The sequence below is a fragment of the Nocardiopsis tropica genome, assembly GCF_042660575.1.
Lineage (GTDB): Bacteria > Actinomycetota > Actinomycetes > Streptosporangiales > Streptosporangiaceae > Nocardiopsis > Nocardiopsis tropica.
Genome location: NZ_JBHSUF010000008.1, coordinates 279392 through 330479, shown reverse-complemented (window position 1 = coordinate 330479; position 51088 = coordinate 279392). Strand labels below are relative to the sequence as shown.

General features: G+C 69.9%; 74 protein-coding genes and 1 pseudogene (2 of these 75 cut by a window edge). 30 read left to right on the top strand and 45 right to left on the bottom strand.

Annotated elements, in window-relative coordinates:
• On the bottom strand, window positions 1–323 hold the 5' portion of the coding sequence (locus ACFQBR_RS15805; RefSeq protein WP_344177034.1) for an ATP-binding protein. 94 nt of this gene lie to the left of the window's left edge; 323 of the gene's 417 nt are visible here — the first part of the coding sequence; it begins with the start codon at window positions 321–323; the stop codon falls past the left edge of the window.
• A 155-nt stretch (window positions 324–478) separates the two neighbouring features.
• Between ACFQBR_RS15805 and ACFQBR_RS15800 the strand changes: the two genes are divergently transcribed.
• The 9 genes from ACFQBR_RS15800 to ACFQBR_RS15760 all read left to right on the top strand — a co-directional run bounded on the left by ACFQBR_RS15800 (window position 479) and on the right by ACFQBR_RS15760 (window position 8066).
• A complete protein-coding gene (locus tag ACFQBR_RS15800) occupies window positions 479–787 on the top strand; it encodes a putative quinol monooxygenase (RefSeq protein ID WP_344177032.1) in 309 nt (102 codons plus the stop codon).
• Window positions 784–1992 (top strand): helix-turn-helix domain-containing protein, encoded by a 1209-nt coding sequence (locus tag ACFQBR_RS15795; protein ID WP_344177030.1) that lies wholly within the window; start codon window positions 784–786, stop codon window positions 1990–1992. The genes ACFQBR_RS15800 and ACFQBR_RS15795 overlap by 4 nt, the downstream gene beginning before the upstream one ends.
• A 141-nt stretch (window positions 1993–2133) precedes the next feature.
• The gene (locus ACFQBR_RS15790; RefSeq protein ID WP_344177028.1) at window positions 2134–2541 is read left to right on the top strand and encodes a plasmid replication, integration and excision activator; all 408 of its coding nucleotides are present in this window, start codon (window positions 2134–2136) and stop codon (window positions 2539–2541) included.
• 101 nt (window positions 2542–2642) lie between these two features.
• Complete coding sequence (locus ACFQBR_RS15785; RefSeq protein ID WP_304453106.1) at window positions 2643–2894, top strand: hypothetical protein; 252 nt, start codon at window positions 2643–2645, stop codon at window positions 2892–2894.
• On the top strand, window positions 2894–4306 hold the full coding sequence (locus tag ACFQBR_RS15780; protein ID WP_344177026.1) for an FtsK/SpoIIIE domain-containing protein: 1413 nt from the start codon (window positions 2894–2896) through the stop codon (window positions 4304–4306). Before ACFQBR_RS15785 ends, ACFQBR_RS15780 begins: the two co-directional genes overlap by 1 nt.
• Window positions 4306–5991, top strand: a complete 1686-nt coding sequence (locus ACFQBR_RS15775) for a replication initiator (RefSeq protein WP_344177024.1) — start codon at window positions 4306–4308, stop codon at window positions 5989–5991. Before ACFQBR_RS15780 ends, ACFQBR_RS15775 begins: the two co-directional genes overlap by 1 nt.
• 2 nt (window positions 5992–5993) lie before the next feature.
• Window positions 5994–6170, top strand: coding sequence for a helix-turn-helix domain-containing protein (locus ACFQBR_RS15770; RefSeq protein ID WP_083926642.1), 177 nt, complete (start codon window positions 5994–5996; stop codon window positions 6168–6170).
• On the top strand, window positions 6167–7414 hold the full coding sequence (locus tag ACFQBR_RS15765) for a tyrosine-type recombinase/integrase (protein ID WP_344177021.1): 1248 nt from the start codon (window positions 6167–6169) through the stop codon (window positions 7412–7414). Before ACFQBR_RS15770 ends, ACFQBR_RS15765 begins: the two co-directional genes overlap by 4 nt.
• A 307-nt stretch (window positions 7415–7721) precedes the next feature.
• Window positions 7722–8066 carry a hypothetical protein gene (locus ACFQBR_RS15760; protein ID WP_344177019.1) on the top strand — a complete coding sequence of 115 codons (345 nt, stop codon included), beginning with the start codon at window positions 7722–7724 and terminating at the stop codon, window positions 8064–8066.
• Window positions 8067–8084: 18 nt separating this feature from the next.
• Here the strand turns inward: ACFQBR_RS15760 and ACFQBR_RS15755 are convergent, their stop codons facing one another.
• The 4 genes from ACFQBR_RS15755 to ACFQBR_RS15740 form a co-directional block, all read right to left on the bottom strand.
• A complete protein-coding gene (locus ACFQBR_RS15755) occupies window positions 8085–8555 on the bottom strand; it encodes a TrmO family methyltransferase domain-containing protein (protein ID WP_344177017.1) in 471 nt (156 codons plus the stop codon).
• A gap of 38 nt (window positions 8556–8593) precedes the next feature.
• Window positions 8594–9952: a helix-turn-helix transcriptional regulator gene (locus ACFQBR_RS15750; protein WP_344177014.1), complete on the bottom strand. Its 1359-nt coding sequence runs from the start codon at window positions 9950–9952 to the stop codon at window positions 8594–8596.
• A gap of 287 nt (window positions 9953–10239) precedes the next feature.
• The gene (locus tag ACFQBR_RS15745) at window positions 10240–10440 is read right to left on the bottom strand and encodes a DUF397 domain-containing protein (protein WP_344177012.1); all 201 of its coding nucleotides are present in this window, start codon (window positions 10438–10440) and stop codon (window positions 10240–10242) included.
• 8 nt (window positions 10441–10448) lie between these two features.
• Window positions 10449–11321 (bottom strand): helix-turn-helix domain-containing protein, encoded by an 873-nt coding sequence (locus ACFQBR_RS15740; protein WP_344177010.1) that lies wholly within the window; start codon window positions 11319–11321, stop codon window positions 10449–10451.
• A gap of 165 nt (window positions 11322–11486) precedes the next feature.
• Between ACFQBR_RS15740 and ACFQBR_RS15735 the strand changes: the two genes are divergently transcribed.
• From ACFQBR_RS15735 to ACFQBR_RS15695, 9 genes and pseudogenes are all read left to right on the top strand, one after another.
• Complete coding sequence (locus ACFQBR_RS15735; RefSeq protein ID WP_344177008.1) at window positions 11487–11843, top strand: hypothetical protein; 357 nt, start codon at window positions 11487–11489, stop codon at window positions 11841–11843.
• On the top strand, window positions 11840–12100 hold the full coding sequence (locus tag ACFQBR_RS15730) for a hypothetical protein (RefSeq protein WP_344177006.1): 261 nt from the start codon (window positions 11840–11842) through the stop codon (window positions 12098–12100). The genes ACFQBR_RS15735 and ACFQBR_RS15730 overlap by 4 nt, the downstream gene beginning before the upstream one ends.
• 136 nt (window positions 12101–12236) lie before the next feature.
• Entirely contained in the window at window positions 12237–12482 is a 246-nt protein-coding gene (locus tag ACFQBR_RS15725) for a hypothetical protein (protein ID WP_344177004.1), read from the top strand.
• On the top strand, window positions 12479–12706 hold the full coding sequence (locus ACFQBR_RS15720; protein ID WP_344177002.1) for a hypothetical protein: 228 nt from the start codon (window positions 12479–12481) through the stop codon (window positions 12704–12706). The genes ACFQBR_RS15725 and ACFQBR_RS15720 overlap by 4 nt, the downstream gene beginning before the upstream one ends.
• 60 nt (window positions 12707–12766) lie before the next feature.
• On the top strand, window positions 12767–13345 hold the full coding sequence (locus ACFQBR_RS15715) for a helix-turn-helix domain-containing protein (protein WP_344176999.1): 579 nt from the start codon (window positions 12767–12769) through the stop codon (window positions 13343–13345).
• The gene (locus ACFQBR_RS15710; RefSeq protein WP_344176997.1) at window positions 13345–13650 is read left to right on the top strand and encodes a hypothetical protein; all 306 of its coding nucleotides are present in this window, start codon (window positions 13345–13347) and stop codon (window positions 13648–13650) included. Before ACFQBR_RS15715 ends, ACFQBR_RS15710 begins: the two co-directional genes overlap by 1 nt.
• A 120-nt stretch (window positions 13651–13770) precedes the next feature.
• Window positions 13771–13932: pseudogene (locus ACFQBR_RS15705) on the top strand (BldC family transcriptional regulator); the annotation flags it as partial.
• Window positions 13933–14066: 134 nt separating this feature from the next.
• Complete coding sequence (locus tag ACFQBR_RS15700) at window positions 14067–14414, top strand: hypothetical protein (RefSeq protein WP_344176995.1); 348 nt, start codon at window positions 14067–14069, stop codon at window positions 14412–14414.
• Window positions 14415–14449: 35 nt separating this feature from the next.
• Complete coding sequence (locus ACFQBR_RS15695; protein ID WP_344176993.1) at window positions 14450–14602, top strand: hypothetical protein; 153 nt, start codon at window positions 14450–14452, stop codon at window positions 14600–14602.
• Window positions 14603–14692: 90 nt separating this feature from the next.
• Here the strand turns inward: ACFQBR_RS15695 and ACFQBR_RS15690 are convergent, their stop codons facing one another.
• Together ACFQBR_RS15690 and ACFQBR_RS15685 are read right to left on the bottom strand one after the other, a co-directional pair.
• On the bottom strand, window positions 14693–15892 hold the full coding sequence (locus ACFQBR_RS15690; protein WP_344176991.1) for a peptidoglycan recognition protein family protein: 1200 nt from the start codon (window positions 15890–15892) through the stop codon (window positions 14693–14695).
• Window positions 15893–15895: 3 nt separating this feature from the next.
• Entirely contained in the window at window positions 15896–16231 is a 336-nt protein-coding gene (locus ACFQBR_RS15685) for a hypothetical protein (protein WP_344176989.1), read from the bottom strand.
• A gap of 136 nt (window positions 16232–16367) precedes the next feature.
• Between ACFQBR_RS15685 and ACFQBR_RS15680 the strand changes: the two genes are divergently transcribed.
• Complete coding sequence (locus ACFQBR_RS15680; RefSeq protein WP_344176987.1) at window positions 16368–16826, top strand: hypothetical protein; 459 nt, start codon at window positions 16368–16370, stop codon at window positions 16824–16826.
• A gap of 138 nt (window positions 16827–16964) precedes the next feature.
• Here ACFQBR_RS15680 and ACFQBR_RS15675 read toward each other — a convergent pair whose 3' ends face one another.
• The 16 genes from ACFQBR_RS15675 to gp17 all read right to left on the bottom strand — a co-directional run bounded on the left by ACFQBR_RS15675 (window position 16965) and on the right by gp17 (window position 29798).
• Window positions 16965–17288, bottom strand: coding sequence for a putative phage holin (locus ACFQBR_RS15675; protein WP_344176985.1), 324 nt, complete (start codon window positions 17286–17288; stop codon window positions 16965–16967).
• On the bottom strand, window positions 17281–17514 hold the full coding sequence (locus tag ACFQBR_RS15670; protein ID WP_344176983.1) for a DUF7620 family protein: 234 nt from the start codon (window positions 17512–17514) through the stop codon (window positions 17281–17283). The genes ACFQBR_RS15675 and ACFQBR_RS15670 overlap by 8 nt, the downstream gene beginning before the upstream one ends.
• The gene (locus ACFQBR_RS15665; RefSeq protein WP_344176981.1) at window positions 17511–17828 is read right to left on the bottom strand and encodes a hypothetical protein; all 318 of its coding nucleotides are present in this window, start codon (window positions 17826–17828) and stop codon (window positions 17511–17513) included. The genes ACFQBR_RS15670 and ACFQBR_RS15665 overlap by 4 nt, the downstream gene beginning before the upstream one ends.
• A gap of 3 nt (window positions 17829–17831) precedes the next feature.
• A complete protein-coding gene (locus ACFQBR_RS15660) occupies window positions 17832–19376 on the bottom strand; it encodes an SGNH/GDSL hydrolase family protein (RefSeq protein WP_344176979.1) in 1545 nt (514 codons plus the stop codon).
• A gap of 14 nt (window positions 19377–19390) precedes the next feature.
• Window positions 19391–20308 (bottom strand): hypothetical protein, encoded by a 918-nt coding sequence (locus ACFQBR_RS15655; protein WP_344176977.1) that lies wholly within the window; start codon window positions 20306–20308, stop codon window positions 19391–19393.
• 3 nt (window positions 20309–20311) lie between these two features.
• Window positions 20312–21472 carry a siphovirus ReqiPepy6 Gp37-like family protein gene (locus ACFQBR_RS15650; protein WP_344176974.1) on the bottom strand — a complete coding sequence of 387 codons (1161 nt, stop codon included), beginning with the start codon at window positions 21470–21472 and terminating at the stop codon, window positions 20312–20314.
• A gap of 4 nt (window positions 21473–21476) precedes the next feature.
• Window positions 21477–22706, bottom strand: coding sequence for a phage tail family protein (locus tag ACFQBR_RS15645; protein WP_344176971.1), 1230 nt, complete (start codon window positions 22704–22706; stop codon window positions 21477–21479).
• Between the two features lie 12 nt (window positions 22707–22718).
• Window positions 22719–26513: a phage tail tape measure protein gene (locus ACFQBR_RS15640; protein WP_344176969.1), complete on the bottom strand. Its 3795-nt coding sequence runs from the start codon at window positions 26511–26513 to the stop codon at window positions 22719–22721.
• A gap of 62 nt (window positions 26514–26575) precedes the next feature.
• Window positions 26576–26893, bottom strand: a complete 318-nt coding sequence (locus ACFQBR_RS15635; RefSeq protein ID WP_344176967.1) for a hypothetical protein — start codon at window positions 26891–26893, stop codon at window positions 26576–26578.
• 23 nt (window positions 26894–26916) lie between these two features.
• A complete protein-coding gene (locus ACFQBR_RS15630) occupies window positions 26917–27198 on the bottom strand; it encodes a hypothetical protein (RefSeq protein WP_344176965.1) in 282 nt (93 codons plus the stop codon).
• Between the two features lie 3 nt (window positions 27199–27201).
• The gene (locus ACFQBR_RS15625) at window positions 27202–27795 is read right to left on the bottom strand and encodes a hypothetical protein (RefSeq protein ID WP_344176963.1); all 594 of its coding nucleotides are present in this window, start codon (window positions 27793–27795) and stop codon (window positions 27202–27204) included.
• Window positions 27702–28058: a hypothetical protein gene (locus tag ACFQBR_RS15620; RefSeq protein WP_344176960.1), complete on the bottom strand. Its 357-nt coding sequence runs from the start codon at window positions 28056–28058 to the stop codon at window positions 27702–27704. The genes ACFQBR_RS15625 and ACFQBR_RS15620 overlap by 94 nt, the downstream gene beginning before the upstream one ends.
• A 15-nt stretch (window positions 28059–28073) precedes the next feature.
• The gene (locus tag ACFQBR_RS15615; RefSeq protein ID WP_344176957.1) at window positions 28074–28430 is read right to left on the bottom strand and encodes a hypothetical protein; all 357 of its coding nucleotides are present in this window, start codon (window positions 28428–28430) and stop codon (window positions 28074–28076) included.
• 80 nt (window positions 28431–28510) lie between these two features.
• Window positions 28511–28702: a hypothetical protein gene (locus ACFQBR_RS15610; protein WP_344176955.1), complete on the bottom strand. Its 192-nt coding sequence runs from the start codon at window positions 28700–28702 to the stop codon at window positions 28511–28513.
• 2 nt (window positions 28703–28704) lie between these two features.
• A complete protein-coding gene (locus ACFQBR_RS15605; protein WP_344176953.1) occupies window positions 28705–29352 on the bottom strand; it encodes a phage tail tube protein in 648 nt (215 codons plus the stop codon).
• Between the two features lie 68 nt (window positions 29353–29420).
• The gene (gene gp17, locus ACFQBR_RS15600; RefSeq protein ID WP_344176951.1) at window positions 29421–29798 is read right to left on the bottom strand and encodes a tail completion protein gp17; all 378 of its coding nucleotides are present in this window, start codon (window positions 29796–29798) and stop codon (window positions 29421–29423) included.
• 29 nt (window positions 29799–29827) lie between these two features.
• Here gp17 and ACFQBR_RS15595 point away from each other — a divergent pair, with 29 nt between their 5' ends.
• Entirely contained in the window at window positions 29828–30358 is a 531-nt protein-coding gene (locus ACFQBR_RS15595; RefSeq protein ID WP_344176949.1) for a hypothetical protein, read from the top strand.
• 48 nt (window positions 30359–30406) lie between these two features.
• Here ACFQBR_RS15595 and ACFQBR_RS15590 read toward each other — a convergent pair whose 3' ends face one another.
• The 11 genes from ACFQBR_RS15590 to ACFQBR_RS15540 form a co-directional block, all read right to left on the bottom strand.
• The gene (locus ACFQBR_RS15590) at window positions 30407–30730 is read right to left on the bottom strand and encodes a hypothetical protein (protein WP_344176947.1); all 324 of its coding nucleotides are present in this window, start codon (window positions 30728–30730) and stop codon (window positions 30407–30409) included.
• Window positions 30727–31290 carry a hypothetical protein gene (locus ACFQBR_RS15585; protein ID WP_344176945.1) on the bottom strand — a complete coding sequence of 188 codons (564 nt, stop codon included), beginning with the start codon at window positions 31288–31290 and terminating at the stop codon, window positions 30727–30729. Before ACFQBR_RS15585 ends, ACFQBR_RS15590 begins: the two co-directional genes overlap by 4 nt.
• Before the next feature lies 1 nt (window position 31291).
• Window positions 31292–31663 (bottom strand): hypothetical protein, encoded by a 372-nt coding sequence (locus ACFQBR_RS15580; RefSeq protein WP_344176943.1) that lies wholly within the window; start codon window positions 31661–31663, stop codon window positions 31292–31294.
• Between the two features lie 2 nt (window positions 31664–31665).
• Complete coding sequence (locus ACFQBR_RS15575) at window positions 31666–31971, bottom strand: hypothetical protein (protein ID WP_344176941.1); 306 nt, start codon at window positions 31969–31971, stop codon at window positions 31666–31668.
• A gap of 64 nt (window positions 31972–32035) precedes the next feature.
• Window positions 32036–33301 carry a phage major capsid protein gene (locus tag ACFQBR_RS15570; RefSeq protein WP_344176939.1) on the bottom strand — a complete coding sequence of 422 codons (1266 nt, stop codon included), beginning with the start codon at window positions 33299–33301 and terminating at the stop codon, window positions 32036–32038.
• 72 nt (window positions 33302–33373) lie between these two features.
• On the bottom strand, window positions 33374–34291 hold the full coding sequence (locus tag ACFQBR_RS15565) for an HK97 family phage prohead protease (protein ID WP_344176937.1): 918 nt from the start codon (window positions 34289–34291) through the stop codon (window positions 33374–33376).
• Between the two features lie 7 nt (window positions 34292–34298).
• Window positions 34299–34994: a hypothetical protein gene (locus ACFQBR_RS15560; RefSeq protein WP_344176934.1), complete on the bottom strand. Its 696-nt coding sequence runs from the start codon at window positions 34992–34994 to the stop codon at window positions 34299–34301.
• A gap of 5 nt (window positions 34995–34999) precedes the next feature.
• The gene (locus ACFQBR_RS15555) at window positions 35000–36385 is read right to left on the bottom strand and encodes a phage portal protein (RefSeq protein ID WP_344176932.1); all 1386 of its coding nucleotides are present in this window, start codon (window positions 36383–36385) and stop codon (window positions 35000–35002) included.
• A complete protein-coding gene (locus ACFQBR_RS15550) occupies window positions 36385–36762 on the bottom strand; it encodes a hypothetical protein (RefSeq protein ID WP_378553661.1) in 378 nt (125 codons plus the stop codon). Before ACFQBR_RS15550 ends, ACFQBR_RS15555 begins: the two co-directional genes overlap by 1 nt.
• 10 nt (window positions 36763–36772) lie before the next feature.
• A complete protein-coding gene (locus tag ACFQBR_RS15545) occupies window positions 36773–38569 on the bottom strand; it encodes a terminase large subunit (protein ID WP_344176927.1) in 1797 nt (598 codons plus the stop codon).
• Window positions 38538–38999: a phage terminase small subunit P27 family gene (locus tag ACFQBR_RS15540; RefSeq protein WP_344176924.1), complete on the bottom strand. Its 462-nt coding sequence runs from the start codon at window positions 38997–38999 to the stop codon at window positions 38538–38540. Before ACFQBR_RS15540 ends, ACFQBR_RS15545 begins: the two co-directional genes overlap by 32 nt.
• A gap of 126 nt (window positions 39000–39125) precedes the next feature.
• On the opposite strand from ACFQBR_RS15540, the gene ACFQBR_RS15535 reads away from it, so the two are divergent.
• The 9 genes from ACFQBR_RS15535 (at window position 39126) to ACFQBR_RS15495 (ending at window position 44044) form a co-directional block, all read left to right on the top strand.
• On the top strand, window positions 39126–39446 hold the full coding sequence (locus ACFQBR_RS15535; protein ID WP_344176921.1) for a hypothetical protein: 321 nt from the start codon (window positions 39126–39128) through the stop codon (window positions 39444–39446).
• A 127-nt stretch (window positions 39447–39573) separates the two neighbouring features.
• Window positions 39574–39789: a hypothetical protein gene (locus ACFQBR_RS15530; RefSeq protein ID WP_344176919.1), complete on the top strand. Its 216-nt coding sequence runs from the start codon at window positions 39574–39576 to the stop codon at window positions 39787–39789.
• Between the two features lie 82 nt (window positions 39790–39871).
• Complete coding sequence (locus ACFQBR_RS15525; RefSeq protein WP_344176917.1) at window positions 39872–40876, top strand: DUF932 domain-containing protein; 1005 nt, start codon at window positions 39872–39874, stop codon at window positions 40874–40876.
• Between the two features lie 139 nt (window positions 40877–41015).
• Window positions 41016–41213: a hypothetical protein gene (locus ACFQBR_RS15520; RefSeq protein WP_344176914.1), complete on the top strand. Its 198-nt coding sequence runs from the start codon at window positions 41016–41018 to the stop codon at window positions 41211–41213.
• Window positions 41210–42367, top strand: coding sequence for a DNA polymerase III subunit beta (locus ACFQBR_RS15515; RefSeq protein ID WP_344176912.1), 1158 nt, complete (start codon window positions 41210–41212; stop codon window positions 42365–42367). The genes ACFQBR_RS15520 and ACFQBR_RS15515 overlap by 4 nt, the downstream gene beginning before the upstream one ends.
• A 60-nt stretch (window positions 42368–42427) precedes the next feature.
• Complete coding sequence (locus tag ACFQBR_RS15510; RefSeq protein ID WP_344176910.1) at window positions 42428–42706, top strand: hypothetical protein; 279 nt, start codon at window positions 42428–42430, stop codon at window positions 42704–42706.
• A 95-nt stretch (window positions 42707–42801) separates the two neighbouring features.
• Window positions 42802–43101: a hypothetical protein gene (locus ACFQBR_RS15505; RefSeq protein ID WP_344176908.1), complete on the top strand. Its 300-nt coding sequence runs from the start codon at window positions 42802–42804 to the stop codon at window positions 43099–43101.
• The gene (locus ACFQBR_RS15500) at window positions 43098–43496 is read left to right on the top strand and encodes an ASCH domain-containing protein (RefSeq protein ID WP_344176906.1); all 399 of its coding nucleotides are present in this window, start codon (window positions 43098–43100) and stop codon (window positions 43494–43496) included. Before ACFQBR_RS15505 ends, ACFQBR_RS15500 begins: the two co-directional genes overlap by 4 nt.
• Entirely contained in the window at window positions 43493–44044 is a 552-nt protein-coding gene (locus ACFQBR_RS15495; protein ID WP_344176904.1) for a hypothetical protein, read from the top strand. Before ACFQBR_RS15500 ends, ACFQBR_RS15495 begins: the two co-directional genes overlap by 4 nt.
• Window positions 44045–44048: 4 nt before the next feature.
• On the opposite strand, the gene ACFQBR_RS15490 is transcribed toward ACFQBR_RS15495, so the two are convergent.
• A complete protein-coding gene (locus ACFQBR_RS15490; protein WP_344176901.1) occupies window positions 44049–44945 on the bottom strand; it encodes an NAD(P)-dependent oxidoreductase in 897 nt (298 codons plus the stop codon).
• A 109-nt stretch (window positions 44946–45054) separates the two neighbouring features.
• On the opposite strand from ACFQBR_RS15490, the gene ACFQBR_RS15485 reads away from it, so the two are divergent.
• The gene (locus ACFQBR_RS15485) at window positions 45055–45795 is read left to right on the top strand and encodes a DUF2786 domain-containing protein (protein ID WP_344176899.1); all 741 of its coding nucleotides are present in this window, start codon (window positions 45055–45057) and stop codon (window positions 45793–45795) included.
• 29 nt (window positions 45796–45824) lie between these two features.
• Here ACFQBR_RS15485 and ACFQBR_RS15480 read toward each other — a convergent pair whose 3' ends face one another.
• From ACFQBR_RS15480 to ACFQBR_RS15435, 10 genes are all read right to left on the bottom strand, one after another.
• Complete coding sequence (locus ACFQBR_RS15480) at window positions 45825–46247, bottom strand: hypothetical protein (RefSeq protein WP_344176897.1); 423 nt, start codon at window positions 46245–46247, stop codon at window positions 45825–45827.
• A gap of 107 nt (window positions 46248–46354) precedes the next feature.
• On the bottom strand, window positions 46355–47497 hold the full coding sequence (locus ACFQBR_RS15475; protein ID WP_344176894.1) for a GNAT family N-acetyltransferase: 1143 nt from the start codon (window positions 47495–47497) through the stop codon (window positions 46355–46357).
• 7 nt (window positions 47498–47504) lie between these two features.
• Window positions 47505–48071 (bottom strand): ParB/RepB/Spo0J family partition protein, encoded by a 567-nt coding sequence (locus ACFQBR_RS15470; RefSeq protein WP_344176892.1) that lies wholly within the window; start codon window positions 48069–48071, stop codon window positions 47505–47507.
• Window positions 48072–48220: 149 nt separating this feature from the next.
• The gene (locus ACFQBR_RS15465; protein ID WP_344176890.1) at window positions 48221–48589 is read right to left on the bottom strand and encodes a hypothetical protein; all 369 of its coding nucleotides are present in this window, start codon (window positions 48587–48589) and stop codon (window positions 48221–48223) included.
• A gap of 12 nt (window positions 48590–48601) precedes the next feature.
• Window positions 48602–49096: a WDGH domain-containing protein gene (locus ACFQBR_RS15460; protein WP_344176888.1), complete on the bottom strand. Its 495-nt coding sequence runs from the start codon at window positions 49094–49096 to the stop codon at window positions 48602–48604.
• Window positions 49097–49112: 16 nt separating this feature from the next.
• Window positions 49113–49439 (bottom strand): hypothetical protein, encoded by a 327-nt coding sequence (locus tag ACFQBR_RS15455; RefSeq protein ID WP_344176886.1) that lies wholly within the window; start codon window positions 49437–49439, stop codon window positions 49113–49115.
• Window positions 49440–49612: 173 nt separating this feature from the next.
• Window positions 49613–49822, bottom strand: a complete 210-nt coding sequence (locus ACFQBR_RS15450) for a hypothetical protein (RefSeq protein ID WP_344176884.1) — start codon at window positions 49820–49822, stop codon at window positions 49613–49615.
• A gap of 23 nt (window positions 49823–49845) precedes the next feature.
• A complete protein-coding gene (locus tag ACFQBR_RS15445) occupies window positions 49846–50664 on the bottom strand; it encodes a hypothetical protein (RefSeq protein ID WP_344176881.1) in 819 nt (272 codons plus the stop codon).
• Window positions 50661–50999: a PadR family transcriptional regulator gene (locus ACFQBR_RS15440; protein ID WP_344176879.1), complete on the bottom strand. Its 339-nt coding sequence runs from the start codon at window positions 50997–50999 to the stop codon at window positions 50661–50663. The genes ACFQBR_RS15445 and ACFQBR_RS15440 overlap by 4 nt, the downstream gene beginning before the upstream one ends.
• Window positions 51000–51045: 46 nt before the next feature.
• Window positions 51046–51088, bottom strand: the final stretch of a protein-coding gene (locus ACFQBR_RS15435) for a hypothetical protein (RefSeq protein ID WP_344176877.1). It continues 314 nt past the right edge of the window; the window shows 43 of its 357 coding nt (coding positions 315–357); the start codon falls outside the window, past its right edge; its stop codon occupies window positions 51046–51048.

Here is a 51088-nt window from a genome sequence, read left to right as displayed (position 1 = left end):
CCGTGTTCGGCGTCGGGTTCGGGTTGCGCCACATATGGGGCGTCGAAATACGAACCGCCGTCGTGGACAGTGACGCGCACACTGTGGCCGTGCTCGTGCTCGATGAGGACGCCGAACCCCGCCCCGGGGAGGTTGGACGGGGTGTGCTGGACGGCATTGGTCGCCAGCTCGCTCGTGAGTAGTACCGCGTCGTCCACGACCGGGCAGTCGCCCAGACGGTCGGCGACGAACGCGCGTACGGCGGCAACCTGGTCGGGACGACCGTAGAACCACCCGTGATGGATGGTCACGGTGTGCTGGGGCCTGTCTGCATGGAGGGACATGGGGTTTCACCTCGTGCTCTGAGCGCGGGGGCGGACACTGAGCTGCATGACTAGTACTATTAGTACGGCTACCGTACATTGAATGCGTGTGTAGCGCACTGGTTTGCGCGCACAATAAGTACGGGTCTTGTAGTCGAAGTGAGGGAGAGTGCCCCATGTTCGGACTGTCTGTGCGGTTCACGCTCAAGGACGAGGCTGCTGCCGACGGCTTCGACGCCCTGGTGGCGGAGACGCTCCCGCACATCCGCCAGAGCGAACCGGGGACGCTCGTGTACGCGGTCCACACGGTGGAGGGCAAGCCGCTGGAGCGGATCTTCTACGAGCTGTACGCCGACCGCGCCGCCTTCGAGGTGCACGAGGAACAGCCGCACGTGAAGCGGTTCCTGGATGCTCGCGGCGCGTTCCTGGCCTCGGTGGACGTGGACTTCCTCGACCTGATGGATGCCAAGGGTGTGCAGGAGTGAGCACCGACTACCAGAAGGCGCTGGGCCGCAAGGTGGCCAAGCACCGCAAACAGCGCGGCCTGTCCCAACGCGAGTTCGCCGGACTCGTCGGACGTTCCGAGACCTGGGTGTCCCAGGTCGAACGCGGGGTGCGCAAGGTCGACCGCATGGTGGTCCTCGAAAAGCTGGCCGAGGTCCTGGACATTCCCGTGTCCGAGCTGGCTGCCGAGGCTCCCATCGTCGCCGCCTCCAACGAGGAACCTCCGGGCAGTAGCCGCCTGCGGTTGATCCTGAGCGGGTCGCACGCCCTGGCCGCGCTGCTGCGCCGCAACCCCGCGACGGTCGACATGGACGACCTCCGCCGGCGGGTCGATCGTGCCTGGGAGCTGACGCACGCCAGCGCCTACATGGAGCTGACCGAGATCCTGGAATCGCTGATCCCCGACCTGGAGTCGGCCGCGCGTTCGGTCCCCAACGGCGAACGCCTGGAGCTGTTCCGGCTCCTCAACGCCGCCTACCGGGCCTGCTCGTCCACGCTGTCCCGCCTGGGCGAGTACGAAGCGGCCTGGATCGCCGCCGACCGCGCGATCACTGCGGCCGAGCGGGCGGAAGACCCGCTCCTCATGGCGGCTGGTGAGTTCCGCCTGTGCCTGACCTTCCAGGGTGCTCGCCACTACGACCAGGTGGAGGCCACCGCGCAGACCGCGTGTGAGGCGCTGGGCGGCCTGGTGGAGGAGGGCAACCCCGAAGCGATGTCCGTCTATGGCGCACTGACCCTGCAACGGGCGGTCGCCGCCGCACGCGGCAACAAGGCCACGATCGCCTATCGGCACGTGGCCGAGGCCAAGCGCATCGCGAACGCCATCGGCGGAGAGCGCAACGACTTCAACACTGAGTTCGGTCCGGCGAACGTGGGCCTGCACGAGGTGTCCGTGGCCGTGGACCTAGGCGACGCGGGCGTGGCCCTGCGGGCGGCTGACGAGGTGGACGTGTCCATCCTGTCCCCGGAGCGCCGGGGCCGGTTCCTCATCGACGTGGCACGCGCCCAGCTCCAACGCCGCAACGCCGACGCGGCCGTGGCCACGCTGGAGGAGGCCGAGCGGATCACGCCTGAACAGGTTCACTCGCACCCGATCGTGCGACAGGTCGTCGGTGACCTCCTGGCGATCCAGGACCCTGCCGGAACAGCGCTGACCGGCCTGGCTCGAAGGGTAGGCGCACTCTGAGTGCTAGCTAGTACTTCATGTACTAGACAAAACAAAAAGTGCGGATTAGTGTGTGGTAGGTCGCACGATCCTTCCTGCTGTGGAGGGGTGCGGCCGACCACACACTTTCGTTTGCGCCAACAGGCGTGGTGAGGAGTCCGCATGGCTATCCAGGGTGCGTTGCCGGTGTCCTTCGGCACGGTGTTCCCGCACGGTGCGTTCGCACTGGGCGTGGAGGCGATCACCGACTTCGAGACCAAGCGTCCGCAGATGGACAAGGAGACCGGTCTGCCGCTGTGGGCGGTGGACGTGATCGACGCCGACCCCGAGGCGCGGGGCAAGGCCAAGTCGGTGAAGGTCAAGGTCGCCGCCGAGGTCTGCCCGACCTTGCCCGACGAGGTTCCGGGGCTGCCGTTCCGGCCGATCGAGTTCGAGGCGATGGCGGTCATGCCCTACATCGACGACAACGGCCGCCGTCCCCGGGTGGCGTACTCGTTGCGGGCTCGTGGCGTGAAGGCTCCCGGTGGTGCTGCGGGCGGTCGTCGCGCCCCCGCCAAGGATGCGGCCTGAACGCCGCATGACATGAGACGGGGCGGCCTGGTGCTCCAACACCTAGCCGCCCCTACAACCCTCCCGGAAGCTTCCCAACTTTCAGAAGAGGTGTCCTCAGTATGTCCGAAAACCGACCCGACGTGTCCACGCTGACCGGCTCGCAGCTCGTCCGGGCCTTCCTCGCAGAGTTCGACAAGCCGCGCACGACCACGGCCGAGCGTGCGGCGTTCTTCGACTTCAAGGCGCGCGTGTTCGCCGCCATCGCCGAGCGGGACGACAACCCCGAAGCGGGCCGCGCCGCTTCTCGGGCCCGGGTGGCCCGTGACCGGCTCCTGGCAGAGATCGACACCGTGAACGGCGGTGAGGTGTGATGCTGCGTCAGCCCAAGGTGGGCGCTGCCCAGACCTCTCCGACGCTCCCCACTCCCGCCCAGGGGGTGCGGTTCACGACGCCGATCGTGGAAACCCCGGGCATCGTCGTGCTGGCCTCCTGGATCTGGCGGCTGACCCGGTTCCTGGTCGCGCTGCCGTTCCGGTTCCCCGTCCTCGTCGCCACCGTGACCGTGTCGTTCGCCGCGTGGTGGTGGCTGGGCTGGCCGGGTCTGGCCGGACTCTGGGCCACTGCCGCTGTAACCTCGCTGGTGTGGTGGCGCACCTGGCCCGACTCCTACCGGACCTGGGTCACCCTGCGCATGCTCGCCTGGTGGCGGCACGTGTTCGTCTACCGGCGGCACTGGCAACCCGTGCTGGTGATCTCCGGGCTGGCCGAGTCCTACCAGGAACGCCGCTACCTGCCTCGCATTCGTCGCGTCACCTGCGACACCTGGGCCGACCGCGTCCGGGTCTCCCTCGTCACGGGCACCGCTCCGGCCGACTTCGAACACCGGGTGACCGAACTGGCGCACGGGTTCGCCGCCCCCTCCTGCCGGGTGATCGCGAACGGACCCCGTGACATCACCTTGGAGTTCCCTCGGCGCGACACCCTGGCCGAACCCCTCGACGCTTTCCCGATGACCCACCACGTAGAACTCGACGCCCTTCCCGTGGGACGGCGTGAGGACGGCTCGCCCTGGTTGCTCAGGCTCCATGGCACGCACGTCCTGGTGGTCGGTGTGACCGGGGCCGGGAAGGGCTCGGTGATCTGGTCGGCGGTCCGGGCCATGCTCCCCACGTTGGCTGACGGGACGGCACAGGTGTGGGCGATCGACCCCAAGCGAATGGAACTCGCCTACGGACAGGACCTGTTCGCCCAGTACGCCGACGACGGAGAGTCCGCCGTCGTCCTGCTCGAACGGGCAGTGGCCGACATGCAGGAACGGGCACAGCGCTACGCGGGCAAGCAGCGCTCTCACGTGCCCACGACCGATGACCCGTTCATAGTCGTGCTCCTGGACGAGGTCGCGTTCCTGACCGCCTACCACCCTGACCGTGACGTGCGGCGACGCGCTGAGAACGCCATCGCCACTCTGACCTCGCAGGGACGTTCGGTCGGCTTCGCCGTCCTGGCCGCTCTCCAGGACCCCCGTAAGGAGGTCATGAACCTGCGCAACCTCTTCCCCGACAAGGTCGCCCTTCGGCTGGACGAGGCATCGCAGGTGGACATGGTCCTCGGTGAGGGTGCCCGGGAACGCGGCGCTGAGGCGCACCTGATCGACCCCACGCTTCCCGGTGTGGCCTACGTGCGGATGGAGGGCTCGCCGGCCCCGGTGCGAGTGCGGGCCTCTTACGTCTCCGATGACGACATCGCGGCCATGGTCGCTGACCACGGGGCAGAGGTGGTCTGATGCCTACCCCTACTGGGAAGAGCACTCGGGCTGAACGGCTGGCGCAACCTCTGGCCCGTGAGGTCGCCGAACAGGTCGCCGCCGATCACGGTGTGTGCATCCGGCCGGTGTCCCTCCGACGCACCGACATCACGACCGGTGCCACCGAGGTGATTGACGTCCCGTGCGGGTCCACGCTGGAATCCCGCTGTCCGGCTTGTGCAAAGCGGAAGAGGTCGCTGCGGCGGACGCAGTGCGAAGAGGGCTGGCACCTGGCCGAGGAACCCGTGGTGCAGCCGGATCCGCCCTCCGAGGAACAGCGCGGGTGGGTGGAACAGCGGGCCATGGTGACCGCCGAACGGAACCGGCTCGCCTCCACGGGTGCCGCGTCGGCTGAGGACCTGGCACGGCTGGACGCCGTGATCGCTGACCTGGACGAGGAGATCACCGCATCGGGGCTGCGGGGATCGGTGACCCGTTCGGCCGATTCCTCGTCGTCGGGGTCGCGTCGGGTGCGCTCGACCAAGCGCCGACAGGACGTCCCGGACCTTCCCAAGCGGCCGATGACGCGTAAGACGGTCGGACGCGCGTTCACCGATCCGACCTCGGGCAAGGTGTTCCGGCCCTCGCTGTTCATCACGCTGACGCTCGACTCGTACGGGCGGGTGCGTTCGGACGGGACCCCGGTCGACTTTGCGACGTATGACTACCGGCGGGCGGCTCGGGACGCGCTGCACTTCTCCAAGCTGGTGGACCGGTTCGTGCAGAACCTCCGGCGGGTCGCGGGCTTCGATGTGCAGTACTTCGCGGCAGTGGAACCGCAACGGCGTCTGGCTCCGCACTTGCACATGGCCACACGCGGCACCATTCCCCGGGCGGAGCTGCGCCAGATCGCCGCCGCGACGTATCACCAGGTGTGGTGGCCGAATGCCGACACGGTCCGCTTCGAGGGTCAGCACCTGCCGGTGTGGGACGAATCCGCGGGGACCTTCCTCGACCCCACCACGGGCGAGGTACTGCCTACGTGGGACGAGGCGTTGGACGCCCTGGATGAGGACCCCGATGCCGAACCCCATCACGTGGCGCGGTTCGGGCGCCAGGTGGATGCCAAGGGAGTGGTCGCGGGCTCCGCTGATGCTGACCGGTGTGTCCGTTACCTGGCCAAGTACCTGACGAAGGACATCGCTGACTGCCATGCCGCCGAGACGGGTCGCCAGGAACAGCACGTGGACCGGCTCCTGGACGCGTTGCGCTTCGAGCCGTGCTCGTCCCGGTGCTCGAACTGGCTCCGCTACGGCATCCAGCCGGAGAACGCCAAGGCGGGGATGCGTCCCGGGTTCTGCCGGTCCAAAGCGCACCGACGTGAGTACTTGGGCTACGCGGGCCGCCGCGTTCTGGTCTCCCGGAAGTGGTCGGGCAAGACCCTCGCTGATCACAAGGCGGACCGGCTGGCCTGGGTCCTGGACGCCCTCGGTGTCGACCCCACCGACGACGGCCAGGGCGACGAGGACAACCCACGTCCCTCACTGCTGTCGGTCGCCTCGGGCTCCTTCGCCTGGGAGCTGGCACGTCCCACCGACCCGGACGTCGCTCCCCGCGAACAACGCCTCCTCCGAGCCGTGGGCGAAGCGCTAAAACGCCGCGCCCAACTCGACGCCGCTCGAACTCCCGAACATTCGGCAACCCCTGAGCAGGAAGCAGCGTGATCATGACCGAACTCCTCCTGACCGTCGAAGAGGCCGCCGAGCGTCTGCGCGTGAGCCGCTGGATGGTCTACAACCTCATCCGTTCCCGCACCCTCCGCACGGTCAAGATCGGGCGTCGCCGCCTGGTCCCCGTCGCCGCGCTCCCCGAGTGCCTGGAAGCCCTGGAGGACGCGGCGTGAGCGCTTCTGAGAGCAACAACAACCGTCGCAAGAGTCGTCGGCGGGCCAACGGCGAGGGAAGCATCTGGAAGCGCAAGGACGGCCGTTGGGCCTTCGCTGGATACGTGTTGGCCACTGACGGCACGTACAAGCGCGTACAGGGCTATGGCCGCGACCAGGCCGACGCCCGAGCGAAGTTGAACAAGCTCCTGGCCGACTCCGACCGGGGCATCCCCGTCGCCTCAGAGAACTGGACGGTGGCCGAGTACCTGGCCTACTGGCTGGAACACGTCGTGCGGGCCGAGCGCCGCCCCAAGACCGTGCAGGGCTACGAGGGTGTCATCCGTCGCTACCTCGTCCCCAGTCTGGGAAAGAAGCGGCTGGCCAAGCTCACCGCTCGGGACGTGCGGACCTTCGTCACGACTCTTCGGCAACTGTGCCAGTGCTGCCGCAACGGCATCGACGCCGCGCGGGACGAACCCCGCTGCTGCGCACTCCCCCAACCCCAATGCTGCGAACACAGGCTCTCCGCGCGCATGGTGCAGTCCATCCACGCCGTCCTGCGCAACGCCCTCCAGACGGCCGTGCGTGAGGAGGTGATCCCGCGCAACGTGGCGTCCCTGGTCAAGGTCTCGCCGCCGCGCTACGCGGTGAACCGGGGCCTGGACGTGGCCCGGTCCCGGCGGCTGCTCAAGGCGTCGGAGCACGACCGGTTCCACGCCCTCTACGTCCTGGCGCTGTGCCTGGGCCTTCGTCGGGGCGAACTGCTCGGGCTGCGCTGGTGTGACGTCGACCTGGAGGCGGGTCGCCTGGAGGTGGTCCACACGCTGCAACGGGTGGGCGGGAAGCTGTCCCTGGTGCCGCCCAAGACGGAGGGCTCGGCGCGGACCGTGCCGCTCCCCGGGTTCTGCGTGGACGCGCTCAAGGACCACCGCCGGCGCCAGTTCGCGGAACGCTCGGACGCCTTCCCCGACTGGGAGGAACACGGGCTGGTCTTCCCCTCCCGCAGGGGCACGCCCCTGGAGCCGGACAACCTGCGCCGGAGCTGGGAGCCGCTGCGCCGGGCGGCGGGCCTGGAGGGGATGCGCTTCCACGACCTGCGGCACACGTGCGTGACGCTGCTGCTGAACCTGGAGGTGCCGCCGCAGGTGGTCCGGGAGATCGTGGGCCACAGCGACATCGGGGTCACGATGACGATCTACGCGCACGCCTCGCTCGCCGACAAGCGGCGGGCACTGGGGAAGCTCGGGGACGCGCTCGGATGACCCGGTTGCTGTCACGCAGCTGTCAAAAACGCCCGGAGCCTGTCGGCTTCCGGGCGTCGGTACTGCTCAAACTGGGTGGCTAGGGGCGGGGTCGAACCGCCGACCTTCCGCTTTTCAGGTCTAAGCGCCTGAGCGATGTAGCCACCTGCATAAATCCACGTCCGACCTGAGCGGGAAACGCATAGGCGGAATGTGGATCAGACAGTAGCGACGAGCGTCCGCTACCGCAACCCCCGGAGAACTCCTACCGTCGCAGCAGCCGCCGTGTCAGTATGCGGAGAACGTCCCCCCGACTGATGGAGCCGCGATGAACTCCCGCGCCCTGATCCCGACTGCCGCCGCCCTCCTCCTGGCCGCCGCGGCGACCGCCTGCGGGAGCAGCGAGCCCACCCCCGACGGCATGGTGATCGACGCCGAGGTGATGTGCGAGGAGTTCGTCGAGCGCGAGCTGGACGCCGCCGTCGAGATCTCCGACAGCCAGGCCACGGTCGCCGACCCGGACGCGTGGACGTACGAGGCGACCGGCACCGTCGACTACGAAGACGGGACCGGCCCCGTGCGCGCCTCCTATACGTGCACCATCGCTACCGACGAGACTGGCGAGGAGTGGACGCTCGAGGAGCTGACCTTCGAGGAGCGGAGGACGGGCTGAGGGGCGCGGCCCTCCTCGTCACGTCGACGGGGTCCAGTAGTCCTTCAGCATCTCGCCCGGCCACGAGGGCTGACGCACTTCGCCTCGAGGGCCGAACTCGGCGAACCAGGGCGCGATGTCGTACACGGGGGTGCCGTCGACGGCGTCCAGGTCCTCCACGTGAAGGTCGCGGCCGGCGACCCGGAGCAGGCGCGGGTGTGAGATCGCGATCCGGGCGGGGCGCCGGTGGTTGCGGTGCACGAACGTCCCCGTCTTCGGCCACGCCTCGTTCCCGCGCGGGTGGCGCGAGCCGAGGTGGACGTCGGCCTGCGAACCCTGGCTGAAGTGCCACACGACCTCGAGGTGGGAGAACTCCTCCAACCCCTGCAGGGTGTCCAGGGGCAGGTCGTCGTTGAGGCGGATGAGTGAGCGGACGCCGCCCCAGAAGTCGTCGGCGACCTCCGTTCGCCCGCCGACGACGGTGGCGATGGGGGTGAGGGTGACGGTCACGGTCTTCTCCTGATTCGGGGGGGCCGGGACGGACCAGGCTACCCCCGGAGGATCTCGGCGGCCCTGCGGTCGACGGCGTCCGCGGCCGGGATGCCGCGTCGGCGGACAGTGCTGAGCGTGGAGCGCATGGTCTGGACCGTGGCCCGCGCCCGGCCCGAGCGGACGCCGTCCATCGCGTCCAGGGCCCGCGACCACGTGGCGCAGGCCGCGTCCATCTCCCCTCGGGCCGCCTGGATCTCCCCGAGGTATCCCAGGGTCACGGCGTGGGTGCGGGAGAAGGAGCCTTCCCTGAGCTGGACGCTGCGCTCGAACGCGGCCTGTGCCCCGGTCAGGTCTCCCATGGCCTGCAGCGTGCGGGCGGTCTCGTGCGCCAGGCTCGCCTGCCCGAAGAACCACACCCGGGAGGGTTCGGCGTCCTCGCCGCCGGTCGCGTCGCTCAGGTCGTCCTCAGCCCGCAGGAGAGCCCGCGACGCCCCCTTGGGGTCGCCGGTGCGGGCGAGGCTGCGGGCGTGGACCACGCCGAGCAGGGCCCGTTCCCGGGAGCTCGCGATGTCGTAGCAGGACGTGGCGGCATCGGTCAGAGCTGCGGCCTGCTGGTGGTGGCCCAGGTCCATCGCCTGGTGTGCGAGGGCGCGGAGGATGTGGCCGACGAGCGCACGGTCACCGGCCTCCGCCGCCAGCTTCGTGGCGAGCTGCAGGTAGTGCTGGGCGGTGCCGTGCCGGTGCGCGTCGAAGCTGGACCACCCCAGCACGTAGACCAACTCGCCGGCCGCGGCGAACAGGTCGCACCGCTGTGCCTCGCTCGTGGTGCGGCGGCGGAGCGTCGGCAGGACCTCGTCGTTCAGCAGCACGGTCGCGGCCCTGGCCCCGTAGCCGCCCCCACGCGTCTGGTCCAGGCGCTGGAAGAGCGTGGTGGCTTCGCGGATCGCCTCGACGTCGTCGTCGGAGACGGACCGGTGCTCGGTTGGGCGTGAGCGGGCCCGCTCCAGGGACTGGTGCCACCACGTCTGGTCGGGCAGCGTCAGCTCCGCGACGGAGTAGATCGCGGCACCGATGAAGCCCCGTCTGTCCACGCCACTCCCCAGGTCGGCCAGCGCGGCCAGGGTATCGACCTGCCATCCGGCGGCCGGAGGCGGCACCGGGGGTGCATCCAGGCCGATCTCTTCCCACCCCACCGGACGCCCCAGACCGCGAGACAGGGCCTCGCGGAGTACTTCAGGCGCCGGGTCCTGGGGGTGGGCTCCGGCGAGCCACATGGAGATGGTCGACCGGCCGACGGTCTCCAGCGACGCGTGCCCCATCTCCCTGGCGACTCGCCCCACCCGGGTCGCGGCCTGCTGCTGGGTCCAGCCGAGTTCAGCGAGGAGGTCCTTGAGCTGGCGGTTGGGGCTGCGCACTTCCGCCCTCCGAAATGGCGTTGGCACCGTTGGCAAAGGTCCTGGCGACACATCCATGCCGACCAGGGCCTGGAAATGGTTGTCTCACCATAACGATCCCTGTCACAGACCGGCGGGGGTTCACCCAGACCAACGGGTCCAGTGTCTTGGGAGCGGCCACCGCGCCCACCAGAGGCGCTGAAGACGACGTCCATAAAGGTGGCTGACAGCGGTGGGAGCGCGTACGATTGGCGGCGGAGTAGATGAGGGGCCCCACCGGCAGGTGGGGCCCCTTCCCGTTGTCGGGACTACTTGGCCTTCGTGCTCCTCAGGAAGCGGGCCCACTCGGGGGACTCGAACAGGAGCGCACCCAGCTCACGGTGCTGGGTGTCGCGCACGGCCGACACCCCGGGGAGGTCACCGGCCTCCACGCAGTCCTGACCCTGGGGGCTGGAGTAGCTCGATTTGCGGAACGAGAAGTCGTCGGCGGAGTGGAGTAGATGGGTCACGGCTTTCCTTAGAGGTCGTGCAGCATTTTGTGGAGATGTGCAGCCGTCTCCGCAGGGGAGGCGGCAGCGGCCGATATGTGCTGGAACTGCCAGGCGTACCGGTCGGTCTTCCCAGGGTCCTCCAACAGGAGGCTCTCAGTGAGATTTTCCAGGTGAACGATGGGCCTGTCGCCCGCCCCGAATTCGAGCATGGAGAACGGCGCACTCATGCCCGCGTGGGCACCGGCCGAATCGAGCATCACCTGAACCGTCAGGTGCTCGGCCTCGGTGAGGGTGAGCAGGTGCTGCAGCTGGCCACGGTGAACGTCGCGGCCACCCACCGGCTTGCGGATGGCCGCTTCATCGACGATGGCCCACACCTGGGGCGGGTCCTCGCGGTCCAGGAGGCGCTGGCGTGTCATGCGTGCCTCGAAGCGCCGCTCGACCTCTTCGGGGTCGCGGATGTCAGCGCCCATGACCATGGCTGCGGCGTAGTCGCGTGTCTGGAAGAGGCCGGGGACGACGAACTGCCATGTGCGCACCTTCGCGGCCGACGCCTCCAGCCCGATGTAGTCCGTGGAGCCGTACAGGTCCTCGACATCGGTCCACCACGCCTTGCTCCGGCCTTCCTTCACCAGGCCGAGCATGTAGTCGCGGTAGGCGGGGTCGGTGGCGCCGTAGTAGTCGAGCAGGTCCACGACATCGCGGCGGCTCGGGAGCTTCCACTGGTTGTTCTCGATCCTGGACAGCTTCGACCGCTGCCACCCCAGTGCATCTGCCACGTGGGCCGGCGTCGTCTTGTTCCCGTCCGGCTGCCGGTGCGCGTCGCGCAGCCCCGCCAGCTCGGCGCTCAGTCGCCTGCGCCTGGCCGTGGGGCTGGCGGGACTGCTGGGTTCCGTCATGACCACCTCCTCCGTGTGCCGAAATCCTACGGCCCGGCTCGCAAGGATGCTGACTTTTCAGACATTGCGAATCGGGCATTGCTTTTTCGACAGTGCCGATTCATGATGGAGGCTCATCTACTCCTGTCGGACTCTCCATCCGACGTCCACCCAGGAGGTCGCCCCGTGCGATACCTGAAGCGCCTCAAGGAACTCCTTCGCGAGGCGGTTGCGCCGCCCTCGCAGGGTCGCCACGCCCGCCCGCCCGCGCAGCCGCGCCCCGGCCGGCCGAAGCCCCAGACCCCGCCCGCCCGGACCTTCCTCCAGTGGGAAGCCCCGACGGGGCCGACGTGCCCGTCCCTGATGCCGGACCGGCACGTGATCCGCCCCTATTACCTCGCGTGGGAACGGCAGCAGGCCCAGCAGCGGGCCGACCGCAGCCGCCTCGGTATCGGGGTCCTCACCGACATCGCCGCCACCCAGCTCCACACCGAGCTGACCGACCTCGTCCGCGCCTGGCACACGCAGGGGGTGCGAGCATGAGCACCGCCACCGTCGCCACGAGCGTCGCCGTCGAGGCCGTGTCGATCAGCCAGCCGGACGCCTCCGACGTCCGGGTCGTGTGGGCCAAGGACGCCCCCGGGCTGACACCCGGCGCTGCCCTGGTCGCTCTCGCCCCGGGCGTGACCCTGCACCTGCAGACCGAGCTGGACGCCCTGGACGCCCCGTACCTGGACACGCTCATCACCGCGCTGATCAGCGTCCGCGAGCGGATGCCCGAGGCGGTGAGCTACCGGTGAACGCCTCCGCGCGGCGTCGCCGCAGCAACCGGTGCCGTCCCTTCCTCGTGACCCTGCCGCCCGCGTGGGTGAGCGTCGCAACCGGGGCCGTCCCGATCGTGCGCAGCATCCACCTCGCCCTGTCGGCGGTGACGCGATGACGGCCACGACCGCAGTCACGATCACCGACCTGACCGCCTCCGACATCCGCCTCGTGCATGAGGCGGCCGGGGCCGGGCCGGTCAACTCGTTGGCCATCGCCGGGTGCTACATCGACCTCACCCCGGAATGGATGCGCCCCCACCAGCGCGCCGAGCGCATCGCCGCGCTCGAGACCCTGGCGCGGGCCGCGTTCACGGCCGCTGAGGCACTGCGCAAGGCGGACGAGGAGATGCGGCGATGAAGACCGTCCTCGAGCTGCGCGAGCTGGAGAACCTGGCCGCCCTGCGTACGTGGGCGCGCGCCCACGGAGCCCAGGTCCGGTACATGGGCACCACCGGGGACCACGAGGAGATGTTCGGGGCGCGCCGAGGAGCACAGCTCCGTGTCTGCCGCGCCCCCTACGACCCCTGCCGGGTGCACCCCGTGATCTGGCGGTCCCCACTCGAGACGCTGCCCGCCCCGTGAAGACCGGCCGTGCACCGGCCCGTCCGAACCGCCGGTGCACGGCCCTTCCCCAAGGAACCCATGGACACCAACAGCACCCGCAAACGCCTGTTCTCCACGAACCAGGTCGCCGCGATTTTCCAGGTCGATCCCACGTCAGTCACCCGGTGGGCCAAGCGCGACAAGCTCCCCTTCTTCCGGACACCCTCAGGGCATTACCGCTTCCGCGAGGAGGACGTCCGGGCTCACGTCGACGATGCGGCCTTGGTGGACAACATCATCTGTCCGCCCTGGTGCAGCATCGACCATGAGGCGTACGGCTCAGACATGCACCATCTGTGTCTGGTTCACGACGAGGACGGCGAACCGGTCACCGTCCTCGTCGAGCGTGTCGACTCCGAGGAGGGCCCCCTTGGAGCCTCCCTTGTGGGGATGGTGACAACTACCTCTGGGACGGAGCTGAAGCTGACGCCCCAGCAGGCGCGCGCCCTGGCCCAGCTGCTCACCCTCACTCATGACCTCACGGACGCGGCAGCAGCGCTGGCTCGGGCCGCCGACCTGATCGAGGATGCCTCTCACACTCCCGTGTGTCCCGCACCTATCCCCTTGCGTGCGGGGCGCGCGGGCCCTTCAGCCACACACCCAACGACGGAAGCCTGATGCCCGACCTATGCCCTCCGTGGTGCCGACACGACCACCACCCCGCCGAATCCACCCTGCGCCACGCCCGTGAGGTGGCCGCCCACAACGGAGTGAGCGTCAGCTTGCTCCGCGACGACCCCTGGGTCGGCCCCCCGACGGACCCGCAGATCGTCATCGCCGCGACCGTCGGGCCGAAGACCGTCCAGCTCGCCCTCGACGCCGTCCAGGCCCGGCAGCTCTCCGCGCTGCTGATCATCTCCGGCGCCGACCGGGCGCTCGCGATGGCGATCCTCGACGCAGCCGACCTGCTCGACGCCCCCTGATCCCCGCGCGCCCGGTGCCGTGTCCCGGGCGCGCGGGCACCACCTCGCCCCCGCCCTGGGCGGAGGCTACCCCCGGCCCCCACCGTGACGGAGACCCGATTGAACTCCTCCCCTACCCTCATGGACTCCGCCGAGGACCTCCTCACCCCTGGAGAGGTCGCCCGCCTGTTCCGCGTGGACCCCAAGACCGTCGCCCGCTGGGAGAAGGACGGCCGCCTGTCCTCGGTCAAGACCCTGGGCGGCCACCGCCGCTACCCCCGCTCCCAGATCACCCACGTCCTGCACGCGGGGACGGGCAGCGGCGAGGTCGTCCGCGCCCTGGAGCAGGTCCACGCCCTCGCACTCGAGGTCGGGGCTGTCGGCGACGCCGGACACATCGCAGCCCTCATCGAAACCCTGCGCACCGGAGAACGCTCATGACCCGACGACAGCTGACCCACCTCACCGACCTGACCTGGGGCATCGAGACCACTGTCGTGAATGGCTACTCAGCTGTCAGCTTCAGTCGACCGTGGGAGAAGGAGAGGCACTTCCTGCGCGTCCTGGACGCCGACCAGGTCCGCGCGGACCTCGAAGCCCTGGAATCGATCGAACAGAATCTCCGACCGGACTGGTACGTGGGCTTCCTCATCCGCACCGACCTCGTGTCCCGCCTGGATGGGATGTGGGCCCAGAACCCCATGGCGAGCGTGGTGGTCCATGCTGACCGGCCGGACAAGCTGGCGGACCGTATCGATGCCGCCCGTGACCAACTCGGCCTGTAAGAGGCCAGTACCGCACCACACCAGAGAGGAACAGCATGGGAGATCCAGACGCCGAGCGAATTGCCACCTCGTTCAAGGAAGTCATCGAGCAGGGAATCGCGGCGGATCGGATCAGGAAGATCCAAGCGAAGATCGACGCGAACAAAGCTCCGGCCGAGGATGAGAAGAAGGCGAAGAAGGACAAGTAGCCCCGGACACACGAAAAGCGCCCGCCTCCTTAACGGAGGCGGGCGCTTGCGTCCGCCCTGATGGGCGACGCGACCCTACAGCGTGCTGCGTCAGACCTTGCCCGAGTTCACCGCCTTCTGCAGCTCGCGGGTCGTCTCGGAGACCGCGCCCGTGTTGAAGGTGACGATCCCCTTCGCCGACACGGCACGGATGGACGGCCAGATACCGTCCACCGCCCGGCCGGTGAGACCGACCCGGCGCTGCACGGCACGGATCGTCTGCGGCCCCAGGATGCCGTCGACCGCCGAACCGGTCAGCCCGCACCGGCGCTGCAGGGCCTTCACGGTGACCGGCCCCCACACCCCGTCGGCCTTCACGCCCAGGACGCGCTGGACCGCCTTCGCGGTGAGGCCGCCCAGACGCCCGTCGACGACGAGCGGGTCCGGTCCCGACGGCTTCGCGGGCGGAGCCGGGGTCGAGGACAGGGCCCGGCGGAGCTCGGCCGCGGACTCGGTGCCGTACACGCCGTCGAGGCTGACGCCCCGGGCACGCTGCAGAGCGCGGACCGCCGCCTCCGTTTCAGCGCCGAAGCCGCCGTCGGCCCCGTGCTTCGGAAGGATGCCGGGCCGCCACTTCAGCAGGGCCTGCTGCAGGCGCAGGACCGGGGTGCCGGTCATCCCCCGCAGCAGCCACGGGGAACCGGTCGGCACCTGGACCCCGGCCACCGACCAGTAGGAGAACTTCGGCGCCGGGGCCGGCGTGTTTCCGCCGCCCCCGGTGGAGCCCCCGCCCCAGTTCCCGGAGCGGACCCGCCCGTACACCGGGCCGCCGGGGCAGGACGTCGAGATCCAGTCGCGGTGCCCGGTCACCGAGGCTCGGACGCTGCGCGCGGCGAGCCAGCCCCCAAGGGCGACGAACGCGGCGAGCTGCGCGGCGTTGGGCTGTTGGCTGCCGCCCAGCATGAACTGGACTCCGATGTGGGAGCTGTTCGCGCCGGGGGCGTGGGCGCCGACCCGGTTGAGGCCGCGGCCGGTGAGGACGATGCCGTGCCAGCAGATCAGGTAGTGGTAGCCGATCCCGGCCCACCCCTGGGCGCGGTGCCCGGCGTGCATCTGCCGTACCTGGGCGCGGCAGTTGGCGTGCGACCCCCAGGTGAGGGGGCCGCCGTTGTAGTGGACGACGCGGCCCGAGCGCGGGCGGCCGGACGTGCCGATCACCGACGGGATGCCCACGGTGGGCGCTGACTCGACGACCAGGCCCATGACGAGCGGCAGGGTCGTGAGCACGGCGAGGAGCTGCATCACGTCCATGGGTCAGTCCTCGCGGATGGTGCCCTCGTCGGGCGGTGTGGCCAGGCGGGGGTCGAACTCGACGTGGTCCTCCGGTGCGGGGTACGCCTCCTGCGCGGCGAACAGGTCCTCGACGCTCTCCGGTGCCCACACCTGCAGGCGCGTGAGGACGCCGCCCGCGAGGATCAGCATGGACTCCACGTAGTGCTCGGTGAGGATGTCCTCGAGCGGCATCCCGTTGGTGAGCCGCCACCCGGTGAGCACCACCACGAGGGCGATGGCCACGTACACGGCCGGGTTGCGGCGGTAGCGCAGCAGGTGGCGGAATCGGCCGTACAGGCCCATCAGGAAATCGGTCATGGTGCCCTCCTTGGGCATGCAAAAGCCCCGGCCGACTGGTCGGGGCTGGCTGTGTTCAGGCGAACGACACACACTGGAGAGTTGCCGTGGGTAGCATTTCAATCACTGATTGTTCGACCGCTCTGGAAAGGCTTCCATGGCTTCTGACGGCATCACCAGCGGTAAGAAGTACTACTTCGTCCAGGACGGCCGGGGGGTGGGCCCCGAAGGGGACTGGGTCAGGCTGTCCAAGCAGGACAACGACAACTGGGTACCGGTCGTCTTCCACCAGTACGACAGCAGTGACGAGTACATCGTCGAGCACACCGGGCCCGACGCATCTGGCCCCGCGTACTGGTCGTGGGATTCCAAGGGCGTCCGCCTCACCAACTACAACGACGCCACCCTCTGGAACACGGTCCCGACCGAGAACGGGATCATGGTGTACGGGTACCAGAACGAGCGTCTCATCCACGCGCCCAAGAGCAGCAAGAGGTGGCTGGAGACCGAGCCTTGGCCCGATGTCACGAGGCCGATCGAGGACTGGATGGTCAGGCATGCCCTGCAAGAGCGCGACAAGGTGGCGCGCTTCGAGTTCAAGCTGATCCCCGTCTGACCGGCCCCTCCGGTTGGCCGTAGGTGCTGGGCTCCCCGACACGGTCGTGCGGGGAGCCCGACCAAGGGCTTCACCTCGCACCGAGGTTGCCTCCGACATTGAGACGCCCCGCACTCAGACGGGTCCGGGCGGGGTGGATCAGGACCGGTGTCGGCCCCTGGAAGAAGAGGTGTCGTGCGCTCGATCTCGGCAGCGCACACGGCGGTGGACAGCCCAGGCGACGGCGATGGTGAGGGCCCCGGCCGAGTACACGGCCAGGCGGATGACCTCGTGGCCCGGGTACTCGCCTGCGACGAGGCGCACGGCGACGAGTGTGAGGATCGCGGTGAGGACCACAAGCCCGCAGACGAACAGGCGACCGCCACTCGAGCGGTGCCACGGTGTGCCGGTGAGGTAGTCGATCAAGAACCCCCAGGTGAGCACTCCGGCGGCGATGGCCACCCAGTTCCCCAGCTCATACATCGCCGCGGCCCCCCTCCAGCAGGTTCATGAACAGGTCCCCGAAGTGGTTGCGGGCCCCGTGCTCGCGGTGCCGTGCGGCAACCTCGCGCACCTCCGGGTCGCGGGCCTGCGCGTCCGCCATCGACGCCTCGGTGTCAGCCCGCATCCGCTGCAGGTCGGTATCGGTGACGGGAGGGGCCGGGGTGCGGTGTCGACGGCATACGCGGAGCAGGCGCTTCCACTTCATCGGTCATCGCCCTCCTCGGGCGGAGGGGGCGGGGTGGCGACCCCGCGCAGCGCGTCCATCGCACTCGCACTGGTCTTGGCGGCCTCGGTGAGCGACGCCGTCTGCCGGGCGAGCAGGTCCCCCCGCGCGCGCTCCGCCTCGTACAGCTCCTTCATCTGCTGGAGCTGGGCGTCCCGCGACGCCACGATCCGGTCGTGCATGGTGGACGAGATGAGACGACCGGTGACCAGCGCGTAGATGCCGTAGGACACCACGGAGATGAGCGCGCCGACCAGGCCGACGTCAGCGAGGGGCACGAGCGCGGTGACGTCCACGCCTCACCTCGGGGCGAGCAGGGCGGCGAGCTGGTCGGCCACATAGGACAGGCCCGTGTCGGACAGGTGGACGGCGTCGGCGTACAGGCCCCAGGACGGGCTCGTAGCCTGGTCCGGGAAGCGGGGCCCGACGGTGAGGTCGGCGACGGACACCATGGGGTCGGTGCGGGCGATGGCGTGCGCCTCGGTGGTGTACGCCGACCAGGGGTGCGCGAAGGGTCCGTCGCCGCGCGCAGCGTGCATCGCCAGGAGGATCGGCGGGTACGGGATCGGCGCGACGGTCGCTGCGCGCAGCGCGCCGATCAGCGCGGACAGGGTCGAGCGGAACGCCGCCGGGTCCGTGCCCGCCCACTGGTCGTTCGCGCCGAGCATGATGACGACCAGGTCCGGGGACAGTGCGCCGATCGCGGACGGCCACCGGGCCGGGGCGGTGGTGCCTCCCACCCATGCGGTGGAGGACCACCCGAAGTGCGCGCACTCGTGCACGACGAGCCCGGCGTCCTCGTCTCCGTCGTACTCGACCACCCCGGCGATGATCTGCTTGAAGGTCGCGTCGACCGCTTCAATGTGCAGCTCGTGGGGGCCGGACGCCCCGAGGTCCACACGGGTAAGCATCCCGTCCTGGGTGGCACCCCCAGTGCTGACCGTGGTCCACGGCCCGCCGTCCACCCGGTACCGGAAGCTCCCGGAGAACTCGCTGCGCCCCCACACGATGTCGGCGGCCGTGCCCTGCAGGGCGTAGGTGAGGGTGTCGGCCGGGGCCGCACCGTCGAGGAACACCGCGTACCGCTTGGGCCCCCACCCGGCGTCCAAGTCCGGTCCCCCGGTGACAGAGGTCGGCCACGTGTAGGAGAGGGTGCCGGTCGACGCCGCGCCGATGAAGCCGCGGCCGCCGCCGGCCACTCCGTCGGTGGGGAACCGGTGCCTCAGCAGGGCCCGCAGGCGGGCAGGCCAGGTGCTGGAGAACGCCGTCGCACCCTGGCCCTCGGTGATGGAGTCGCCCAGGGCCACGATGGTGGCGCGCGCGTAGTGGCGGCCCGCGAGAGCTGCGTGCCACCCCATGAGTCCGGAGGTGGTGCCGTCCGGCCGCCAGGTCGAGGTCGTGGTGTCGTAGGTGAGGACTCCGCCGCCCTTGACGTCGGCGGTCGCCGGGTTCGCTGCGGTGTCCGCCAAGGTCGCGATGCCGGTCCCGTGGGGGTTGAGCGCGGCGGCGTGCCCGGACACCGCAGCTTCGACGACGGTCAGGTCGTCGCCGACGTCGACGGCGACCGCGCGCCGACGCGGCCCGGCGCCGCCGTTCGCGTCCAGGTACACCGACCGGACCCCGTCGGGGCCCAGGAACTCGGGCAGGGCGCCGACCGCGTCGGTGGTCAGCTCTCCGCCCGCGATGACGGTGGACCCGTCCAGGTCGACCAGGTCGACGTACTGGGTTCCGCCGCTCGCAGCGTTCCAACAGGTGACCGGGGTTCCGGGTACCAGGGTGGCGGCGTTGGTCTCGCCCAGGGTGATGACGTAGTCGGCGATGCCGCCGAACCGGTGCCTGACCATCAGCCACCGTCCTTTCAGGGCTTGAGGTAGGTGAGGGTGGCCCGCAGGTAGCGGCCGACCGTGACGGTCGCGGACTGGTGATTGACCCAGATCTCACCGTCGGCGCGCACCTCCAGGCGCGCGGAGGTGCCGCCGGTGAACGCTCCGGGGAAGTACAGGGTCTTCTCCGGGCGCAGCACCGAAGGGATGGCGTTGCACAGCTTCGACCCGTCCGCGTCCGAGGCCGGGAAGTTCAAGCGGACTCGGCGCACGTTGAGGACGAGCTGGACGAGGGAGCCGATCTTGCGGCCGACCTTGCCGCCGGACTCCTCCACCCACGTGTCGAAGCCGACCGGGAGGGCGATGTCGCCGGTGTCCTCGTAGATGAGGCGGCGGGCGGCCCCGTCCCACATGCGCAGGCGTCCGGTGTCGCGCTCGAAGCCCAGCTCGCCGAGCGCGGGGGTGGGGTTGGCGGTGGTCGAGTCGGAGGGCCGCACCCGCGACCCGATGTACAGCTCCTCGCGGGCCACCGTCACCGACGCCGCGCCGGTCGGCACGGTCACCCTCCCCAAGGGGATCTCGTACCGGGTCGCATCACGGACCAGAGCGGGCGCGCCGCCCCCGGCGGTGCCCTGGGAGACGACAGCGCGGACGGTCCACGTCGCCCGATCCAGGGCGAGCACCACCCGGTCCACGCGCGTCTGCCCTGAGCTGTTGGGGGCGATGGCCAGGGGCACGTCGGTGGTTCCCGACGACCAGGCGTGCCCGCGCAGCGACCCGAACTTGTTCGCGCGGACGAGGACCTGCAGACCGGTCCCTGCGAGCACGGCCGCGCTGTCGCCGGGGTCGCCGATCAGCCCGTCGTCGGAGAACCGTGCTGCGAGGATCTCGTACTCGGTGTCCGTGACGTTGCGGGAGTTGTGGGCCGGGGACGGCCACGAGGACTGCGCCATGGTTCACCTGCTCGCTTCCATGCGTCCGAGCCGTCGGCCCAGGTCGCGGATCAGTCGGACGGTCGCCGGGTCAGATGTGGCCTCGGCCGACCCGATGAGGGAGGACACGTACTCCCCCGAGTTCGGGGACGCCTGCAGGTGGATGGAGCGGACCACGTCCGCCACCTCGAGCCCCGTCGGGAGCTCCACCGTCACCCGGTCGCCGAGCCCGAAGTCGCGCCCGGCCTTCAGGTCCTCGGTGTCGACGGTGACGGTGGCCAGCTCGACCGGGGCCGCCCCTGTGGCCAGCTCCTCGCGGCCCGCGCCGGTGAGCTCGCCGTCGGTGTCGGTGGCGATGGAGGACTGGTCGACGAACTTCTCCACCCGCCACCACTCCGCTGCGACGGCCGTCTCGGCGACTTCCACGAACACCCGGGCGGTGTCCTCTCCACCGCCGACGAGGGCGTGGGTCACCGTCGGCGCGGACTGCTTGTACTGGACCGAGCGGAGGTTCCCGAGCCCGGCGGAGAACCGGGCGGTCCGGGTGAGATCGGCCGGCGCGTACACCTCGAACAGGATCTGGCCGCCGACCTGGCGGGTGCGGAACCCGATCTGGCCTCCGTTGAGCGCAGCACGGCGGGCCGCGACCAGCAGTCCCTCGAACCGGGTGGTGATGGTCGTGTTGGTGCCGACCCCGGCGACCGGGGCGAGCGTCAGGTGCGGGATCCGGCGAGCGGTGAGCGCACCGGGCCCGCAGTTCTCGGTGACCAGCTGCCTGATAATGGTCTCGGCGTTGGTGTCGGTGATCGACCTCGAGTCGGTGGCGTGCTGGCTGGCCCACGCCGCGGTGGGGGTCGGCCAGGTGACGTACCCGGCCACCTTCGCGAGATCGTCGGAGAAGTTCACGGTGACCTTGCCCGGGTGGGGCTCGGAGGAGTCGCCCACCGACCACGCGTAGTCCTGCGGCATCTCCATCGGCCCGGCACTCCAGATCGTGCCGTCCCGGATCACCACGAGCCGGTTGCCCGGTTGGAGTTGCGCCATGACCTCGGGGTAGGCGGTGAGCTGGACGCTGCCGCTGGCGGGCTCGTTGAACCTCAGGGTGGAGTCGAGCGCAGCCCATCCGTCGAGGGGGTCGCCCTGCACGGCCAGGTCCTCGTCGGTGATGAGCAGGCTGATCGGCATGGGGTCAGGCCGTTTCGTGTCGGGCGGCGGCCGACAGGTCAACAGCCGACCCGGCCCCGGACCCATCGAGCTGAAAGGTGACGCGGTTCTCCCCGGGCTGCAGCGGCCACAGGTCGGCTCCGGGCCAGTCGAGCGCCCCGACCCAGTTCGCGGTGCCGCCTTGGGTGAGGGTGGCCACGGTGACGGTGCCGCCGGTCAACCCGGTCGGGACGACCACCACCTGGGGGACGTTCGTGCCGAGGTAGCGGCCGACGAACGTCAGGGTGACGGCCGCCGGAAGCGGACCGCCAGTGACGACGACCTCGTCGGGGTCCACAGCGACCAGCGCCTCCAGCGCAGTCCGCACCGTCGCGGCGGTGGCGGTGCGGGGGATGCTCGCCGTGGTCTCTCCGAAGGCGGTGATGGTGATGGTCCCGGCGGTGGCTGCGCCGAGGCTGATGGTCTGCCGCTCGGCGGTGGCCTTGCGGACCCGGGGTGGGTGGGTGGTGACGGTGACCTGTTCGTGGGCGAGCAGGCTCCCGCCGACCTCGGCCGGGTCCAGGGTGAAGGAGCGGCCGGTGTCGGTGTGGGTGAAGGTCACCGCCGTGGCGGGCCCGGTGATCACCCACTCGGGCCAGGCGTCGACGTCGCCGGGGTTGTCCAGGGTGGTCTCGCCGAGGACCTGGGAGGAGGACACCGACGGGAAGGGCTGCAGGAAGTCCTCCCCGACGGCGTGCTCGCGGCGGGCGGTGAGCGGCACCGAGTCCACCCAGTACGGGTCCTCGCACAGCAGGGACAGGATGGCGGTGTCGGAGTGGATGCCGGTGCCCTGCTCGCCCTGGCCCTCGAACCCGGCCGAGTAGCGGACGGCGATGTGGCGTCGGGTGCCGTCGGGGCGGGCGATCTCCAGCCGACCGGGGCCGCGGCGCAGGGTGTCGGTGAACGCGCGGGCGAGGCGTCGCCATCTGCCGATGAACTCGGTGTGGCTGTCGCCGTAGACGTGCAGCGGCCACACCACGGTCCGGGCCTGGGGCTGGGCGTGCCGCAGCCTCACCCCTCCGCGCGGGTGCGCGTCCGTGGTCAGGTCGTACACCGCCGCCCCCAGGCCACTGACGCCGTCGGCGAGCGTGAACCACCCCGACTGGGTGTCGGTGAGCGGCCACACCCGGCCGACGGGGTCGGTGTAGGCGGCGGTGGCGAACCCGACTTCGGGCAACATCGCCCCGGGGTCATGATCGCCCGCGATGATCGGCACAGCGCAGCCTCCCTACCGTGGGCGTCCGACTCGAGCGCGCGCCTCCTGGCGGCGCTGCAGTACCTCGAGGTCCTGCACCGTCATGTCGAGGGTGCGGGGGTAGAGGTTGTAGGTGTCGCCGCGTTCGGCTCCCCGCCCGGCCAGCGTGGACACGTCCGACCACTGCCGGTGCGTCAGCACCGGTTCGGGCTTGCGGGTGCCGTTGAGGAGCGCGGTCACACCGGGCTGGGCGTAGCCCCCCGAGTCGTAGAACGCGGCCCGGCCGCCCCCTCCCCCGCCGCCGCTGCTCCCGGCAGTGGAGTCCCCGGCCACCGGCCGGAACCCGTACGTCGAGGAGTACAGCCGGTCGCGGGCTCCTCGGGCGCCGCGGCCGATGATGACGCCCCGGGACCCCCGGCTCTCGACGTTGACCCCCATCAAGCTTCCGCTCGTGTGGCCGACGCCCGAGTGGGTGATGCCGACCTGGTAGGGGGACGCGAGGTTGCGCACCCACCCTGCCGGTGCCGAGGACCCCTGGAAACCATGCGTTGAGTACCTGCGGAAGTACGGGCCGATGCCCCTGATGACGTTCTCCAGGCTGCCCGTGAAGCCGCTGCAGTCGTAGCCCCTGGGCCCCGCACCGCCCCAGATGTACGGCTTGCCGTGCTGGTTGCGAGCCCAGCTCGCAGCGCGGCGCAGGCGGGTCGACGCGGACTCCAGGCCGGACCATCCGGCAGCGCCCCCGGCGGAGGAGGCGGCGTAGTCGGAGTCGGCCTTGCCGAACCGGTCGAGGATCTTGTCGCGGATCGCGACGACCATCCGGTACGGGATGCCCTCGAAGTCCTGGCCGGTGCCGAAGCGCTCCTTCACCCGGTCGCGGAGGGCGTTGAGGGGCGCGGTGGCCCACTCCTTCACCTTGCCGACGACGGAGTCCCACTTGGAGGAGATCCACTGGCCGACGATGCCGCCGGTCGCGAACCCGTGGAACGGCGGCTGCCCCTGGGCGATGGCGCGCGGGGAGGGGGCCACGCGAGCGCGGCGGTCCTGGGCGTAGCGGCGCAGCGCTGCGACCCCACCCCGGACGCCGACGTTGTTCCACGTGAGGAGTTCGGACCTCAACTCGGGGACACGCATCGCCTCAGAAATAGCAATGCCCTCGCCCTTGCGAGCACGGATCACCTGGTCGTCTCCCTGCCGCCAGGTCGAATACCCTCCGAGGATTCCGCCCTTCGCGAAGCCGCGCGGAAGGTTCATTTCCGAGAGCTTATTAATACCCGGAACCTTCGCCGCTACTTTATTCCATAGGGGTACAATTCCCGCATTGTACACCGTCTGAATTACATACCGCACGGGCCTTTTGGCGACGCTTTCCAGCTTCGACCAGGCTTTATCGACGCCGTCCTTCGCCCGCTCGAACGCGCTGATCACGCGCGAGCGCAGGGTGTCGACCGCGCCGACGACCCGGTCTCGGAGCTGCTGCGCCCGGCCGACCACCAGGTCGCGCAGGGCGGAGGCCACGGCCACGCCCCGGTCTCGGAGCGCAGTCAGGATCGCGACGGCCCGGTCTCGCAGCCCGACCACCCGTGCGACGGTCTGGTCGCGCAGGCCGGTCGCCCGCGCTACGACCCAGTCCCGGGCCTGGGTGAAGAGGGCCACGGCCCGGTCTCGCAGGGCCGTCACCCCTCCGACGACCCTGTCGCGCAGGCTCAGCGTGCGCGAGACGACCCAGGTGACCAGGCCCTGCCAGAGGGCGGACACGGTCGTGCGCAGCCACATCCAGGCGGCCTGTGTGGCGGCCCGGAGCTTGTCCCAGTGCTGGATGATCAGCCCGACCGGGGTGAAGTTCAGGAAGAGCGAGACGAGCCATCCGACGACAGCCAGGACAGACGCCTTGACGAAATTCCACGCTGCGAGCGTGGCCGCCTTGATCTGGTCCCAGTAGCGGATCACCAATCCGATCGCGATTCCGATCGGCCCGGTGATGATCGCGAGCAAAAGCGGCCAATTCGACTTGACCCAATTCCAGACGAACTTGATGGCCGACCAGACCGCATTAAAAGCACCCGTCACGATCGTGCGGAAGGTCTCCGAATTTCGCCACAAAAGCACAATGGCTGCTATGACGGCGATAATCGCGATGACGATGAGCCCTAATGGGTTGGCGCTCATGGCCAAATTCAGGGCCCACTGTGCGGCGGTCCAGATGCCGGTGGCAATGGCGACCGCGCGCTGGACGATGGCCTGCCCGAGGATGGCCGCGCGGGCCACGACGGCGCGGACGGCGATCTTGGTGTACTCGAGCGCGACGAGCGCGAGGGTGCGCAGCAGCCCACCAGCGGCGGCGATCTTCTGGGCGGCGGCGACCGCGAGGATGCGCGCACGGGCCACCCCCGCGCGGAGACCGACCTTGGTGTACTCCGTGCCGACCAGGGCCAGGGTGCGGACGAACCCGGCCATACTGGCGATCTGGCGACCGGCCGCACCGCCGAAGTTGCGCACCGCAGCCCCGGCGCGCGCAGACCGGGACGCGTTCTCGCCCAGGGCGGCCGACCCGCGGATGAGGCCGCCGGTAAACCTCGCGGTTCCGGCGACCGCGCCGATGGCCGCACCGCCGACCCTGCCGATGCCTCCGGCGACGAAGCTGAGCGGCCCGGCGGCGAGCGCCACGGCGGCGATGCCGAGCGCCAGGCGCTGGGTGGCGGGCTCGGCGTCGTTGAACAGGGTGACGGCGTTGCCCAGGGCGGTGACCAGTTCGCCCTGCAGAGACCGCTTGAACACCTCCAGCTCGTGTGCGGGCCCCTGCCGGATGGTCTCACCGACCTGTTCTGCCGCGCCCCCGAACTCACCCAGCTCATCGGCGGCCGTGGACGGATCCATGGCGAACAACGCGGCACCCAGGTCTTCGGCTTGGGTCCCGAACAGAGCGGTGGCGATCTCGGCCTGCTCGACCGGGTCCTGGATGTCGCGGAGCCGGTCCAGGGTGGTGTCCAGGGCTGCGGACGCGGATGCCCCGCCCTCCCCGAACTGGGCGGCCATGTCCGTGGCCGACAGCCCGAGACGATCGAACCCGGACGCGGTCAGGTCGGAGCCGTCGACGGCGCGGATCGAGAATTCCTTGATCGCGTCCGCTGCGATGTCCGCGTCCCGGGCGCCGGCCTGGATGGCTTGGTTCATCAGACCGATGGCGGTACCGCCGTCCAGGCCCGCCTTGCGGAACTGGGTGCCGTACTCGGTGATGACCTGGAGGAAGTCCTCGCCCTGGTCGACCCCGCCCTGGAAACCAGCGGTGAGCAGGTCGAACGCCTCGTCGGCGGACCCCGCGAGGTCGGTGCGCAGCATCTGGGAGACGGCGGTGGTGACCCCGCCCAGGTCCTGGCCGAACACGTTGGCGACGTCGGACGCCTTGGTAGCCATGGACTCGAGCTGGGCGTTGGTGGCGTCGGGCGGGGCCAGCCCGGACTGCACCACGGCGCGGATCGAGTCGGCCGCCTCCTGGAACGTGCCGGTCACGCCGGAGGCGTAGAGGTCTCCGGCGATGCGCCCGTGGCGTTCGGCGACCGGCCCGGTGGTGCCGAGCTGTGCCTGCAGCAGCTTGGAGGCGTTCATCCGGCCGACGGCGTCGGTGATCCCGGCGACGAGCACGGTCCCGGCGACCACTCCGGCGGCGACCGCCCCCGCCTTGATGCGGTCCTTCAGCCCCTCCCCGGCCGCCCGCCCTGCCCGCTCTCCGGCGTCCGCCGCAGGCTGGACGAGCTGCTGGCGGAGCTCATCGCTGATGCCCCGCATGGACGGGATGACCTGGAGGGATGCGTATCCGACGTTGGGCATGGCGAAGCACCCCCCATCCGGTGGTCATGTGGTGAGCGGACAGGGGGTGGGCGGGGGCCTTCTCAGGCGGTGGTGGTGTCCTGCGGGTCGTCCTCAGCGGGCGGCTGGCAGTGGGCGATCCACGCCTTCCACAGCGGCCGGACCTTGTACTGGGGCAGGCCCAGAGCCCGGAACTGCTCGTACTGGTCGCCCAGGGCGACACGCAGGGAACCGGTCATGGCGCGGGTGTCGCCGCCCTCGGTGGCCTCTGTCAGAGCCCAGGCGTCCAGGCCCTGCAGGTGGTCGAGGGTGAAGGACTGGCCGCCCCAGGTGAAGGGGAACGGCTCCAGCGGCATGGGCGGCGGTACTGCGTCGAGGTCGAACGTGGTGTCTGCGGGCATGGGCGGGCCTCACTCTCAGCGGGTTACTCGGCGGTGGCGGTCGGGCGTTCCTCGTTGACATCCAGACCGGTCGACCGGGCGGCCTGGTACAGGTCCTCGCTGCGGTCCCTCGAGGACAGGACAGTGACGGTAGCCGCCTGCCGGTCGGTGGTGTAGGGCCGGTACACGACCCGGTCGCCCTTGTCCACGCGGCCCCGGGCGGCGGCGGCCACCGCCACGGCGGTGCCGTTCATGGCGTCGCGCATCTGCGCAGAGCGCAGGATCTCGGCGATGCCGTCGTGGTCCAGCTCGAAGTCGACGAGCACGGGTTACTCCTTGGGTGGTGGTGTGCGGGTCCGGGCGGCGGTGTACCGCTCGTCGGGGGCAGTCGGAAGTTCGGCCATGGACGGGCGCTGCTCCTCGCGGGCCCGGCCAAGCTCGGCGAGCACGTGTGCCCGCTTGCGCTGGCGGACCTTGCTGCGCACCCGGTCCCGCGCGGTGATCGGCCTCGGCAGCGGCTTGGGCGCCTTGGCCTTGCCACCGGCCGCTCCGTACACGGCGGCGATCAGCTCGCCGAGACGGTCGACCGCCAGGGTGAGCCGCTCCACCGTGGGCGACCACTCGGTGAGCGTCGGCGCGCTCGAGCCGGTGGGCTCCGGGGAGTTCTCCGCCAGCTCGTCGTCGTCGGCCATCGCTGCGGTCAGGTGGGAGGTGCGCGGGAGGTGGTCGATCAGGTTGAGCAGGAACCGCCACCTGCGGGCTGTCCACAGCGCGGCGAGGTCCCAGCCGATCAGGGCGAGGTCGGCCTCGATCTGGTCCCGGTATCGAGTCAGGAGCCAGACGAGGCGGGCCCTTCCCCCCGGTCGCCGTAGTACTGGCTGTAGTGGGCTTCCATGCGGTCGTTGAGGATCTTCATCTTCCACATGGGCATGGGGATCTTCTTGAAGTCCTCGTACTGGTCGCCCAGCAGCGGCTTCAGGGAGCCCTCGATGTCGTGCATGTCGATGAGGACGGCGTCCTGCCAGTCCTCGTCGAAGGGGTCCGACAGGGTGAAGACCTTGCCGCCGAGGCGGACGGCGAACGGCTTGACCTCCCCGCCCTTCTCCAGGGCGTCGAGGTCGAACACGTCCTTGGGCCGGACGGCGGGCTTGGGCCTGGCGGGGCGCTGTGGTGACCGGGCAGCCATGGGCGGGCTCTCCTTCTACTTGGTCTTGGTGGTGCGGGTCCGGCGGGCGGTCGGCCCGGCGGGTTCCTCGCTGGTGGTCGTCGGGGTCTCGTCAGGCGGGGGCGGGGGCTCGACTGCGGCCGGTGCCGCTGCGGGCTGCGTCCCGGTGTCAGCGGCCTCTCCCATCTGGGCGGCCCGGCGCTGCTCGGCGCGCTCCTGCGCCTTCGCCTCCGCGTCGCGGGCGAGCGCCAGGCGCTGGGCGGCGGCCTGGTTGTGGGCGGCGACCTTCTCCAGCTCCAAGCGCGGTATCCAGCCGTGAGCGCGCAGACGCACCTGCACGACCGGATCTTCCGCACACTGGGTCTGGCCCGTGGGCGATACGTACTCCGTCATGGCGTGTCCTCGTGGGTGGCGGGCTGGAGATGGAGGCCGCGACGGCCGGCGCCCGCCCGGCATACCGGCCGCCGCGGCGATCAGGGGGACGGCTCGTCGTCCTCGCAGCCGTCGGTGGTGCAGACCGTGAAGGTCCCGATGGTGGTGACGCCGTCGGTGTGCAGCAACACCAGGTCCGCGCGCACGAGCGCGGGCAGGTGGCAGGAGGTGCACAGCTCGTCGGCGGGGGCGATGTCGCCGACCTCGACGCGCAGGCTCGTGGCGCGGGCCACCTTCAGAACCCCATGGCGCTGAGGAGGCTTTCCCAGCCGGGGCCGCCGAAGAAGAACCGCTCCGAGTAGCCCACGGAGCTGTCCATGTAGGCGGTGAGGGTGACGGGCCAGCCCAACGCCGAGTCGTCGTTGGACTGAAACGCCTGGTCGTCCTTGTCGGTCACGCTGGCCCGGGGCAGGAAGCGGGCGATGTAGATTTCGCCCGCGTCGGCCAGGTCCACGCCGATGGTCAGGACCCGCCAGAACCTCAAGGGCGGCCGGTCGGGCTTGGACACGGCGACCTCGCCGGAGGTCGGGTCAGGGACGACGGCGGTCATGTCCGCGCCCGTGTACAGGCCGATCGTCTGGCGGTTGGTCTCCTGGAGGCCGACCTGCAGGGTGGTGACGTCGGAGGTGATGTCGCGCCGTGTGGGCTCGACCGCACCCCAGGAGGTGATGTCGCTCGAGCTGACGTCGGCGGCGAACTGGGGCCCGTCGTCCGACATCCACCCGAGGTCGTTGTATCCGACCGGGAGGGCGTTGAGGCTCTTGTCCGACCCGGTCAGGGACGCGATGGCGCTGGACGTGGTCGGCGCGATGAACGTCGACCCCTCGAGTGCCTTCCTGATCAGATGGTTCTGGTGGTTACGGAGGGACTCCCATGCAGGCATAGCCCGGCTCCTCTCGTGCGAAATTCCACGTGAAAGCCCCGCAGGTAGCGGGGCGGGCCGGGCGGGCCTTAGCGGCGGGCGCTCACGCGGTACGTGGCGAGCACCCGACAGAGGGTCTGATCGGGGTGGGGGGCGCGGCGCGGTCCGAGCTCGGTGCGGGCCCGGTCGATCAGGCCGACCCCGGGCACGCGGGTCGGGCCGGAGATGAGCCGCTGCTGGACAGCGCGCGCCAGCTCCCACGCCTGCTTGCGGGTACGGCCGAAGCAGTCGACGTCGGCACGGGAGGTGTCGGTGCGCCGGTCGTCGGACCCGCCGATGCGGGTGATCCGGATGAACGGGAGGCGGTCCTGCAGGTCGTCGGGGGTCTCCGACCCGGTCTCGGCGAGGTCGGCGAGCGCGTCCGCGAGCAGGTCCTCAATGTCCGGAAACGGCGGTAGGTCGGCCATGTGGCACCTCCGTCCGCTACGGTGCGGTCATGATGAGTACGTGGCCGTGGTGGGGTGTGCTGCTCCGAGACCTCGGACTGGTTCTGGGTGGTGCCGGAGTCGCCTTGCTCGCGCAGTGGTTGATCCACTGGGCGACGAGCAGGCGGGAGAAGGAAGCCGAGCGCAGAGAGCGCGCACGCGCACGTGCGGAGTTTCAACAGGAGAACCTGATAGCTGCTCAGCTGGCGGCCGAGGAGTTCTACCACGCCATGGTGATATTCACCGCGAAAATTCACAATCTCAACACCAGCGCACTTGGTCTTTCCGCTTTGGACATGGAAGAAGTGCACCTACGGCTGCGGCTCGCTTTGGCGCGGATCGAAGACCAGGAGCTTGTCGTGAAGGTCGACACGTGGCGCAAGGAGTACTTCGCCGATATGACGCGCGCCAGCGGCCAGCCGGAATGGCCCGGCGATGTTGTTTCCAGTGCCCGCGAGAAGCTCACCGACATTTCTCAGCAACTCGGTGCGCAGGCCCGTGAGGCCCTCAGTGACGCGAACATCAACCGTCTGCTTTCCTGATCAGGCACTCCGAAGGGTCACACGGTGCGAGATACGGCTGTGCGCTGGTCAGCCGCGGATCCGGCTCAGTTCCACTTCGGTGTGGTGGGGTCGGCCTCGCTCGTCGGGCCACCGGCCCGGGGCCCCCTCAACCTGGTAGAGGTCGCCGCGCCAGCGCACCTGGTCGGTGGCGGTGATGTCGGCGGCGGGCGGGCCGATCGCGATCCACTCGGCGGTGACGGTGTTGCCGCTGTCGGTGTCCTCCGTGGTGGCCCCGGGCTGGATGTCCCACCCGCTGATGGGTGTCTCGGTGGGGATGCCGGGGAGGGGGTCGCCGTGGCGGTCGGTGCCGGGCCCGCGCACCACTGTCAGGACCTCCCTGCCGAACCTCATGCGAGGCCGCCGTCGGGGAGCCGCCAGACGTCGAGTCGGCGGTCGTCGATGGGGCCGACCAGGGTGCGGATGTCGGCGTAGCTGACGGCCACCTTGTTGACGGTCCGCGACTTGAGGACGCCGGCCGGGTTGTCGGCGACGCGGCCGACCGCGTCGAAGGTGACCGCCTTGATCACGCCGGGGATGGCGTCGGCCGGGTACCCGTGGGTGTAGGTGACGGTGATGCCCTGCAGTCGCCGCGTCCACCGGACCGGGATCGCGCCCTCCACCCGCTTGATGACGCCGTGCCGGTACCGCAGGTACCGGGAGGGGTCGAGCAGACGCCCGTTCTCGATCACCGACGACACGGAGGACAGGTGCAGGGTCGGCAGCAGCAGCTCGGTCACCCCGGTCCCGTCGACGACCGCCTCGACGTCGGTCTCCTGGGTGATGGACCACCCCACCGTGCTGCGGATCTCGTCGGCGATGACGGCCAGGAGAAGGACGAGGCGGTCGTCGTCCAGGCTCTCGTCATCGAGGAAGGTCCGCACCTCGTCGGGGGACGCGAACGGAGCGGCCATGTCAGAGGAGGGTTCCGGTGAGGGCGAAGTCGAACGCGGCGTCGGTGCCCTCGGGGGCGTCCCACTGGGCTCGCACGTACCGGTCCAGGGGCCCGAACGCCTTGTGCTGCACCCCGGCCCCCGTGGCGGCGGCGAACGACGCGACCGTGGCCCACCCTCCGCTACCGGTGCGGGACGTCTGCACAGCGACGGTCAGGGTCGGGGTGGTGCCGGAGGCGGCCGTCACGGTGAGGGTGAGGCGGGCGGTCGCCGCCGCGCCGACCTCGACGGCGGCGGTCTGCCCGGCGTCGGTCACCCCGGTCTGGGGTGTGCCCATCGCGCCGATGCCTTCGGAGTGCACCCAGGTCCCGTCGGACTCGACGTAGCCGCTCATCGTCAGCCGCCCTTCGTGGTGCTCTTAGCGCCGCTGTCCTTGTTCTCCGGGGCGCCGGTCTCGGCCTTGGTGGTGCGGGTGGCGCCGGGCTTGCCCGGGGTGCCTTCCGGGGCCTTGCTGGCCGCCGGGGTGCGCGCGGGCCGCTTGATGACCCGGCCGTGGGCGTCCAGCTCGACAGCCCGGCCCTCCTTGACCAGGTTGGCGGCCGTCTTGTCGTCCTCCAGGTAGTACTCGTGGTGGGCGTCCAGGCTGACGACCTTGCCGCCCTTGACCTTGATGCGGACAGGTTCCGTGACGCGGATCCTCACAGCGATCTCCTCGGGGTCAGGTGGGGCACCCGTGAACGCGGGTGCCCCACCTCGGGTTGCAGGGTCAGAGCTTGTACCAGGCGAACGCCTTGGGGCGGATGACGTCGCCGCCCACGCGGTGGCGGAACAGGAGCCCGATCTTGCCCTCGGTGGCGTACAGCTCAGTGAGGCGGGTGACGGTGATCCGGCGGCGGTCCGCGATCATGTAGCCCTGTCGCAGGTCGCCGAACATGATCGACTTGTCGTTGCCCGCCGCGCTGCCGCCGTCGACGGTGGCCGTCACGGCGGGCAGGCCGTCGACCGTGAACGCGCGGTACCCGAGCAGGGTGGCGGGCTCTTCCAGGGACAGGGACGGCTGCAGCAGGTACCGGCCTTCGCTGTCCTTCAGGAGCGCGATCTTCTCCTCCGCGCTCGTGTGGTAGAGCCAGGCGGCGGTGGCCTTGCGCCGGAACTGCGCGGGCACCTGGAACTGCACCCGCTTCAGCTCGTCGCCGGTGACGGTCTCCCCGACAGCGGAGGCCACACCCTGGGTGATGGTGGTGGCCTGCGCGAGCCCGCGCGGTCGTCCGGTACCGGACCCGTTGGCGAACGCGTCGTCCTCCTGCTCGGCGAGCTTGAGGGTGAGCGCCTGGGTGATGATCGACTCCAGGTCGTCGTCGGCGTCCTCGAGCTGGTCGACGCCGAGCTTGACCAACGCGTTGAGGTCGTGGACCTCGATGGTGTCCTTGTCGGCCGGGTCCTCGGGCAGGCCGTCGGTGGCGGTGGTACCGGTTTCGAGCTTGCCCCACCCGGCGGCGGCCACGGTGATGACGCCGATGTCGAGCTTGTTGGAGGTGGTGGGCTGCACGGTCGCCAGGGAGCGGATGACGCCCTCGCGGGGCAGCTCGCGCAGGATGGTGCCGACCCAGTCGGAGGGCACGAGGACCTGCCCGTCGGCGTCCTCCACCAGGGCGGCCTTGTGCTCGTGGCCCATGTGCTGGCCCTTGCGCACGTACTCCAGGAACGCCTTGGCCTTGGCCTGCTTGCGCTGGCCGTCGGTGGTGTAGATGCCGCCGATCTGGTCGACGGACAGCCCGCCGGCCCCCGTCGCGCCGCCGTTGCCGTCGGCGTTCATGTCGTGCTTGTAATGGGGTGCGGTCAGGTAGTTGTCCAGGTCGGTGAGCTTGGCCTCACGCTCGACCTGGGCCTTGGCCTTGGACGCCTCGCCCAGCAGGGCGTCCATCTTCTGGGCGACCTCGGCGGGCATCTGGGTCTTCTCGGGGAACTCGTCGTTGAGTGCGCGCGCGGCTTCGATGCACTGCGCGGCACGCACCAGCAGGGGGTGGGCCATGGTCGGCCCCTCCTTTCGTGCGCACACGAGACAGGGCCCGCAGGTGGCGGGCCCCTCGTGTGTCGTGTTCGGTTACCGGTCTCCGCGCAGGGCGGCCAGCTCGTCGGCCAGCTCCTCCGCGCGGGTGTGGCGCTGGAGGAAGGTGTCCAGCGCTTCCAGGCGCGCGTCGACGCCCGCGAGCTTCACGGGGTCGGCCGTCGCGTCCGGGTCCCGGCCTGCGAGCACGGCGTCCGCCTTGTGCATGAGGAGCGTGAGCGAGCCCGGATCGGTGTCCGTCTTCAGCTCGGCGCCCCCGTCTGCCCCGGCGTCGGTGTCCAGGTGGGGTGTGGTGGTCTTGGTGACGAGGGTGCCCGGCGCGGTGCCGGGTTCGTCGGTGCTGTCGCTGGGGGCGAGGCCCCCTGCGGGGTTGGGGCTCTGCGCACCCCAGGAAGCGATCAGAGCCTTGAGCTCGACCTCGTCGCCCCCTGCGGCGACCGCTCCGGCGACGACGGTGTCGATGGCTTCGGCGACCGCGCTCTTGACGGTCTGGATGACGGCCTGGGGGTTGGCGGGGAACACCACCGCCGACACCTCCCACAGGCGCACGTCCTCCAGGACGCGAACCCGGTTCTGGCCCCGGGTCTCGTACCGCCACTGCAGCGGCTCGTACCCGATGCTCATCTTGCGGACGTGGCCATCGATCATCTTCTGCCGGATGGCCTGGGAGTCCGCGTCGGTGGCAAACTTGACCTTGATCTTGAGGCCCCGGTTGTCCTCCTCCGCCTCGGTCAGGGTGCCGATGACGTTGCGGACCGAGGCGACGTGGTCGGCGAGGTAGGGCACCTCGCCCTTGACCACACGCGGAAGGGAGTTCTTGAAGGCCCCCTTCTGCATCGTGTCGTACTGCAGGTCGACGTTGCCGAAGGTCGACGCGTAGCCGACCAGGGTGTTCTCGTCCTCGTCGTCGGCGGCCTTCCATTCGACCGGCACGACGAGCGTCTGCCTGTTCATGGTGTCCTCACTCGGTGTCGATCTCCATGGAGCAGTTGCATCCGGCGCGCTCTTGGGTGTCGAGCACGGAGTCGCCCGGCCACCTGGCCCTGTTGGAGAACAGGGCGTCGAGGGCGACGGTCTCGCCGTCCAGGCGGGCGTGGGTGGAGCGCGGGTTGGAGCCGGTCTTCCAGGTCTTGACCATGGGGCGGCCGGTCTGCTGTCCGGCCTCGCGCGTCCCGAACCCGGCCGCGGCGGTCACCTCGGTCTGGGCGATCTGCGGGGCGCGGCGTGTCAGGTAGCCGGTGAACATCTGCGCCACGTCGTCGGCGGCCAGGCCGGCGGTCAGCGCGGTCGCCAGGTCCGCGCGTGTGGAGATGTTGATCCCGGCGGCGACAGCGGCGGCGTGCACGGTCAGCCAGCCGACCGTCATGTCGGCGTCGTAGTCCTCCTCCTCGAACCCGGCGAGCCCGGCCATGATCGAGGTCCCGGCGGCGGTCGCCGCTCCCATGGCGATGGAGAAGATCTCGGGGGTGAGCACCCGGTCCCACCGGGTCAGGGAGAACAGCTCGTCGACGCGGGCTTTGTGGGCTCCGGGCCGCCGGTCCGCCTTCGGGTCGGGCCAGTGGTCGACGACGGTCGTGCGCTGCAGCTCGAAGAAGGCGACCATGCTGCGGGTGGCGTCGCGTAGGTGCCGGGCGGGGACCTTCGGTCGGGCGGCCACTCAGCTCACCCCGGGGGGAGGGCTGCGAGCATCCGCGCCAGGTCGGCGTCGGACAGCGACGCCCCTTCGACGTCTGTGCCGCCGTCCTCCTCGGCGGTGTCCTCTTCCTCCTCGGGCTCCTCGTCGGGGGTGTCCGGGGTGGGGTCGAGGATGCCGCCGCCGGTGGGGGTGCCGTCAGCGAGGGTCGGCACGACTCCGGCCGGGCGCAGGAACACGTCACCACCGTCGACCAGCGGCATGCCGATGGTGCGCCGGAAGTCGTTGACGGTGATGGCCCCGGCCCGGAGCGCGCTGTTGGCGCGCTCCCAGATGGCCTGTTCGCTCTCTTTCAGGGCGAGCACTTCGGAGCGGTCCCAGCGCACCGCCACCCTGCGGGGGGTGGAGTAGGTGGCGTCGTTGATGACGGGCAGCAGAGCGCGGACGATCACGTCGCGGAAGCGGCGCTGCAGCGGGAAGATCGTCTCCTCCCAGAAGCTCGCCCTCGCCTCCTTGTAGTTCGCGAAGGTCGACCGGTCGAGGCCGACCTTGGCTCCGACCAGGATCGGCGGCACGCCGAACACCGAGCAGATGCGCGCCTCCGCGATGGTGCGCAGGTCCGGGAACTCCAGCTTCTCCAGGTCCAGGCCGAGGACCTTGACGTCCATGCCCTGCTGCAGCACAGCCGGTTCGCCGCGGCGACCGCCGCCGAACTTCTGCTTCCACTTCGTGACGAGCCGGTCGGCGACTCCCTCGTCGAGCTTCTGCTGGACGGTGATGACCGTCCCCGGAACCGCCCTGTTCTGCAGCAGGGCCTTGACGAAGTCCGTGGCCTCGTTGTCGAGGGCGACCGCGCGCAGAGCAGGGCGCAGGGGCGGCTGGCCGACGAGCGGGTCGATGGGGTTGGGCAGCCGGAACGCGATCACGTCCGTGCCCAGGTCGACGGTCCCGGCCGTGGTCCAGAACCCGTACCGGACCTGCCCGTTGGGCTGGAGCCAGAACCGCACCAGGTCGGGGCGCAGGGGCCAGAGCTGGACGGGGCGGCCCGCCTGGTCGCGGACGACCTCCCAGAACGCGGTGCCCGCGAGGTAGAGGTGGATGACGGTCAGCTCGAACAGCTCGAACTCCGACAGGATCGGATTCGGGTCGGCCAACAGCGCCCGGAGCGGGTGGTTCTCCTTCGGCTCCCCCAGCCCGTCGGGGCCGTACACGCGCAGGGTCGCTTCCGGCATGGAAGTCGCCAGCTCCATGATGCAGGCGTAGACGAGTTCGTTGCGGCCGAACCCGTGGTTGGCGGCCGACAGGAACCCGGAGGCCGGGTAGAGCGCAGCCCCCGGGCCGAGGCTCAGGGTCGGCGCGAGACCGTCGGCCCCGGCCGCCGCCTTCGTCTCGGAGGGGCCGCTGAGCCACCCCATCAGGCACCCCACCCGGTCAGGAGCGACAGGCCCGCCAGCTCCGCCCCGGCGGTCACCGCACCCGCGCCCGCGCCGACGGCCACACCGACGGCCGCGCCCGCGAGCACTCCGACCCCCAGCGGGAGCAGGAGCGCGCCGACGACCATCGTCGTGACGGCGATCGTCCGGCGCGGCATGGCGCGGGCCCGCGCCCAGGAGCCGCGCACGGCCGCGGCGGCGCCGGCCGCTCGTTCGCGCAGCGCGTCGGCGCGCAGCTCCCCGGACCCGGCGGGGGCGAGCAGCCACACCAGGGCGCCGAGGGTGAGCAGAGCCCACCCGGGGCCGGTGAGAATCCAGACCCCGGCGGCCAGGCAGGCGGTGGCGGCCCATCGGTGCATCGCGTGCTCCTCAGAAGATGTCGGCCTCGGGCAGGGAGTCGGCGTCGGTGACCGAGCTGGCGAGCTGGCCGTCGACGGCGAAGAACAGGGCGGGCATCCCGTCGATGCGCAGGCCGCTCTTGTGGCGTTCGGGCTTGACCGGGCGGATGCGGTCGGGGTCGTCCCTCGGGCTCTTGGCCACGAGGTTGTCGGCCATCCAGCGGGCGACCGGGTTGCCGAAGGTGCGCAGCTCGTGGGCCTTGAGCATCCGCATGGTCTCGGTCATCGGGGCGGTCATCTTGTCGAAGGTCGTCCCTGACTCGACCATCTCCAGACCGGTGCGGGCCTGGACCTCCTGGCGGACGGGCTCACCCGACCAGCGGTCGTAGGTGACGTCGGTGATGGCGTACCGGCCGTGGTCTTCCTCGATGTCGGCGTACACGGCCTGGTAGTCGATGACGTCGCCGTCGGTGACACGCACCCACCCGGCCGCCACCCACTCGGAGAACGCCCCGTCGGTGTGCTCGTCGAGCTTGGGGACAATGGATTCCGGGCACCAGAACCGCCAGATCACCGACCCGTCGGCGAAGAGGAGCGCCCAGGCGGTGAGGTCGATCTTGCTGGAGAGGTCCAGGCCCGCCCAGCACTTCTTGCCTTCGAGCTGGGGCAGCACCCAGTCCGGGGTAGGAGCGACCTCGCCGATGTTGGCGTCCCACAGGTCCATGGTGATCCAGCGGCTGACTTGCTGCACCCGCTGGTTGAGGTGGAACTGGGCGAACCCGTTCTCCTTCGTCGGGCTGTCCCGTGCTTCGAGCGCCTGGCGGCGCATCGCCTCGATGCTCTTGAACTCCCCCAGGGCGGGGTTGGGCCATTTCCAGTTCGCCTCGTCCCAGCGATCGAGCGACACCGGCAGGTCGGGGTGGCCGGGGAACGCCCGGTGCAGCCGCTCCAGCTCGTCCTCCGAGCGTGGCCCCTTGCGCACGAACGCGAAGATGTGCGGGGCCTTCGCCGGGTCGGCCTGGATGGCTTCGGCCTCGTCGATCAGGTCCGCGCCGAAGCTGGCCGCATCGTTCGTCTCAGTGGTCGTGGCGAACAGGAGTTCCTGCGCGCGTGCGCCGACGGCGGTGGTCATCGCCTCCCACAGTGACCCGTCACGTTGGCTCAAGACCTCGTCGAGACAGAAGCCGTGGGGGTTGTGGCCCAGCTCGCCGGTCGCGTCGGCGGTGATGATCTCGTAGTGGGAGGCCGACTTCTCGTCGTAGATGCGCCGCGCGTTCTTGGTGTGCTGGAGCCGCCTGCTCAGCGGCGGGGAGAGCTGCACCATCCGCAGGGCGGGCTCGAACACCTTCCCGGCCTGCTTGGTGTCGGCCGCCGCGCCGTAGACCTCCGCGGCTTCCTCGTCGTCGGCGATGAGCAGGTACAGCAGGATGGCGGCGGCCAGCTCCGACTTGCCGTTCTTCCTGGCGACGACGATGTACGCGATCCGGTACCGGCGCACGTACCGGCCGTGGTCCTCGGACCAGATCACCTCGCCCAGCAGCGGCCGGGCGATCTCGTGCTCCTGCCAGAAGCGGAGCACGAAGGCTTTGCGCGCGTGCGGGCCCTTGGTGTGCCGCAGCAGCTCCGCGCAGAACTTCACGAACTTGTCCGCGCGGGGCTCGCAGTAGTGCGCGCCCCGCTTGGCGCAGACCGTGTCGTCGAGCGTGTACCCGCAGACGCCGCCGCGCCGCGACCGGGGCCGCCACCGCCGGTTGTGGTCCGGGGCCCGGCGCTGTGCGCGGCGCGCGTGTCCGCCCTTAGGAGAGGAGCCTGTCCGCGCTGCGGCCACGGCCCGTCTCCCTCGCCATACGGATCTCCGAGCGCGCCGACGGGGTCAGCCCGAACTCCTGGGCGAAGCCGCGCAGGGTCGCCGCGGCGTCCCGCTGGACCTGGACGACGGGGTTGCGCACGAGCGCCCCGCCCTTGGCGGAGCGGATGAGGATCCCGCTCTTGGCCAGCAGCGAGCACGCCTTCCGGTGAGTCACCACGGCCTCGCAGTAGGCCCGCAGGCTGTCGCGGTCGGCGGGAGTGGCGGTGCCCATCGCGGCGAGCTGGTCGACGGTGTAGTCCCACACGGCCCGCACGTCGGCCGACGCGTCGTCGGGGCACTCGGGGAGCCCGTCGCCGGGCACCGGCTCGTCGACGTTGATCCGGTCGCGGCGGTCGCCACGCAGCAGTCGCACGTTGGTCGGCGTCGGCCGGGGTCCGCGCTTGCCCATTCTCACCACCCCCTTTCAACTGGGAAAAGGCACTCATTTCACCCCGGCTGAGTCTTGGCTCTCACCGGGGTCTCCGTCATACTTAAAACATAACCAGTACAGTACTAGTCAAGAAAGAGAGTCCCCATGAAGCCTCCGACCCACCGCGTCAACGGCATCGCCTACTGCGACACCTCGCGTCTCCCCGTGCTGCGACAGCGGCCGAAGTGGGGCAGCCCCGACGAGGGCGCCCAGCTGATCGAGACCCTGAGCGACCTGTATGACAACATCGAGACCCACATCGGCGCCCAGGCGATGACCGCCGTAGCGGGGTCCGGGGAGCTCTGGTACGTCGTCGGCCTCCGCGCCGCCGACTCCGTGACGGTCAAGCTCTCGTGCCAGTGCCACGCTCGCGAGATGGCCCGCGACCTCTTCGGCCTCGCGCACACCCCCGACGAGCGCGACTAGCAGACCCCTTCCCACCTGGGAAAACTCTCGAAAACGGGCCCGGTGCATGTCTTGTGCCATCCCGGACAGCCCCTCATACTTAAAACATAACCAGTACAGAGCTAGTCAAAATACGAGAGGGCCCACCATGAACCCCGCCGAACTCGCCACCGCCATCGCCTTCGTCTTCAACGAAGAGCTGTCGCTCGCCATCGAGGAGACCACCGGCTCCGACGACGTGTACGTGTCCGAAGCCGTCACCTACGCGAACGCCGGGATCACCGCCCTCGCGGGAGTCGTGCTGACCCTCTCCAACGGCTCCGAGTACCAGATCACCGTTCACCCCTCGCGCCCCGCGCGCTGATCTCGCGCCCCGGGCAGCACGCCTGCCCGGGGCGCTCCCGCCCCACCTGAACACCCGACGCAGCACCCGAAAGGAAAGACCAGTGGCTCACGAACTCGAGCAGTTCTCCGACGGATCCACCGCCTTCGTCTCCGCCCGACTCGACGCCTGGCACCGACTCGGCACCGTGCTCCCCAGCACGTTCACCGCCGAAGAGGCCATGACCACCGCCCACCTGGGCGGGTGGAACGTCCGCAAGTCCCCGCTGACCACCACCGTCGACGAGCGCACCTTGACCGTCCCCGGGGCCTACGCCACCGTCCGCACCCACCCCAAGACCGGGGAGCCCGACGTCCTCGGGTACGTGGGCGAGCAGTGGCAGCCCGTCCAGAACGAAGAGTTGGCCGACTTCCTCAACGTGTTGAGCGACGAGAGCGGCGCGCACTTCGAGACCGCCGGGAGCTTGAAGGAAGGGCGGCACGTCTTCATCACGATGAAGATGCCCGAGGCGATGACCATCGGGGACGGCACCGACGACCTCGACCTGTACATCGCCGCGATGAACGCGCACGACGGCACCGCGTCCATGCGCGCCGTCGTGTCCCCGGTCCGCATCGTGTGCGCGAACACCCAAGCGGCCGCGCTCAGGCAGGCACGCAGCACCTTCACGATCCGCCACACGAGCGGGGTCACCTCCAAGGTCGCCGAAGCGCGCGAAGCGCTGCGACTGACCTGGAAGTACCTCGAAGCATTCCAGCTCGAAGCGGAGAAGATGCTGCAGACGAGCATGAGGGACGTCGACTTCACCAACAAGATCCGACGCCTGTTCCCGATCGACGCCGACGCCGGGAAGCGCGCCAAGGAGAACAACGACGCGGTGATCTCCCAGCTCCGCTACCTGTACTCCGAGGCTGACACGAACGCGAACATCCGGGGCTCGCGCTGGGCTGGCTACCAGTCCGTGGTCGAGTACCTCGACCACTTCGCGCCCGTGCAGGGAGCCGACGACGAGACCGCGCGCGCGATCCGCGCCGAGCGGGTCCTCATCCAGTCCAGCGTGACCAAGCTCAAGCGCGCCGCGTTCGACGCGTTCGTCCTCGCGAGCTGACCAGACCCCCGACGCGGGGTCGGTGACCGTCCCACCGCCCCGCGCCGGGCCCACCGCCCCGGCGTGGGACACGCGACCGGGCGCCCCGCGCCCACCGACTCGCTTCCCGCGCCAGGGCCCACCCCAGAGAGGGGACCCGATGGACCCGACCGCCCGTCGCCTGCGCGCCGCACGCGCCCGCCTGTCGATGGCGACCTACCGGCACCACCACCCCGGCATGGCACAGGCCGACCTGACCACCCGGATGCTCGCCCTGCTCGCCGACGTCGACCGCCGCCGCACGCGCCGGCTGCTCGCCGCCGTGCTGCGCCCCCGCCCCGAAGGGACCACCCGATGATCACCACCAGCGCGGCAGCGCTGCGTACCGCGCTCTCCGCCACCAGCCTGATCCACCGCGCCCGCCCGGCCCTGCCCATCCTCGCCGGGGTCCTCATCCAGACCCGGGACGGGGCCGCGACCGTCACCGGCTACGACTTCGACACGTGCATCACCATGACCCTGCCCGGGGAGGCACCCGGGCCCGACGCGAGATTCGTCGTCGACCACACCGCCCTGATCAAGGCAGTCAAGGCCGTGCGCGGGTCCACCGCCACGCTCGCCGACGTGCCCGCCACGCTCACCCTCCACGAGCAGACCGTGACCGTGACCGTGGGCGCCACCACCGTCGAACTGCAGACGCTGCCCGCCGACGACTGGCCGGTCATGCCCGCCCCGGTGCCGCCCGATGTCGGCGTCGACCGGCTCGAGTTCGCCCGCGGGGCGCGCGCCGCCGCGTGCGCTGTCGAGCGGTCCGATGCTCTGCCCGTGCTGACCGCGATCCACCTGCGGATGACCCCTCGCGAGATCGTCCTGGAGGCCACCGACCGGTACCGGGTCGTGAGCGTGCACACCCCCACCCTCGCCGTGCTGACGCCGGGGCTGAACGCGACCGCGCTCGTGCCCGGCCGCGTGTTCGCCAAGCTCCTGTCCAAGACCACCTTCGAGCACGCCGCCATCGGGGTGAGAGCCGACCCGCGCGGAGAGGGATGGGTGAGCGTCCACAGCGGGGCGCTCGTCGCGACCCTGCGTCTGATCCCCGCCACTCCCGTGTCCCTCGCCCCGTGGGTGCCGCGTGAGTCCGAGACGACCGCGACCGTGAACCGTCGCGCGTTCGCAGCGCTGCTCGCCGTCGCTGACACGAACACGGCAGGCCACGAGCACCCACAGGTGACCGTGCGCATGAGCGTCGACAGCATCTCCGTGTCCGCCGACCCGACCGTCGAGGGCACACCCATCAGCGCCGACGTCCACGGCCTGCTCACACCCGTGACGTTCACCGCCCGGTACCTGTCCGACGCGCTCGCCACCATGCGAGCCACCACCATCACCCTGCACCTGTCGCCGGGCCGCAAGGTCGCCTCGCTCGTGCCCGAGGGTGCGCCGCTCGCGCTGAGCGCCGAACACCTGCACATGATCGCGCCCGTCAAGCCCGTCAAGCCCATCCGGCTCTGACGCCCTCGTGCCGCCCCCGCCCGCCCCGGGGGCGGCACCCCACCCCGAAGGGACCGACCCATGACGACCCGAAGCGAGCGCGCTGCCCTCACCCAGCTCGCCGTCACCGCCTGGCACGAGATCGACGAGATCCTGACCGAGCGCGGCGAAACCTACGAGACCACCGACCTCAACACCTGGCGGCCCGGCCTGCGCAACGCCTGGGCGGAGCTGACCGGCATCCGCCGAGCACTCGAAGCCGTCGGCCAGCGGCTCGACCTCAGCGACCTGCGCCACCTGCACGCCGCCGCCCACCGGGACAACCCCGCGTGTGCGCCGGCCAGCAGGACCCTGCAGTGACCGGCCGAAGTCTGCGCGTCGCGCTCAACCCCAGACGGGGTTGGGCGCGACGCCGGTTCGGACGTCTCCGACCCCGAGCCGATATCATCACCAGCATGACACCGGTAACGTATCTGACCATCGCGGACCTACCCGCCTACCTTCACGACCGGCACGGTCTCACCGGCCGGAGCGGAGGCCCCCTCACCGAGTCGACGGTGCGCAGCTACCACGACGCCGCCACCAAGCGCCGCAACGACGAGTGCCCGAGGCCGGGCGACTTCCCCGAGCCCGACCAGTACTTCGCCCGGACCCCCGTGTGGCTCGAGGCGACCGTCGACGCCTGGGCGACCAACCGCCCCGGCCGCGGAGCCGGGGGCGGGCGGCCACGCAAGAACAAGAGGAGCGACCCATGACGCTGCGAGCCCTGTCGGTACGCCACCCCTGGGCGTGGGCAATCCTGCACGCGGGCAAGGACATCGAGAACCGCACCTGGCGCACCGACCACCGGGGCCCGCTGGTCATCCACGCGGGCAGCGCCACCGCCCCGGGCGCCCGGCAGCGGCTCGCCGCCATGGGGATCACCGTCCCGGGGAACCTCGTACCCGGCGCCATCGTCGGAGTGGTGGACGTCGTCGACTGCGTGCGCGACCACTCGAGCACGTGGGCGGTCCCCGACCACTGGCACTGGGTGCTCACCAACCCGCGCCCACTCGCTGAACCGATCGTGTGCAAGGGGGCGCTCAGCTTGTGGCGCGTCCCCGAAGAGATCACTCGGCAACTGCCGACCGACCTACTGGAGAGTGCGTGACCCCTGAACTCCTCAACGGATTGATCGGCGCAGGCGGTGCTCTGAGCGGTGCCCTGCTGGGCGGTCTCCTCACGTTCGGAGGGGTCGTATACCAACAGAACCGACAGACCAGACAAGCCGTCGAAACGCGTCGCAGAGACATTACCGAACAGGCCATCGAGGCAATCTTTGGACAACTACAGAGGCTACGGCATCTGACAGAGAATTCACCAAGTCAATTCGTCGATTGGGATTCAGCAATAGATGAATGCCTGACCGAGATCTATTTGAAAGCACAGCGCATATCAGACAAGGAAATCCGGAAATCCCTTGAGGCTGCAGTCGCATCGGCCTTCGGTAGCTCCCCGGCGTTTCGCGCTCCGAGAGACCGTGCGTCCTCGGACAGGCACTTGATCATTTGCATGGTGAACGAAGTACAGGAACTCCTGTCTACCTTCTTGCGGGGGGATCCACTTCCCACAGGCCAGCCACATCTCAGGAGGGCTCGACGAATCACGGAAAAGAGCGCACGGCTGTGGGCGGCAGCACTCAGGCCGGTAGACGAGTGAGGCGTCAGTACTCAGCGACTGCGTCCACCACTCGGTGGAGCGGCTGCCCGCTGCGGTAGCGGTGGAGCTGGTCGAGGAAGTCGACGGCCTGGCGGCGGCCCGCACCGGAGGCCCGCCAGGCGTCGTGCGGGGTGATGACCACGGTCGGCCGCTTCCACAGCGGCGAGTCAGCGGGCAGCGGCTCGACGGCGAACGTGTCGAGCACGGCCCCGCCGAGCCGCCTGGCATCGAGGGCGGCGGCCAGGGCGTGCTCGTCGACGACCTGTCCGCGTGCGGCGTTGATCAGCCACGCCCCGGCGGGCAGCGCCCCGAGCACGGCGGCCCCGATCAGGTGGTGGGTGCGTTCGGTGAGCGGGCACGCGAGCACCAGCCAGTCCGTGCCGGGGAGCAGCGCCTCCCAACCCGCGGCGGCCCGGCTGCCGACCGTGGACACGTGCACTTCCATCGCGGCGAGCGCCCCGCCGGCCGTCTGGCCGATGGCCCCGTTCCCGACGATGAGGGCGCGGGTGCCGGAGATGAGTCGGGGTGCGCCGACGCCGGGTTCCCACCGGCCTGCCCGTGAGGCTTCGGCGTAGGCGGGGGTGCCTTTCGCTGCGATGAGTACGGCGGTGACGATCCATTCGGCGACGGCGTCGGTGTACGCGCTGGTCTTGGTGAGGGTGATGTCGCGGGCGGCGAGATCCGCCAGGGGCAGGTCGTCGACTCCGGCGGTGTCGGTGTGGACCCAGCGCAGCCCGCGCGCTCGGGTGAGCGTGTCGGTGACGTCGGCGGCGGTGGTGCCCGCGCGGCGCCACAGGATGTCGGCGCGGGCGGCGGCGGGTGCGCCAAGCGGGACGGCGGTGACGCCGCTGTGGGCCTGGAGGGCGGTGCGGCCCCGCTGGTCGGTGGCGATGGTGAGCACGGCTACCTCCGAAAATGTCTCCCGCACAGCTCTTGTTACTCTCCGGAGTCTCCGCGATACTTATAACGTAACTAGTTTCATACGAGTTAAGTTATTGAAGGGACGCGAGATGACCACGTCGACCGAGTACCACGAGAAGATCGCGAAGCTCCTCGCGAAGGCCGAGGGCAGCGACAACCCGCACGAGGCCGAAGCGTTCACCAAGGCAGCCGAGAAGCTGATGATCAAGTGGGGCATCGACGAAGCCGTCGTGCGCGCGCAGATGACCGGCGAGCAGTCCACCGAGGAAATCACTACGCTGCGTATCGAGTACACCGACACGTACTCCGACGCGTACGTGTCCTTCACCAGCGCCATCGTCGAGGGACTGGACCTGCGCTGCTACTACCAGCGGGGCCACCAGCACGACGACCAGCGCCTCGTCTACGTCATCGGCCACGAGTCCGACGTCGAGCGCGCCGGGATGCTGCTCGCCTCCCTGCGCCTGCAGGCTGCCTCCGCCATGAAGACGTGGTGGCGCACCAGCGGCTACAGCGCCACCCTGAAGGGGTGGGCCGGGTTCAAGGCCCGCCGCCAGTTCGTCATCAGCTTCGGCATCGGAGTGGGCGAGCGCCTCGCCGGGCTCAGAGTCGAGACCATCGCCGAGACCGGTGGCAAGTCCACCGAGCTTGTCCTCGTCGACCGGGCCGCCCGAGTCGACGCGTGGATGGAAGAGAACGTCGGCAAGCTCGAGACCGCGCGCGGCGTGAAGGTCAGCCTGATCGGGCACCTCGAGGGTCGGGAGGCCGGGCAGCGCGCCGACATCGGCAACAACGTGACCGACGGCGACACCGAGTCGATCGACAGCTAAGGGCACCAGCCCTGCCCGACCGGTCGTGATCACACGACCGGTTCGTGGCGGAACGCCTCACACCAGATGGCCAGCTCCTCGACGGTGGCGGCCTGGTGGCCGATGTCGATCCGCGGCCGGGAGCACATGGCGAGCCGGTCGGCGGGAAAGGGCTCGAGCACGCCGCGCATCCACGCGGGGTCGGTGATGGCCATCCACAGGTGCGCCACGGTGTGCGTGACCGTGCGAGCAGCGACCGCAGCCCAGTCGGCGGCGTGCAGGTGGCCCCGGCTCGCCCCGATGTCGACCGCCCACCGCAGGGTGGGCAGCTCGTCCATGTCGGCGAGCAGCAGCCCGGCCCCGGTGGTGATGAGCAGCCCGTCGCCCGCCCGGTCGGGACCGTAGTCGATGACGTGCGGGAGACCGTACAGGCGTGCGGCGCGCACGGGGTCCAGCCCTGCGACGAGTCCCATGGGGGTCCATCTCCCGAATCCGAGTCCGTGAGTCCGGGCGTGCTGGGCGATCCGCTGCGCCCTGATGTGATCGTGTGCGGTGCGGGGTGCTCCCTGCAGACGCGGTCTCAGCGGTGCCCTTCAGAAGTGGCTGATGTGGAGGGGGAGCGCCTCAGCTCCTCGGGCACGTACACCCACGTGGTTGTCAGGCGGCCGACGCTGGAGGCCATCCCCTTGATGGTGGAGGTCTTGCCGACGGCGGCCTTCATCTTCGGGGCCATGGTGAGCCGCCACATGTCGGGGTGGCGGCGGCGGTGCGCGATGAGCGAGCGCGCCGACGTCGTGGCCCGGAACCGCTTCTGCTCGCGACGCCACAGCTGTTCGGCGACCGCCTCGATCATGGCGTTGCCGACGCCGAGCCCCTGGTAGTCGGGAAGGACCACCGTGCGGTGGCCCCGCCACCAGCCCCGGTGACCGGCCACGGGCAGCAGGGAGAAGAACCCCACCAGGTGCTCGACCCCGTCTCCGAGATCGGCGTAGGCGAGGAACACGCGGGCGGCGTTGTGCAGCTGACCGGTCAGATAGTGGTGGCCGCGAAAGCGCGACCAGGCTTTGCGAGAGCCCTCGCGGACGTGGAGACGGATGTGGGGTCGATGAAGACGCCCCCAGTGGGTGCGGCCTTCGTCGAGGTCGTAGTACCAGTCCACCTCGAGCCACTCGAGCACATCCCGGTGGCAGGTGACCGCGACGAACTGTCGGCCGGCGCGGCGCACGTGCCGGGCGACGGCCGCCGACAGCGACGCGGCCACGGTCCGGTCCACCACGGAGGTGAACTCGTCGACGACCACCAGCTCGTCCTCGCCGACGAGGGAGCGGGCAAGGTCGGCGCGGTGCTGCTGCCCGGTGGACAGGACCCGGTAGGGGCGTAGCCACGCGGGCGGGGAGGAGAACCCCACGGCGGTCAGCGCGCCGACGATGTCGTCGGCCGACATGCCCTCGGGGAAGTCGTCGAGCAGACAGTCCGCCGACCATGGGTAGGCGGCGGCGCGGTACTCGCGCGGCCACAGGGCGCGGGCGAGGGTGCTCTTGCCGCGGCCGGACGCGCCGACGATGGCGCCCACGGACCACGGCTGGTCCTCGCAGGCGGACAGGTCGGCGGAGAAGGTGAGGGTCTGCTCGGTCTGGTGGGGGATGTCGAACTGGCCCTCGACCCGGGCGGCCCGGAAGCTGGTGGGCACCGGGGAGGACACGGTCACGTGCGCGGTCGGCATGCCACCCTCACAGCGTCAGGACCCGGCAGGTGTGTCCCTCGCCGGTGAGCCGGTCGAACATCTCCTGTTGGGCGTCCTCGTCTGCGCACTCGACCACGACCTCGAACCGGGAGGCGAACACCTCGTCGTCATCGTCGGCGACGTCGGTGCCGAGGAGCTTGGCGAGGTCGGTGTCGGTGTAGCCGGTGCCCTCCAGGTCGGACAGGTCCGACAGGAGTGCGCCGAGCGCGTCGGGGTCGTTTTTCGCCAGGTCGCTCGCGCGATTGTCCATGACGACGATCTTGGCTGCGGTCTCGGCGTCGACGTCGACGAAGGTCGCGGCGATCTCGTCCCAGCCGAGCCGGTTCGCTGCGGCGTAGGTGTGGTTGCCCGCCAGGACCTCGTTGGGGCGGCCGGTGTGCGTGCCCTTGTTGACGACGATGGGCCTGTACTGGCCGTTGGCCTCCAGGCTCTTGGCGATCAGGTCGACGTTGCCCCGGCGGGGGTTGCGCTCGAAGGGCTGCAGGTCAGCGACCGGCACGGCCAGGTGCTGGATGTCGGGATGGATGCGAGGCGGCGGCGCGGTCTTGGCCATGGGCGGGCTCCTTCGGTGACCCCGTTTCGGAAAACCTGTCAGCGAGTAAGCGCAGTCACCGGGGCGTTCGCTCGGCCTACCCCCCCAGGTCCGCGACCCACCCCCTCCCCCCAGCGCGCCCGGGGTCACGGGCTGCGGTCGGGGCGGGCTCACCTGCGGTTCCATCCGCCCGGCTGCGCGCGGGCTGTCTCGGTGGAGTGGCAGGGGGCGCACAGGCCACGGCCGTGTGCGGGGTCGTTGGGGTCGAGCCCCTGGGCGACTAGGTCCTTGCGTGAGTGCGGGTGGTGGTCGGCGTGGGTGGAGGGGGCGGCACCGCAGCGGACGCACACGGGGTCGCGGGCGAGGACGCCCTTGCGGAAGCGGTCGCGGTGTTCGGTGCCGTACCCCTGGGCGGTGCTGCTGCCGCGTGCCCTCTGGCTGCGTGCGCGGACGCGGGTGCGGCACTGGGGTGAGCAAAGGCCGTCGGCGTCCTTGAGCTGCCTGCAGCGGGTGCACCGGCGGGGTGCTCTGCTGGGCATGGCCGCGCTCGTCTACTCGTGCCGGTGCTGGTCGGGCTGGTAGACGGCCATCTGCTCGAAGTTGCCGAGGACCAGGGCGTCGACGCCGGGCAGGTGTCGGGCGACGGCGGCCTTGAGACTTGCGGCCACCTCTGCGGTCATGAGCGCCTTGCTGCGCAGGATGAGGGTGTCGCCGGGGCGCACGAACTGGGGGTCACTGTGGGCGCTGCGCAGGAGCGCGCCGTGGGAGGCGGCCTCGTCTGCGGTGAGCGCGGCGAGCCGCCGGTACTTTTCCCCGTTGGTGTGCCCGTCCCATTCAGGGCCCTCGGCCACGGTCGGCACGTGGGGGAACAGATCGAGGTCGGCCTGGGTGAGGTGCCAGCTCATCTGGCCCTGTGGGGTGTCGATGTAGATCAGCGGCCAGTCGGGGTCGTCGGCGGGGTCGCCGTTGCGGACGATGACGGCTGGGTACAGGGCGGCGAGGTGCGCGATGAGCGCGGCGCGCTCGCGGTAGACGGCATCGGTCATGGGCGGGCCTCCCGGGTCAGGGCTCGAAGGCGATGAGCTTGAGGTCGGCGCTGGCCACGTCGATGGGGACGCTGGTGCCGTACAGGGCTGGGGAGAGCGAGGCGAAGGTGCGGGTGTCCCCGGCGGGGATGGACACGACGGTGTCCTCGACGGCGCGGCCTCCGACGGTCACGGGGGTGACGAGGGTGAGGTCGAGCGCAGCCGCGCCGGCGTTGCGTACCCGGAGCACGGTCCGGCCGCTGTTGGGCAAGGCGTGCTGGTTGACGGGGTCGCCGTTGGTCTCGGTGGGGTCGGCGGATCCGGCGTCGGAGAGTCGGGTGACGGGGATGGTGACGCGCGGCACGGCGGCCTCCTCGGTCGGGGTGGCCCGGCACCACCGTGACGGGTCAGGGCCTGGGTGGTGTCGGGTGGCCGGTCCGCTGTCGCGGTCCGGGGTACGCGAAACGCCCGGCCGCTGTGCGGTCCGGGCGTCGGGGTACAGGTATTCGATTCTGACCAGAGGGTATGCCACGCCTCCTACGCTGTGCAACCGGGCGCGGGGCGGGTGCGGGCGTGGCGTCTTTCGCGTTCGACCTCGAACAGCTGGGCGGCGTTGATGTGCCCGTGGCGCTCGACGAGACGACCGTCGAGCACCCACCGTTGGACGGTGCGGGGGGACACCCTGGCCTCGGCAGCTGCCTCAGCACGGGTATACCAGCGGCGTCGTGGGTCAGAATTGCTGATCATACCCGCACCTCAACATTTTGTTCCTATGAGCAACCTTGGTACCAGTTACTTGCACGACTCACCGCTGCATCTACCAGAGTCCATGGCATGAGCCAGCGATCGACATTTTTATTACGCGCGGCAATCCCCACGCTTTCACTTTGCTGCACCTCTGCCCTAATATTGCATGAATCGCCCATGGAAACAAGGGCTAACAGCCGAGTCTCCACATATGAATCAGCAGGACCATATTCAGCAATCTGCCTTTTTATTTCCAACGCTGATTTCACCCATGAATTCCAATCCGAGGTCAGCTCAGTCGTAATATCGGCAAGCTGCAACATATCTGTTGTGACTCGCGTAAGCTTGATCACGACAATTGACTTCCAGACATTGAAGCCGATTATCGCATGTCCGACAATTAGAGCAGTCGACGCCAGAAAATAATACCCTGGAATACTTGCCAGGTAAGCGAGGGCGATGAAGATCGGCGAACTCGCAACTGATACGACTATGACGGCTTTGCTGCGCGCCACATCTACATCGGCTTTAAGTTCGGCATCTTGCAACTCATATCCGACCTTCCCTGCAGAACCGAACAACCCTCCAGCAAAACGCAACCCCTTGAACAAACGTGTGACGGGAACCGCGTCATCCCCATGCAGGAACATATGCAGTTCTGCGATCCACTCAAGCTCCATATCGCCGCGCACCTGCGGCGGGAGTCGTCGGGCAGCGAGTTTGACCAGAGTTTGAGGCAACCGGTCGAGGCGAGTCCGCGCTTCTTCACTCAGCATGTCGGTGCAGATAGTCAGAACAACACCACCGAGCAGGCCGAGCAAGGCAACCCCTGCCGTGCTCATGCGTTCCCCCTTATCGGGCGGAGACCCAGACCCAGGGTCGACTGCATGCCGAGCTGAGCGTACAACTCAGCCAAGGCCACCCGGCCTGCGGCGGCCCCATCAGGGCTGATCAGATAGAAGCGCCTGGCTGGACGCCCCTCTGCCTTCTCGTCGATGTCCTCCCACTGGGCAGTCAACCAGCCCGCCTTCTGGAGACGAGCAAGGATTGGGTAGAGGGTGCCGCTCTTCAGGGAGGTGTCCTTCATCAGGTCGAAGCCGTACCGTCTCCGACTGGTGTCTTCAAGGAAGGCCCGGAGGACTGTTGCCACCGGTACCGTCATTTTCACTTCTTCCATAGTTGCCACTCTACATAGGGGCTATGTAGCTTGGCAACTTAGCTGGTCAGCGGGATGTGCGTGGCTTGCGGTGCAGCGCCTCGGTGAGG

Excerpts from the sequence above, each read along its gene's own strand:
- ACFQBR_RS15800 (WP_344177032.1), top strand. The coding sequence starts at position 479 with ATGTTCGGACTGTCTGTGCGGTTCACGCTCAAGGACGAGGCTGCTGCC.
- ACFQBR_RS15790 (WP_344177028.1), top strand. The coding sequence starts at position 2,134 with ATGGCTATCCAGGGTGCGTTGCCGGTGTCCTTCGGCACGGTGTTCCCG.
- ACFQBR_RS15785 (WP_304453106.1), top strand. The coding sequence starts at position 2,643 with ATGTCCGAAAACCGACCCGACGTGTCCACGCTGACCGGCTCGCAGCTC.
- ACFQBR_RS15780 (WP_344177026.1), top strand. The coding sequence starts at position 2,894 with ATGCTGCGTCAGCCCAAGGTGGGCGCTGCCCAGACCTCTCCGACGCTC.
- ACFQBR_RS15775 (WP_344177024.1), top strand. The coding sequence starts at position 4,306 with ATGCCTACCCCTACTGGGAAGAGCACTCGGGCTGAACGGCTGGCGCAA.
- ACFQBR_RS15770 (WP_083926642.1), top strand. The coding sequence starts at position 5,994 with ATGACCGAACTCCTCCTGACCGTCGAAGAGGCCGCCGAGCGTCTGCGC.
- ACFQBR_RS15760 (WP_344177019.1), top strand. The coding sequence starts at position 7,722 with ATGAACTCCCGCGCCCTGATCCCGACTGCCGCCGCCCTCCTCCTGGCC.
- ACFQBR_RS15740 (WP_344177010.1), bottom strand. The coding sequence starts at position 11,321 with ATGACGGAACCCAGCAGTCCCGCCAGCCCCACGGCCAGGCGCAGGCGA.
- ACFQBR_RS15730 (WP_344177006.1), top strand. The coding sequence starts at position 11,840 with ATGAGCACCGCCACCGTCGCCACGAGCGTCGCCGTCGAGGCCGTGTCG.
- ACFQBR_RS15725 (WP_344177004.1), top strand. The coding sequence starts at position 12,237 with ATGACGGCCACGACCGCAGTCACGATCACCGACCTGACCGCCTCCGAC.
- ACFQBR_RS15720 (WP_344177002.1), top strand. The coding sequence starts at position 12,479 with ATGAAGACCGTCCTCGAGCTGCGCGAGCTGGAGAACCTGGCCGCCCTG.
- ACFQBR_RS15715 (WP_344176999.1), top strand. The coding sequence starts at position 12,767 with ATGGACACCAACAGCACCCGCAAACGCCTGTTCTCCACGAACCAGGTC.
- ACFQBR_RS15710 (WP_344176997.1), top strand. The coding sequence starts at position 13,345 with ATGCCCGACCTATGCCCTCCGTGGTGCCGACACGACCACCACCCCGCC.
- ACFQBR_RS15700 (WP_344176995.1), top strand. The coding sequence starts at position 14,067 with ATGACCCGACGACAGCTGACCCACCTCACCGACCTGACCTGGGGCATC.
- ACFQBR_RS15695 (WP_344176993.1), top strand. The coding sequence starts at position 14,450 with ATGGGAGATCCAGACGCCGAGCGAATTGCCACCTCGTTCAAGGAAGTC.
- ACFQBR_RS15690 (WP_344176991.1), bottom strand. The coding sequence starts at position 15,892 with ATGGACGTGATGCAGCTCCTCGCCGTGCTCACGACCCTGCCGCTCGTC.
- ACFQBR_RS15685 (WP_344176989.1), bottom strand. The coding sequence starts at position 16,231 with ATGACCGATTTCCTGATGGGCCTGTACGGCCGATTCCGCCACCTGCTG.
- ACFQBR_RS15680 (WP_344176987.1), top strand. The coding sequence starts at position 16,368 with ATGGCTTCTGACGGCATCACCAGCGGTAAGAAGTACTACTTCGTCCAG.
- ACFQBR_RS15675 (WP_344176985.1), bottom strand. The coding sequence starts at position 17,288 with ATGTATGAGCTGGGGAACTGGGTGGCCATCGCCGCCGGAGTGCTCACC.
- ACFQBR_RS15670 (WP_344176983.1), bottom strand. The coding sequence starts at position 17,514 with ATGAAGTGGAAGCGCCTGCTCCGCGTATGCCGTCGACACCGCACCCCG.
- ACFQBR_RS15660 (WP_344176979.1), bottom strand. The coding sequence starts at position 19,376 with ATGGTCAGGCACCGGTTCGGCGGCATCGCCGACTACGTCATCACCCTG.
- ACFQBR_RS15655 (WP_344176977.1), bottom strand. The coding sequence starts at position 20,308 with ATGGCGCAGTCCTCGTGGCCGTCCCCGGCCCACAACTCCCGCAACGTC.
- ACFQBR_RS15650 (WP_344176974.1), bottom strand. The coding sequence starts at position 21,472 with ATGCCGATCAGCCTGCTCATCACCGACGAGGACCTGGCCGTGCAGGGC.
- ACFQBR_RS15640 (WP_344176969.1), bottom strand. The coding sequence starts at position 26,513 with ATGCCCAACGTCGGATACGCATCCCTCCAGGTCATCCCGTCCATGCGG.
- ACFQBR_RS15635 (WP_344176967.1), bottom strand. The coding sequence starts at position 26,893 with ATGCCCGCAGACACCACGTTCGACCTCGACGCAGTACCGCCGCCCATG.
- ACFQBR_RS15620 (WP_344176960.1), bottom strand. The coding sequence starts at position 28,058 with ATGGCTGCCCGGTCACCACAGCGCCCCGCCAGGCCCAAGCCCGCCGTC.
- ACFQBR_RS15615 (WP_344176957.1), bottom strand. The coding sequence starts at position 28,430 with ATGACGGAGTACGTATCGCCCACGGGCCAGACCCAGTGTGCGGAAGAT.
- ACFQBR_RS15605 (WP_344176953.1), bottom strand. The coding sequence starts at position 29,352 with ATGCCTGCATGGGAGTCCCTCCGTAACCACCAGAACCATCTGATCAGG.
- gp17 (WP_344176951.1), bottom strand. The coding sequence starts at position 29,798 with ATGGCCGACCTACCGCCGTTTCCGGACATTGAGGACCTGCTCGCGGAC.
- ACFQBR_RS15595 (WP_344176949.1), top strand. The coding sequence starts at position 29,828 with ATGATGAGTACGTGGCCGTGGTGGGGTGTGCTGCTCCGAGACCTCGGA.
- ACFQBR_RS15590 (WP_344176947.1), bottom strand. The coding sequence starts at position 30,730 with ATGAGGTTCGGCAGGGAGGTCCTGACAGTGGTGCGCGGGCCCGGCACC.
- ACFQBR_RS15585 (WP_344176945.1), bottom strand. The coding sequence starts at position 31,290 with ATGGCCGCTCCGTTCGCGTCCCCCGACGAGGTGCGGACCTTCCTCGAT.
- ACFQBR_RS15580 (WP_344176943.1), bottom strand. The coding sequence starts at position 31,663 with ATGAGCGGCTACGTCGAGTCCGACGGGACCTGGGTGCACTCCGAAGGC.
- ACFQBR_RS15570 (WP_344176939.1), bottom strand. The coding sequence starts at position 33,301 with ATGGCCCACCCCCTGCTGGTGCGTGCCGCGCAGTGCATCGAAGCCGCG.
- ACFQBR_RS15565 (WP_344176937.1), bottom strand. The coding sequence starts at position 34,291 with ATGAACAGGCAGACGCTCGTCGTGCCGGTCGAATGGAAGGCCGCCGAC.
- ACFQBR_RS15555 (WP_344176932.1), bottom strand. The coding sequence starts at position 36,385 with ATGGGGTGGCTCAGCGGCCCCTCCGAGACGAAGGCGGCGGCCGGGGCC.
- ACFQBR_RS15550 (WP_378553661.1), bottom strand. The coding sequence starts at position 36,762 with ATGCACCGATGGGCCGCCACCGCCTGCCTGGCCGCCGGGGTCTGGATT.
- ACFQBR_RS15540 (WP_344176924.1), bottom strand. The coding sequence starts at position 38,999 with ATGGGCAAGCGCGGACCCCGGCCGACGCCGACCAACGTGCGACTGCTG.
- ACFQBR_RS15535 (WP_344176921.1), top strand. The coding sequence starts at position 39,126 with ATGAAGCCTCCGACCCACCGCGTCAACGGCATCGCCTACTGCGACACC.
- ACFQBR_RS15530 (WP_344176919.1), top strand. The coding sequence starts at position 39,574 with ATGAACCCCGCCGAACTCGCCACCGCCATCGCCTTCGTCTTCAACGAA.
- ACFQBR_RS15520 (WP_344176914.1), top strand. The coding sequence starts at position 41,016 with ATGGACCCGACCGCCCGTCGCCTGCGCGCCGCACGCGCCCGCCTGTCG.
- ACFQBR_RS15515 (WP_344176912.1), top strand. The coding sequence starts at position 41,210 with ATGATCACCACCAGCGCGGCAGCGCTGCGTACCGCGCTCTCCGCCACC.
- ACFQBR_RS15510 (WP_344176910.1), top strand. The coding sequence starts at position 42,428 with ATGACGACCCGAAGCGAGCGCGCTGCCCTCACCCAGCTCGCCGTCACC.
- ACFQBR_RS15505 (WP_344176908.1), top strand. The coding sequence starts at position 42,802 with ATGACACCGGTAACGTATCTGACCATCGCGGACCTACCCGCCTACCTT.
- ACFQBR_RS15500 (WP_344176906.1), top strand. The coding sequence starts at position 43,098 with ATGACGCTGCGAGCCCTGTCGGTACGCCACCCCTGGGCGTGGGCAATC.
- ACFQBR_RS15485 (WP_344176899.1), top strand. The coding sequence starts at position 45,055 with ATGACCACGTCGACCGAGTACCACGAGAAGATCGCGAAGCTCCTCGCG.
- ACFQBR_RS15480 (WP_344176897.1), bottom strand. The coding sequence starts at position 46,247 with ATGGGACTCGTCGCAGGGCTGGACCCCGTGCGCGCCGCACGCCTGTAC.
- ACFQBR_RS15475 (WP_344176894.1), bottom strand. The coding sequence starts at position 47,497 with ATGCCGACCGCGCACGTGACCGTGTCCTCCCCGGTGCCCACCAGCTTC.
- ACFQBR_RS15470 (WP_344176892.1), bottom strand. The coding sequence starts at position 48,071 with ATGGCCAAGACCGCGCCGCCGCCTCGCATCCATCCCGACATCCAGCAC.
- ACFQBR_RS15465 (WP_344176890.1), bottom strand. The coding sequence starts at position 48,589 with ATGCCCAGCAGAGCACCCCGCCGGTGCACCCGCTGCAGGCAGCTCAAG.
- ACFQBR_RS15460 (WP_344176888.1), bottom strand. The coding sequence starts at position 49,096 with ATGACCGATGCCGTCTACCGCGAGCGCGCCGCGCTCATCGCGCACCTC.
- ACFQBR_RS15450 (WP_344176884.1), bottom strand. The coding sequence starts at position 49,822 with ATGATCAGCAATTCTGACCCACGACGCCGCTGGTATACCCGTGCTGAG.
- ACFQBR_RS15445 (WP_344176881.1), bottom strand. The coding sequence starts at position 50,664 with ATGAGCACGGCAGGGGTTGCCTTGCTCGGCCTGCTCGGTGGTGTTGTT.
- ACFQBR_RS15440 (WP_344176879.1), bottom strand. The coding sequence starts at position 50,999 with ATGGAAGAAGTGAAAATGACGGTACCGGTGGCAACAGTCCTCCGGGCC.